The organism is Viridibacillus arvi (assembly GCF_001274945.1).
In the GTDB taxonomy this organism is placed as follows: Bacteria; Bacillota; Bacilli; order Bacillales_A; family Planococcaceae; genus Viridibacillus; species Viridibacillus arvi.
The window spans coordinates 1-57,671 of sequence record NZ_LILB01000008.1 but is presented as its reverse complement, the minus strand read 5'-3'; the positions used below and the strand labels follow the sequence as shown (position 1 = coordinate 57,671).

The window sequence follows — 57,671 nt, the reverse complement described above, 5'->3', positions numbered from 1 at the left end:
GTTTGCATTGTTATTAACTTTTGCAATTGGCTTTGCTTCAGGGTTATTTGGAATTGGTGGAGGATCAATGATTGTTCCTGCAATGATATTATTATTTTTATTCCCTCCCCATGTGGCTGTGGCAACATCCATGTTCATGGTGTTTTTATCATCTATCGTTAACTCAGCTAGCCATATTTATTTAGGAAACGTTCCCTGGTTGTATACGATTCCTGTCATTCCAGGGGCTTATATAGGGGCGAAATTTGGAGCAGCACTTAATAAGCGTATTAAATCAGATACATTAGTGCTCTTTTTACGAATAATTTTATTACTTCTCGGAATTCGTTCAATCATAGATGGACTAATCTGAATGTAAAGAGGGGATATTATGCTAGAAACAATCCATTTTTATCATACAAATGATGTCCATAGCCATTTTGAACATTGGCCTCGAACTCATGAATTTCTTATGACACGAAAGAAGTGGCATATAGATGCAGGTGATAGTTGCTTTGTTCTTGATATAGGGGACTTTATGGATCGTTCGAATGTTTATACTGAGGCGACGTTGGGTAAAGGGAACGTGGAATTATTAAATGATGCAAATTATGATGCTGTAACGATTGGTAATAATGAAGGTATTACATTATCGAATAGCGAATTGAATATGTTATATAAAGATGCGAAATTCGATGTCTTAGTAGCAAATTTGCACAATAATGATGGTGACTTGCCTCATTGGGCAAAATCATATCAGATTTATAACACAACAACAGGTGTAAGAGTAGGAATTATTGCAGCTACAGCACCTTTTTATATGTTTTATGAGCAACTTGAATGGCAAGTATTAGAGCCACTTGCAGTATTGAAAAAACAAGTAGATGAACTACGTGATCGAGTGGATGTGCTTGTTTGTATGTCACATCTAGGTTTATCTGACGATACTTTATTAGCAGAACTGTGCCCTGAAATTGATGTTATTTTCGGAGCCCATACGCATCATATTTTGCATGAAGGTAAAATAGTGAATGAGGTGCTGTTAACTGGTGGAGGAAAATTCGGTTTATTTGTAGGGCATACTGAAATACTATTTGATACGGATACAAAAAAAGTTGTGAAGAAAAAAACGATGCTTCATAGAACTATAGATCTTGCATCTGTAGACAAGGAGAAAGAGATAGTAGTAGGTCTTGAACAACGGGGGCGTGAGCTACTTGATGTCCCTGTATTTTATACAGACCGGTATTATAATAAGGAGTGGTACCATCATTCAAATCTATCACGACTATTTGCCAAAGCGTTATTACAATTCTCAAATGCTGATTGTGCTTTGTTTAATGCAGGGATTTTCTTAAGTGGGCTTCCAAAAGGCAGAGTGACAGCTAATGATATACACAGTATGCTACCACACCCAATCAACGCTTGTGTAATAGAGCTTACAGGTGAGCGTTTAAAAGAAGTTTATATAGAAGCACAAAATGTAGATTGGCCAAGAAGAGAAGTGAAGGGCTTAGGGTTTAGAGGTGTAGTGATGGGTAAGATGCTAAACTATCAATTTGAAGTGGACGATATGGGGCAGTTAGTAATAGGGGGACATATAGCGGAACTGGAGAAAAGTTACAAGCTTGTGACTTTAGATATGTATACTTTTGGTTATTTCTTTCCCGATTTCAAAAATACACCAAAAACATACTTGTTACCTCAATTTTTACGTGATATTCTAATTCTGTATGGACTTGAATTTTTCAAAGGGGAAAATTCAGAAAGACCTGATTAAAGTTTTATATGAGTCAATATATAGAGAATAGATTATGTTTATGAATGGGGAAATAGTATGAGGCTGATTTCAACTAAAGTGTTGCAACCTGGAATGGTGATCGGCAGAACAATTTGGAATGAGGCTGGAAGACCTTTACTACATGAAGGGGTCGTAGCATCAAATCAAATAGCCGGCCGACTTTTACAATTAAATGTTCAATATGTATATATTAACGATGAAATTTCTCATGATATTAATATAGTTGAAGCTGTGCCTTTACACATAAGAAGAAAAGCTGTTGATAAAATTACAGAATCCTTCAAAATGTTAAAAAACCAAAAAAATGCAGATTTAACCTATTGTTTAGATCAACAGTCCAAACATTTTGGATGTATTATAGAGCAGTTACTTGAAAGTATTGTAAATAGTGAAGAAATGATTACAGTTTTGAGTGATGCATTTATATATGATGAATATATCTATCAACACTCATTGCAAGTGGCAATCTATTCTATTGCGATTGCTAGAGAGATGAAATATACATCAGATGAAATACGCCAAATTGGGATTGGTGCCATGTTACATGATGTTGGTAAGATGCTAATCCCACTTGAGATTTTAAATAAGCCTGGGCGCTTAACAAATGAAGAATACGATACAATGAAACTTCATGCAAAGTATGGCTTTGACTTATTAAGAAACTTACATACTATTTCTTTATTATCAGCACATTGTGCATTCCAACATCATGAAAGACTTGATGGTAGCGGGTATCCACGTGGGTTGATTGATTTTGAAATTCACCCATATGCTAAAATTATTGCTGTTGCCGATGTATTTGATGCAGTGACTTCTAATCGCGTATATCGAAAGAAAATGTTGCCATCGCATGGGATGGAAATAATTAAGCAAGGTATCGGTACTTTATACGATGAGAAGGTTGTAAAAGCATTTCAAAAATGTATCGCCATATATCCGAATGGAACTGTCGTTTTACTATCTGATGGTCGACGAGGAATTGTCTCAAAGCAAAATCATAAATCTACAGATAAACCTTGGATTCGTATTTTTGAAGAGGATGGTGAAATATTGCCAGCAACATATGAATGTTGTTTGGAAGATGAACCAGCTGCTTACATCCATCAGGTTGAGGTGGAATACCTCGTACATAATGAATAAATAATCCCCCTTAGTCATAGCCTATGATTAGGGGGAATTTTTTTGCGTTTACCAAAACATAGACGTAGATTGTTAGTGCAAAAACGACAAAAACGCTCTCGATTATTACCACTTTTTATAATAAGTTTTTTTGTGATGATTGTTCTCCTATTTTACTTAGTGAATATAAGACTGATGCCAACATATTTGCGATATGCTGAAACCCAAACGAATAGAATAGCATCTGAAGTTATTAGTAAGGCTATAAACTCTAGAACTGCGAATGTCCTTGATGTCAATGATATAATAGAAGAAGTACCAGGCGAAGATACTAAAATGACAAAGTTTAATTCAGAAATTATTAATCGTGTTATGGCGGAAACGTATACACTAGTACAAGAACACCTTGAAGATGCTGAATCAGGGAATTTAAGTAAATTGCCGAAATACGATGATATTGAATATGATGCCAATGCAATGCAAGAAGATGGTGGAGTTGTCTTTTTTGTTCCACTTGGCCAGGCAACTAATTTGCCATTGTTAGGGAATTTAGGCCCTAAAATCCCTATTCGTTTTCATGTTATAGGCAAAATAAATACAAATGTAGAAACAGATATTCAGGAATTTGGTATTAATAATGCACTCGTGAAAGTTCAAATTCACTTATCAGTAAATGTTCAAGTCATCGTTCCGTTTGCGAGTAAATCAACCACTGTAGAGCAAAGAATTCCAGTGGCTATTGGTATGCTTAAAGGGACAGTTCCTAATATTTATACGACAGGTGGAGGTACGCAACCATCAGTTGAGGTACCAATAAAAATACAATAAGAGGTATTTAATTTCCCTTTTTATTTCATTTAAATTAATATTCACGTAATGCAGGTATAGCAAAATATTTTGACAATATTAGTAATCGAAGGTTGTTTGAAACTATTTATTATGTTACATTGACAAAAGTACTACAATATATAAATAAGCCTTATGATGGGAGACGAATCTTCAATGACATCATGTAAACCAACTAAAGAAGAACATATAAGAAAACCGGATTGGCTAAAAATTAAACTAAATACTAACGACGACTATAAAGGCCTAAAGAAACTGATGCGAGAAAAGAACTTACATACAGTTTGTGAGGAAGCCAGATGCCCAAATATTCATGAATGCTGGGGTGAAAGACGTACAGCGACATTTATGATATTAGGAGCTGTATGTACACGCGCATGTCGCTTCTGTGCAGTAAAAACAGGTCTTCCAAATGAATTAGATACAGCAGAACCAGAACGCGTAGCAGATTCAGTTGAAATTATGAACTTAAAGCATGTCGTTGTAACTGCAGTAGCACGTGATGACTTAAAAGACGGAGGAGCAGAAGTTTTTGCGGAAACTGTTCGTGCAATTCGTCGAAAAAACCCATTCACATCGATTGAGGTATTACCTTCAGATATGGGTGGGATTGAAGAAAATTTACGTATATTAATGGATACGAAACCTGATATTTTAAACCATAATATCGAGACAGTTAAACGCTTAACACCAAGAGTTCGCGCTCGTGCTAAATACGATCGCTCATTAGAGTTTTTACGCCGTGCAAAAGAAATGCAACCTGAGATTCCGACAAAGTCATCATTGATGGTGGGACTTGGAGAAACAGAAGAAGAAATTATTGAAGTAATGGACGATTTACGCGCAAATAATGTAGATATAATGACGATAGGTCAATATTTACAACCGTCAAAAAAACATTTACCTGTGAAAAAATATTATTCACCATTAGAATTCGGTAAACTGCGTAAAATTGCGATGAGTAAAGGATTCTCTCATTGTGAAGCTGGTCCACTGGTGCGTAGTAGTTATCATGCCGATGAACAAGTAAATGCCGCAGCGAAACAAAAACAACTGCTTGGCGAAGAAAAAAGCGCTATCACGAATAACTAACGGATGGTGGTAACATGGTCATTGCAGAACGAATGGCGTATGATATATTAACAGACTATCGAGAGGGTTTCCAAGAAGAGGCTTTTCTTGGGCGATTTAGCGATATTCTAACGAAGTATGACTATATTGTTGGTGATTGGGGCTATGGCCAATTACGTTTAAAAGGCTTTTTTGATGACAAAAATCAAAAGGCTTCTTTCGATACGAAAATAAGTACATTACAAGATTATTTATACGAATATTGTAATTTTGGATGTGCTTATTTTGTACTAAAGAAAACGGGTAAAGCGCCGATTCCTGTAAAAGAAGCAGTGATTGAAGAGGTAGAATCTGAAACATTAGATGAGCCTGAGATCATTTTCACTGAAACATATAACGAAGAACAAAAAAACATCGATTCCGAGCTGTAAAAGCCGGAATCGATGTTTTTTTAGTATCTTTTTGATTTTAAATGGTTAAGTTAGAGTGATGAGGTAAGGGGTTTTATCCAGCTTCAGCGGCCAGCCCTTCGAGGTCACTTCAGTCTCTCGGTCAAAGGCAAAAAGCGCCTTTGATTCGTGCCTTCCAGTGCTTGTCAGGGCTGAACGGGCCGCTTCAGCATTAAGGTTTATCCAGCTTCAGGCGCTAGACTCTCGGGACGTTTCGGTCTCTCGGCACAAGACCAAAAGCGTCTTGTGTTCGAGCCCTCCAACGCCTGTCGAGTCTGAACGAGCGCCTTGGGCTAACAGGATGTTAGTCATGCAACCGTTGCGACAGGACGTCGCGAACTTAGGTTGCCTTCCTAAAGTTAGATATCCAGCTTCAGCGGCCAGCCCCTCGAGGTCACTTCAGTCTCTCGGTCAAAAGCTGAAGTGATGCTTTTGATTCGAGCCTTCCAGTGCTTGTCGGAGGCCCGCAGGATGTGGGTCAGATAGCCGTTGCCACAGGACGTGGTGTTCTTAGGCTATCTTCCTTGAATCGGGCCGCTTCAGCATTAAGTAAGATATCCAGCTTCAGGCGCTAACGGCTCGAGGTCGTTTCCGTTCTCTCGGTCAAAAGCTGAAGTGATGCTTTTGATTCGAGCCTTCCAGTGCTTGTCGGGGGCTGAACTGCCGCTTCAGCATTTAGGATTACCCAATCAATTCATGTAGGTATTCTCGTAGTTCTTGTGCTTCGTCTTCGGGACGGTTATATACTTGTTCTAAGTATCCTGGTTCTTCTAGGTCGTCTGAGCCGAGAATAGCAAAGCGGCCGAGTTGCATATCTAAAACGAGCACTTTTCCAAAAAAGCGTCCGCTTTGTAAAATAGCTAAATCATAGCGTTGCGATTCGCCTGTGAAGCTAACGAAACGAGTCTTTGTATCTTCGACATCGTCGTATAAGAAAAATCTTTCCATTGCGTGTGCAACTCCTTCCGATTCTAAAGATATGGTACTATAGAAAGGAGTAGACTATCAACTTTTATAATTTGAATGGAGGAAGTACTTTGTATTTCGTTGATCGTAAAAAAATAATAAAAAATCTTGAATATATGAATTCATTAATAGTGGTTTTTGAAGGCCAAAAAGACTGGTTATCAGATGATATCCGTAAATTGGCTTTGGAGCGTATTGCGAATACATTAATCGAAGCGATAATTGATGTGGGTAATTCCATGATTGATGGTTTTATTATGCGTGATCCTGGAAGTTATGAAGATATAATTGATATTTTAGTCGATGAAAAAGTCATTACAGTTGAAATGGATCAACCATTAAAAGAGTTAATTGGCTTACGACGTGCACTTGTGCGTGATATTTTAGAAGTAAATGATGAAGAGTTAGTAGTTGTATTAAATAATAATATGGATGCCATTAAAGCATTTGCACCAAAAGTAGAGCATTATTTAGTGAATGAGCTAGGTCCAGTATCTGCATTCATTCCAGAGGTACAAAAATGAAAGCGTACAAAGCCTATTGTTTCGATTTAGATGGGACTGTGTATAAGGGAACTGAGCCTATTCCTTCTGCGGTAGCTTTTATTCATGCATTACAAAAGAAAGGCATAGAACCTTTCTATATCACTAATAATGCACGTATGACGCAAAAACAAGTACAGCAGAAACTACTGAAAATGGGGATATGTGCACCTGAAGCACATATTTTAACTTCAGCTATTGCAACTGCAAAATATATCAGCAATCATTATCCAAATGCTACAGTGCAAATGATTGGTGGAGATGGCTTAAGAGAAGCTCTACTTGCTGAAAATATAACGTTCACTTCTGAACAACCGGATGTATTAGTGCAAGGTATTGATCTGGAATTAAATTATTCTAAAATAGAAAATGCTTGCTATGCTATACAAAATGGTGCAGATTTTATAGCGACAAATGGTGATATTAAATTTCCAAGTGAAAAAGGCTTTGCACCAGGAAATGGATCGATTGCGGAGCTAATTCATAATGTGACAGGTGTGGAACCTACGTATATCGGAAAACCACATCCTCATATGCTAGCAATTTTACAGCAATTGAATGGGTTTGAAAAAGAGGATATGCTTATGATTGGTGATAATTATGATACGGATATATTAGCAGGTATCGGCTTTGGTATAGATACATTACATGTGAATACTGGAGTAACACCTACTGAATCTGTATTGAAAAAGGATATCCAACCAACTTATTGCATTAATAATTTACTCGATTGGCAATTGTAAAATAAAAGTCGCAAACTATGTTGTTAATTCACATAGCTTGCGACTTTTTTTGTTAAAATAAAGGATTCTCTTCAATAAATTGATAGATATTCTTTGTTAATTCTTCCGGCGTTTCAGCTTCAACCATTTCGCCATTTACTAAAGCATATAAAGAATCAGAGCATTTCGTACAATAGCTTAAACAGCCATATTCTAAAACATCTATATTCGGATCCATTTCTAGCACTTCAAATGTATCTTGGGAGCCATTTGCTAAATTACTAACACAAAACTCAACAAGCGGATTCATGTGCGCTTCACCTCACTACTCGAAATGCTACTATTTTTTTTTTCATTCGTCAATTTTCGAGTCTATATTGTGAAACTTCTCACAATCGTTTATACTCTTAGTGGACAGTTTTGAAATGAAACGATATGTAATATTGTAAGAAGAAGGAGATTACTATGAGAAAATTAGTCTTATTAGGCGGTGGCTACGGTAATATGCGTATTCTATTGCGTTTATTACCAAACAATTTACCAGAAGATGTACAAATCACTCTAGTAGACCGTGCACCATTCCATAGCTTGAAAACCGATTTTTATGCTTTAGCTGCAGGTACAACACCTGAGAAACATATTCGTGTAAGTTTCCCTGAAAATGAGCGGTTATCGATCGTTTATGGCGAAATTGAAAAAATTGATACAGTTAACAAAGCCGTACTATTAGAAGGTGGCAATAGTGTAGCGTATGATGATTTAGTGATTGGTCTAGGTTGTGAAGATAAATATCACGGTGTACCTGGTGCGGATGAATTTTCGTATAGCATCCAAACAATGGCAAAATCACGTGAAGCTTATAACGCTCTTTGTGGCCTTCCATCTGGTTCTGTCGTAGGAATCGTAGGTGCAGGATTAAGTGGTATTGAATTAGCAAGTGAATTACGAGAGAGTCGCGCGGATCTTAAAATTAAATTGTTTGATCGTGGCGCTCGTATTCTAAAAGATTTCCCAGAACGTTTAAGTAATTATGTTAAAAAGTGGTTCGATAATAATGATGTTGAAGTTATTGCGAACTCGAATATTACAAAAGTAGAACAACATATGCTACATAATCATGAAGAACAAATTCCAGTAGATGCAGTTGTTTGGACGGCGGGTATTCAACCAGTTAAGGTAGTCCGTGACTTAGGTCTAGAATCTGATCGAACTGGTCGAGTAGTTATAACACAATATATGAATATACCAAATGATGAACATGTCTATGTGGTTGGAGATTGCGCAGCCTCACAATTTGGTCCAAGTGCACAGTTAGCTGAAGAGCAAGCGGAACATATTGTTCGTATTTTAAAATTGCGTTGGAAAAATGAAGCTCTTCCGGAGAAAATGCCAGAAATTAAGCTAAAAGGCTTTATGGGCTCTTTAGGAAAGAAACAAGGTTTCGTTTATTTAGCGGATAAGACTGTAACAGGTCGTATTGCTCGCTTGATGAAATCAGGCTTGTTGTGGATGTACAAACGTCAAAACGGTTAAAAAAAGCTGTCTCACGTACAATGATAAAACATTATACAGTGAGACAGCTTTTTATTGTATTTATTTATCAATCGGTTCAAAGCCTAATTTCTCTAGTTCCTTAAAAACAGGCTTTAACTGAATGTAGCCCTCGCCAATAATTTCATTATTAATTAATACTAATGGATAGAAAAACTCATCATCTTTTACTCGTTCTGCCCATTGATTACGGCGTTCATCCTCAATAGGATTTTCTATATCGATATATGTGATTTGATAAGGTTGTTCCGGATATTTGCGATCAATAGCAGCTTGTAGCCATTCATAAGTATCCTTTGAAGACGGTGCATTAACACAGCTTGCACACATGACACTAGCCCCGTATATTTCGATTGCAATTGTCTGTTTTGTCACTTACAATTCATCCTCTCGTTTAAAATATTAAAATTTTTCCATATGTACTTACATATAAATATAAAGATAAACGGTAAGATTGTCACTTACAATATTAAACTATTAAAGATTATCTATCATTAAACATCGAAATTGCTCAGTAGAAAAAAAGGTGAAGGTAGAATAGTATTTTTGGAGTGGATACTAATTAAAATATTGTTATACCATTAATTGAGCATTTTAATTACTTTCCTTTGTGTTCGTCTGATATTATAATAATTATAAGGAAAGGAGTCGATTGAATATGCAAGAACAAGTACAAGAAGTTTTAGATAAATTACGCCCATTCCTTCTTCGTGATGGAGGAGACTGTGAATTAGTTGATATAGAAGATGGTATCGTAAAATTACGTTTACTAGGCGCATGCGGAAGCTGCCCAAGTTCTACAATCACTTTAAAAGCAGGGATTGAGCGCGCGTTATTAGAAGAAGTTCCAGGTATTATTGAGGTAGAACAGGTATTCTAAGCAACAACCGTATAGAGATAAAAAAGAGCCCTCTTTTAGAAGGCTCTTTTTTTATAGATAAGTTTAAATAATAAAAGGAATCATTAAGCTTCGGTACTTTCAGCCATTTCCTTTTCATGTCTCATGGTTTGCCATTGTTCCTTGGCCATTTCAATGATCTTTGTTTCATTTGAAGTACGTTGTTTTTCTATAACACGAGAGAAGTAGCGAATGGCCTCTTCTCTTTCTCCCAATCTTCTTGATAATTCGGCTATTATGTATATAACACGAACTTCCGACATGGAAGTACCGTTATGATCGCCATTGGAGAATGCCTCTATATAGTGATTTCGTGCAATAAGCATAAATCGATGTTCTTGCTCTTTGTTTTCAAGTGTACGATATAGCCAAGCTGTTCTTAATGCAAGTCCCGCTAATGTAATATGTTTTTCTTTTTTTATTTTTCCACAAACAAGTGCTAATTTATATGCTTGCAGTGCATCATCTATTGTTCGTTCTTTTTCAAATGAATGTTTTTTCCAATGTAAGCTGATTTTTTGATCAATCTCTTCTGATATGCCCGGTCCAAAATACTTTGTAAAGTCTTCTGTGAAAGAAAACCCGCAGTGCTCACAAACAAATGCATTATAAAATAGAGGGTTAACATCATTTTCGTATAACGGATGAAAATCACTTTCACTATTACTGACCTTAATAAATTTTGAGCGCACTTTAATTGTTTTAAATTTCTTTTTACAATGAATGCAGTCTATTTGCTTCTCGTAATAAGGTGAAATTCCCATAATGTAGTCCTCATTTCCTATATGTATATATGAATCGATTATACCAGAATAAAGACCTTTAGATGTGTCTATTTTTCGAGTATGAGATGTTTTACTCCAACATAAATTATTGTTATGATAGAAATATGAAAGAAGGTGACACAGATGACGCAAGTAATTGAAATTACTGAAGCTGCTGCTATCCATGTAAAAGAAATGATGCAGCACAATGAAGAAGAAGGCTCTTTTTTACGCATTGCTGTAAAAGGTGGCGGCTGTAGTGGTCTGTCATACGGTATGGGTTTTGAAAAAGAAAAGGCAGAAAATGATTTTATACAAGAAGAACATGGTTTACAAATTCTTGTTTCCAATGAAGATGCACCAATCTTAAAAGGAACTAAAATCGATTACAAAGAATCATTAATGGGTGGCGGATTTACAATTGATAATCCAAATGCTATCGCTTCATGTGGTTGTGGGACTTCGTTTAGAACAGCCAAAACAGAAGGTACTCCTGAAAGCTGTTAATGTGACCGTTCCAAAAATGGATTATGAATTACAATAGGATTTTGTATATAAACAATCCTCATATAGCGTAATAACAACCTTAAAATCAAGCATTTGAGGTTGTGAATTACGTACCTTCTCGATAGTTAATGTTCGTTACATTACTATTTGAGGAGGTTTTTTTATGGGCTTAAACATGAGAAAAATACGCAAACCTGTCAAACGCATGGAGAATTTAAAAGAATATCCTGAGCTTACTTTTGAACAAGCAATAGATTTAGTAATAGCAGGTAAAAAGGCAGAAGGTTTAAGAGAAAGAACACTGAAAGATTATGAGAAGAATTGGAGATACTTTGTTGACTGGCTTCAACAAAACTATGAAATAACAACAGTGGATGAACTTTCACCACAGATTTTTAGAGATTATATAAATTATTTAAAATATGATGCGATAAAGTATGAAGGTCATAAATTTATAAAAACTGAACAGGGAATAGGCTTAACTGATACAAGTATTAATATCCGTTTAAGAGTGTATAGAGCTATGTTTAATTACTTAGAAGTGGAAGAATTCATAGAGATAAGCCCAATGAATAATGTAAAGCTATTAAAGCAGGATATAGACCTTACAAACTGTTTTACTAATGATGAGGTCAAAGAATTGATAAGACAACCAAATCAAAGGGATTATGTAGGCTTTAGAGACTACGTAGCGATGATTTTATTACTGGACAGTGGTTTAAGAGCTAATGAATTATTAAGCCTTAGAACGGCTCATATAGACTTTCAGACACGCTTTATAACACTTTCAGGTGAACAGAATAAAAATAGAAAGCCTCGTTTTGTTCCTATTTCAGCTCATACTGTGAAACTAATATTACAATTAATAAACGAAAATAAAAAGCACTTTTCTACAGATAGAATCTTTCTTTCTTCATATGGAGAACCGTTAGGACAAAATCACTTTAACAAACGTTTAAAATATTATGCAGATAAGGCTAATATAAAGGGGAAGAAGGTAACGGCACACGTATATAGACACACATGGGCTAAGAATATGACTTTAAACGGCTGTGATGCTTTCACATTGCAAAAAATGGGTGGTTGGTCTGATATACGTACTATGAGAAGATACATTCAAATGGATACAGATAACATACGACAACAACATGATGAGTTTTCCCCTGTGATGAAGATGATGAATAAGAAAAGGTAACTAACTTAAAGACCCTTCCTTTAGTTTATTTTGAGGAAGGGTTTTATTTATGGGTTGGTAAGATTCAAAGTATAGAACAGTCATTCGTCAATAATATGAGAATAAATAAGGAATTGGTTTACGAACCTAAACATGCTTAATTTATTTATAGTATAATAGGACTTATTTATGGGTTAAAAAGTATTTTTAAAGAACAAAAAGAATTATATAATCTTAAATAAAGGCAGAGAGTTAGTGAATTAATAGGAAAAGTAGAGAGTAGCGATTCATAAAAAAGACAATATATTTAAATAAAAATTTAAAGGCATTATTGGTTTCTAGAGCATTGTTCGTATAATTTAGGACAAATTACTTGAATTTAAATTATGGAGGTAGTAGTAAATGTGTAATTCAGTAACAATTGAAATAAATACACTTAATGAATATATTTCACTTATAAAAGAAAAAAAACTGAGTGAATATTATTTTAGAGGAGAGAATAAAAAATATCCTACAATTTCTTCATCTCTATTAAGAAGAGATACATCAAGCCTTCTGAAAGACGAAAAATTTTCCTTTTATGAGGATATAGTTAACCATTATTATTCAGAGATTGCATCTAATATTGGTGAAATTGAGCGTAATAATTTTTTAGCTTTTAGTCAACATCATGGATTAACAACCAACTTAATCGACTTTACAACTTCACCTCTTATCGCTTTGTATTTTGCTTGTGCAAACAAGAATGATGTATTAGACAAAAATACAGGATTTGTATATTTGATAAATAAAGAAAAAACAATTGATATTTCAAAAATGATTAATGAAGTTTTTATATCTCCAGCCAATAGTTATAGTCTTATACAAACGATTATAAAAAATAATAATTCTTTTAAAGCTTTTGTTTCGTATTTGAATCATTTTTTTTGGGAAAATAGTATTCTTCCATATAATCAAAATCTAACTGAATTGTCTCTACGTCTTTCAACTATGATAAATGATGAATCTTTACCAAGCTTTCTGAAAGAGTACATAAAAATCACAGATAGAATTTCAGATATTTCAGAGATTAGTGATATTTTCGATTATTTACCCGAGTTAATATCAGAATATGTATCAAATTTTGATATGAAAATAGATGCTACAACTCTCCAAGTATGGAGGTATATAATTATGTTGTATGAATACTTCAATAATGTATCTTATTTAGCATTCTCTAAACCTACAGAAGGAATTATTGAATTTCCTCAGATGCCTTATTTTATTTATAAAACACCATACAAATTTGATAGAATACGCAATCAGGATGGGATTTTTATATATCAGCTTTATCATACCTTTGCAACCAGATATGAAGATGTACCAGAAGAAATATTAAGACAAGAAATTATTCCAGATGTAACGATAGTTATAAATAATCAGAAACAAATATTAGAAGAGTTAGATTTTATAGGTATCAACCTTAAAAGTATTTATGGAGATTTTGACAATATAGCAAGTTACGTTAATAATAAGTTTTTCTGAAATTGATTAAAATTGAATCTGTTTAAAATAATTAAGTAAGCCACTCCAACATTAAGAGTGGCTATTGTTTTTATATGCTTAAATAATATTTTTTTTTAGACGGGTTACGATGAACCACAATATATATAATGTTGGTGTTATCTATTCTTTAATGGGCATATCTAATTAAGGTAGTTATATTTTTAGTAAAAATAATGATTTAGTAATTTTTCATAGGTAATTACATAAGTCTCTGCACCTTTTAAATATTGCACCCTTTGGTAGGTAGAATTACGATACTTTTCAATATTTACTTTTCCTCCAAAAACAGATGTTTCTTTATATATAAAGTTAATTTGTCTATTTTCTGCCAAACTTTGAACCTTCTGTTTATGTGCTTTATGGAATTGCTGTTTATGTATATTGTAATAGATACTTGGATTCTCTACATATTCAGATAAATCATTATGTATATGTTTTTCTATCCATTGCTGAACAGTATAATCTTTATCGATTAATTCCAAACTATGTACAGCGTAAATAAAATCTATATACAATTTTTTATTATTATCATCTGTTATATTTTTTAATACCTTAGAATACTCAGTATTAAATTGTATAACTAAAGGCTTATTACGAAGATTATTCAAATCAGCGGGCATTAAACTGTCGTATTTAGCTGAGTTAAGTAACTCTGTTTTTAACGTATCAGCATATTTTTTTACTTTATCAGAAATATCAATATATTTTTCTGATTTATCAGGTAAAGTGCATTTTGCTTTATATGAAATGTTATGATTAATAATGTTTGATTCCTCCAAATCTCCTACTGAATCTAAGAAATATCTGTTGATACGTTGACTCTCATTTTTATTGAATTCTTTTAATACATATTTATCCTTTGAATCGATAATATTATTATCAGATAGTAGTTCTATTTCTTTATCAAATGCTACTTCAGAGTATTTAAATTTATTAGTTTCATACATTTGTTCAGTAATAACGCCCATCATTTTTAACCAATTATTAGTAGTTTGAGGCTCAGATACTTCAAAATTTATTAAATGATTAAGTATAATAATTGGGAAGAATGTCTCGATTTCTATAGGTTTTTGTCCTTTTCCATTATCCTTTCTATTATCCTCACGTGGTACTAAAGTATCTCTCTTTCCGCCAATAGTTATTTTGGTTTTTTTTCCACCTTTCCCTTCTACAGATACATATTCGTATTTTTGGTTTAAATCTCTTACAAATCGATTAAACACATTGGTTTGCAATCGCCCATTTTTTTTGAAATGTGCTAATAGTTTTTCATCTCCTTCAATATTAATTACTTCTGATAATGTGTATGTTGTTGTATTCACAATTAAAAATCTCCTATTTAATTTATTTTGATACAAAATCGGTTAGTAATTATATTATATTTATAATACTAATCAATCTTGTATCATTTAATATTATTACTAAGTGTGTTATGGCGACTTTTTGCTTCTTTTGTGTCGCGGCATGGTGAAATAAATTGCAAAGCAATTTTTTTAACATGTTTGTACAAAAGAAGGGTTTTCGTCATTTACGTTTAAAATGATGCAAGATAAGCAATATTTATGTTTTCTCTTTATATTATAGGGGGGGTGCTTTTCACCTTAATTCCAGCATTATATGTGAAATTGCAATACAACACCCTCGTCCCCGCAATATGAGTTAAATATGTATACCGTATGAAATAGCAAAGAATTAGTAAGAATTATGTTTATAGAGGTATTTCTTTCGTACGAGAATGTATGTCTATCGTACGAAATTATATGTATATAAAACTCAAAGAATTTTGTTAATAAAGGTAATTCTCCCCCTGAAAGGTTATAACCACCGTACGAGAATATATTTAGGTATAAAATTCATATTTTATATTGATTATCTATCCAGGAATAATAGTAACAATACATCAAAAATAAGTCAATTTAATGAAAAAAACGTTAAAATTAACATATGTATATTGTTAAATAATACTTTAATACTATACGAAGTAGTATATAACGATAGTTATGTATTACTTAACTTTTGATAATGTATAAATCTATGGTGAAAATCTATGATTTAAAATAGAAAAATAAATTTGTTTATTTTTGAATAAATTATGTATCTCATTTGACTCTATCCAACTGATTTAAAATGTTGTGTCAGTGTTTACGATAATTACTTCTTTTTAGGAAGTAGTGTTACTCACAAATTATTCGTATTGCAACAACCACTTTTCAAAACTAAGAGAGGTGGTTGCTAGAGAAACTTACTAAAGAAATCACCGTATATGGAGCTTTCTACAAACTACATTTTGGACAAGAAAACGAATATGTATTATTGAATCGTGATAACAAACCAATGACAGACTACTCAATTTCACAGGTATTTGATAACTTACGTTTAAAGATGAATTATAAAGATGTACGTGTTAGTCAACATACTTTTAGACATACGTTTTGTCACAGGCTGGCTATGAGTGGTATTTCAGCATTTGCAATTCAATAGATGCTGCGACATAAGAACATTTCTGTTACGATGCGATGTGGGGAAATGAGCTTAAAAAAGAGAATAAAAAAAGTAATCCTTTGAATAATCTAGATTTCTAAATGAAGTTTACTTAAAAGAAGGAGCTGAAATGCTACTTTTTCAACACATAAAACACATTTCATTGATATAATAGTACTAATTTATGTATAAAATAGTTAATTGTAAAGGAGATGAGAATGGTAATTAAGGGGGAGCGAAGAGTGAGTGACTTAATTACTTTAGATGAAGTTAAATATTGGAATAAATAATGAGTGGTTGTGGGAGGGATACTTCTTCACCGAAAGATGCATTATTGGGTCATTGGGAATCTGAAGCCGCTGACTTATATATTTCTCGTGATAAAATAATTACCGTTTTAAAAGAGGATGGTAAAACGTTGGAAAATAAATACATAATTGTATCTTACAATGATAAGAAACGAAGCATTACAATTAAGCCTAAGAATAGTGAGGAGGATATAACTAATCTTGCTAATGTATTTCAGTTTAATAAAAACTATACAAGAATAAACGCTACGATTGATTTAAGTGAGTCCAGCTTTTCAGAATCTGATGAAGATACATATAAAAATATTGACCAAAAATATATGGACTCACAAGTTAATGAAATAAAATTTGTGGACAAAAAACAAGAACCAGAATAGAAAAGTTGGTAGTAATTGGTGTGTTAAATATAAATAGCCAAGAGTAAAGGTAATTACAATGGAAATAAAGGAAAGCTAATTGAATTAAAAAGTAAATCTATGAGTATGACGTATAGATTGTTACGGTACTATATATAGATTGTCGGATAGAAGGATTGAAATAGTATACATTGATTAATTAGCAAGGAGGGGTATTATGGGGAAATACGATTTTTCGGTATTATCATCGGATGAATTTGAAATACTATGTAAAGACATTCTAGAAGCTGAAAGTAATATAAAAATAGAGCATTTTAAAAGTGGAAAAGATGGTGGTATAGATTTGCGGTATATATCTGATGAAGAAGGAACCGTGATTGTACAATGTAAACGTTATGCCGACTTTTCATCATTAAAAGGCACATTAGATAAAGAAGTGTCTAAAGTTGAAAGATTGGCTCCACATAGATATATTATAATGACTTCAGCAGGATTGAGTCCATTAAATAAAAAACATATTATGGAGATATTTAAAGGTTATATTTTGAGTTCCGCTGATATTATTGGAGGAGATGAGCTGCAGGAGAAAATAAAGAAATACCCAGAAATCGAGCGTAAACATTATAAATTATGGTTAGCTAGCACTAGTGTTATGCAACATATTTTATACAGTGAGATTTTAAATGAGTCGGATTTTAATGAAGAAGTAATAAAAGAAAAAATAAAAACTTTTGTACCTAATTCGAGTTTTAATGAAGCATTAAAACTTATTGAAAAAAATAACGTTATTATTTTATCTGGAGCGCCTGGTGTAGGAAAAACAACTTTAGCACAAATGGTGTGTCTAAATTTCTTGAAAAAAGATTATAAGCTAATATCTATTGGAGAAAATATAGAATCAGCATTTAAATTATATACAAAAGATGAAAAGCAGATATTCTATTATGACGATTTTTTAGGTAGGAATTTTTTAGATAATTCTCTTGAGAAGAATGAAGATAGAAGAATTATAAATTTTATCAATAAGATAAGAAAATCTAAGAATAAAGTGTTCATTATGACTACTAGAGAATATATATTAAAGCAAGCTCAACAACAGTATGATATTTTAGAAGATGAAGAGCTGAATCATCATAAATATGTTATTGATGTTGGTCAATATACTACAGAGATAAAGGCGAAAATTTTATATAATCATCTTTTTTTCTCTGATATTTCTCAAGAATTTATTGAAGAAATAATATTGAAGAAGTCTTATAAAAAGATAATTAATCATAAAAATTATAATCCACGAATTGTAGAGTGGATGACAAAAGTAAATAGAACTGAAAACAGCACACCTCAAAAGTATAATAAAGAATTTATAGATAATTTAGATTATCCAAATCAAATATGGAAGTTTGCTTATGAAAATCATATTAATGAATATTCACAGTACATACTCTTATTATTAATGATTATGCAACATGATGGAGTTTTATTGAATGATTTAAAAGTTAATTTTGATTCTTTAAATAGAAATTTACAGAATAAGTTTTCTTTTTTAGATTTTAATAAAGGAATAAAGGAATTAGAACAATCCTTTATTAAAACTAATTGCTTATATGACAAACATTATGTGGATTTTCAGAATCCATCAGTTACTGATTTTATTATTAATTATATTAATAGTAATGAAAATATAGAGTTATACCGTATATTGTGGAAATCAACAAGATTTTTTAAAGCGATGAATAATATTTTTACTTTTAAAAGAGAAGAAGGAAAAATAGCTTTAGATTTATCATATGAAATTGAGTATTTAGAGAACATCCTTAATAGATTTTTTGAGTTTAATGAAAGTGAAACATTATATGGACAATTAGAAATTTTCAGCTACTTAGATAAAAATATAGAGTTTAATGAAAAAATGAAAAAAATATTAATTGATATTTATAAAAATGAAAATATTTTAAATAACCAGGAATATGTAACGTTGCTTATAAAATATAATAATATATTAACAAATGAAGATGAAATAGATTTATTTTCAATTTGTTCTCAACTAATTGATGACATTGAAGATGTTGTAAAATTAGATTTAATAATGGACTTGTATTATTCATTTCCAGAACCAATGGAAGAATGTTTATTTAATGAAAATATAGATATTGTTCTAGATAATGTGATTTTTTCTATAAGAACTACATTGGAAGAAGATATTGATAGTATTGATTATATTGAAGAAACGTTCACAAGAGTTGGAAGAGAATGTGGGTTTGATATAAAGCCTTATTTAAATGAAATAAATAAAATTTATGAGGAAGTAATGATAGATTTACAGTTTGATGGTTATGATGATTATATAAGTGATAGAGGTGATATTTTAGAGGGGAGATATGATGGTGAATCTCGAGATATGGGTGACGGATATGATTATCTATTCAGTGGATTATTAGATAAATAATAATTTAATATTTTCAAATTTCATCCATACCTCTCAAAATGTAGCATCTGTAGAAGCTCTGTTGTAGCATATGATTTTTTTCCAAAGGGAATTCTTAAATTAAGTATTTTCTTTTTGTTTTACAGGTCGTTGCGATATTCCATTTCTAGAAGCTTCCAGTTTTGAGAGTGGAATGATGAGTATTGTGAGTATTTACGGAGTGATTGGAAAATCACAAATTACATAATTAGTCGTGGTTAGAATATATTCAAATCCAAATGGGGGAGTTCAAGTGAAAAAAAAACTTCAAATTTTTATATCATCAACCTACGTTGATTTAAAAGATGAGAGACAGGCTGCGGTAGAAGCAATTCTTGATGCGGGTCATATTCCAGCGGGGATGGAATTATTTAAAGCAGGGAATGAAGACCAACTAAAAACAATAAAGCGTTGGATAGATGAATCAGATGTATATCTGCTGATTCTTGGTGGGAGGTATGGTAGTGTAGAAACAAAAAGTGGAAAAAGTTATACACACTTAGAGTATGAGTATGCCATAGAAAAAGGAATGCCTGTATTTGCAACTGTATTATCTGACTCTTGGCTATTTAACAAGGCTGCAAAAATAGGAGCGGAAAATGTATTCGAACAACAGGAGAAGGATAAATATAAGCAATTTAAAGATTTTGTCCATTCCAAAATGATTAGAAAGGTTGAAGACCTGAAAGACATTAAACTCTCTATTCATACAACGTTAAGTGAATTTAAGGACTTGTATAATTTCTCAGGGTGGGTTAAAGGTAGTGAATTAGAAGATAATACAGAACTAATTAAAGAAAATAGAGCCTTATTAAAAGAAAATAAAAAACTAAAGGAGTTAGTAGATAAGCAAGTCTCAACAAAAATGGTAGGTAACTTTGAATACAAGGAATTAAAAGAAACTTTAAAAAATAAAGAATTAACACTTCCAGTTAAAGAATTTGGAGATTATGGATATAAAAAAGATGAAATAATAAATTATCTTGAACTTTTTATTGATTTTCAAAATGCATTCGCAACGGGTGTTGAGAACAAAGTGGGAAGTAGTAATGCTGAAATATATCTATATTATCATGTTGCCCCTATACTAATGAGTTTCGGATTGCTTGAAAAGATTAAGGTTGCTGGAGCCAAGTATGAGAGAATTCAGGCTTCAAAAGACGGTCTAAAATTTCTAGCATTCGTTGACTTGGATACAAGCAAATAAATACACTAGTTTAAAGTAATAACTTGATAGTAAAGCATAACGACTCAGACTCTTTTGTTGAATTTATAATAAAAGCGTACATAAATTAATTCTATAAGTCAGAAAAAGATTCGGTATGGGTAGGATTATAATAAATAGGAATACAAAATAGGCTTGGTAAAAAAGGTTTTATTATAAAGATTCTAGTTGTAAAGGGAATATAATAGAAGATTATATTAAATTGAAAATATTGAATCATCTATGATAACTGGAGCAGCTTTAGGAACTTCAGTAGTTCATAGAGTTGAATCCTCCAAAGGGGACATAATACCTCAACTGCAGTATCTACTGTCTTAACACCTACACCAGATACTGCAGTTGAGGGGTTTCATTTGTATCTAAAAGAACCTGATATCTTGCTCAGCACCTCAAAACGGAACATCTGTAAAAATATTTAATTTAGAGAATTTCATTACAATATGATGGAGTTCTTTTTTTACTAATGGATGTATTACAGCAATTAGGATACTATTCAAATAACGACATTAACAATCGGGATGGCTTGCAATTAACAATCGTGCTTGTAATTAATAATCCATGAAAATAGCTTGAAACCTTGATATATCAACTATTATAAAGAATCACTAATGTGGGCGTATTTTCCACAATTTTGAAGGGTTAATGTACGGTATAACACTTTAGTTGGTTCATCCACACGCCACAAAGTTTTATAATGAAATCATAAGGGCGGAAGTAATATGGAGGTATTTCAGATGATTGAGGAAAGAATTAATCTTTATGTAGATGATTTAAGAGATTGCCCAAAAGGTTTTACTATCGCAAGAAATGTCGGAGAAGCAATACAATACATTGAAAAATATAAGATACACATTCTCTCCTTAGACCATGATTTAGGAGAAGATGAGAATGGAAACTTATTACTTAATGGTTATGATTTAGTGAAATATATTTGTGAAAATGGATTACGTGCAGATAAGATTTATATTCATACGGATAATGGTGTTGGAAGAGAAAACATGTTTCATACACTTAAAGCAGCTCAAAGAAGAGGGTTTATAGATACTGATATTGAGATTTATCATTATTCAATCACTCAAAATAAATACTCTGGTTAACGTTGCTAAGGAATTAGGAGTATCTAGACAAGCTCTGAACAGGTTAATCTAAGCGCATCAAAAAGTATGTTAAGGGACTCTTTTGAGTCTCTTTTCTTTTGTTATTGAAAGAGGATATTCCGACTTTTTAACTGGGGTCATGGAAAAGTTATAACCTTGGGAAATATACATTAAATTATGGGGTTGAAAATATTAATCCTCATGAACTAAGAAGGGGATTTGCAAAGAGTTTACTTAATAAAGGAGCAAATATAGCTTTAATCTCTAAAGTTCTAGGACATGCGAATTTAGCGGTTACAGATGAGGTAGCTAGAAATTTGAGAAGATTTATTTGAAAGGTATAAATGTGAACTTCAGTCTTAATATATTCAACGATTATAAATAAAATGTTAGTCCACATACAATCTACCATAGAATGGCATGTCAGCCTTTACGATTCAAAATATGATGCGACACAGGACCCATAACAAAAATTACAATAACTAGAATGAGATAGAAGGACAATAATTTTCTTTTTATCCATCTACCTGCATCTCCTTTTAGTATTGGTAACTAATGATTACTTTTTAAGGCTACGGTTTCTAACAGAATTTTATATTTGTGGGATTATCGTAGGTTTGAAATAAAACTTGTGGCTTATTAATAATATATTTCTTCAAATTCAACAAAAGAACAGCTATCCTATTGGTTAACGCAACTATTTCTTCGGAATATAATGGTATAATAGTCATAAAAGTAATTTGTAGGGGGTTATCCTAATTATATTAAATCGAGTTTCTTATGCTGGTGAAGTAATATTAACTATTTTACATAAAGGTTTGGATAACCAAATTAATGCAAATAGAAATCTATATAAAAAAGAAAAAATAGGGTACCATAATTTAATTTTTGAAGAAAAATTTGTTAATGATGATTTCCTAGAGAATATTAATGATTTTATATTTATTGAAAAAGGCTTTTTAGTACCAGAACACGAGTTGAATCCTTATTCACACGGGGCTTGTACCTCTTTAAAAAGATATGTATCCACAAAGCCAAGAAAAATAATAAAAACATTTGATAATAAATTCGAACTTAAAATTGCATTAAAAGATTTACTAAGTATTAATAGTTTTATAAAGAAATATACAGGGCTTAATCTTAACTATAATCCAATTCTATATGGAGATACGTTATTATATGAACATTCAAATGTACATTACCAACTGAATGATAATAACGGTATAACTTTAAGTAACGTTAAAGAAAACTCAATAGTAATTGTTAGGTTTAAAAATGAAAGATTAATCGTATCTTCTGAGGTGAAATTAATTGAAAAATTAACACCTAAAATAGAAATAAACCTCACTGAGGAGTGGCAGGCATTTGATATTGAAATTTATAGAAACAATAATCTAGTGTATTTTAATTATGATGTTTCATTTATGAGAAGATTACATCTAAATATGAGTGTTTCCAATAGACCTAAGAAAATCAAATTAAATCAGTTAGATGAATTTTTTGAATTAAAGACTAGCTCTAATACACAAGAAACAATAATTGGGGAAGCCATTGGTGAATTGGAAGAATTATTCGTAAAATCAAATTATGAAATGAGAAAAAAACTTTTAGAGGAGCAAGAAAAAGAAAATATTACATTCATTAGACCAGGTGAAACTAAAAAATCTATAAAGATTATTTCTGAATATATACAGCAAAAACAAGAAGAATTATGGATTTTTGACCCTTATTTCACCGATAAAAATAGATTTAAAAAAAGTTTAGATTGGCTTAGAATTATTTATCAATGTTCCTCATATCCAAAGAATATTATTTTCTTCTGCAAAAATGAAGATAAAGCTTATAATTTCAATACAATTAAAGAAGCAATTAAACAAGATACACAATTAATAGAATTAGTAGAAAATAAATTGTTTAATATGAATTTTATAGAAATCAAATCTCCTATACACGATAGATTTATAATAGGTAAAAATGAAAATAGTTATTCAGGTTTGACAATTGGAACTTCATTAAATTCAATTGATAGTAACCATTTTTGTATTAGTGTTTTAAATCATTCAGCAGCAAAGAAAATTTTAACTGAACTTACTGAATATATAAATGAGTCAAATATCATAGGCAATTGTAGCCTTTAGTTTGAGTGGTGATTTTTTTGGATAATACAACAATTCAAGAACTTGCTAAAATAATAAATGATAATTGGATAGAAAAAAATCAAGATAATAAAGAAAAAATTAATAAGGTTCTTAAAAGGAAATCTTTAAAACATGTTCTTTCAGAATTAACTGAGGCTATAAATACATCAAAAATATTAGATAAAAATAAGGCTACATTATTTGTCGTACTTGCATTACTTAGAAGGAATTTAGACTGTAAAGAAGAATTAGGACAATATCTGGCTCAATATGGAATGATTAACTTTCTTTACGGGGGATTGATTCAATTCTTAAATGGAAAATCAGAATCATTTAAAATTGAGATAAAATGGAACATATATGATAATAGCAATTGCTATGAATTTATATTTAGATTTCCAGCACCAGAATATTGGAGATTTATCGATTTAATTTTGGCTGCATCAATATTATTAGAAGAAAATCATTCAGATAAATTTGAAAGTGTTTTACTAAAGGATAAATCAAACCTTTTGTTATTGAATAGTATTCATAATCATAAATTTATCCCGAGTGAAAAATTCATAATAAATTTACTGAATGAAAATAGTAACTTAAGGCGTAGTATTGGACTTTATATGCTAATAAATCCTATTGAGGAAATACTTAAAAATAAAGCGAATAATAGAAAAAATTATAAAACTTTATTAAATGAAAAAATTGAATTTGCTTCTAAAATGATTATTACTTTACCAGACTATATTCAAGCAGAACTTTTAGTGAACTATTTTTTATATAATAAAAGGGCAGATACCTTTCTTTCTTTTTTAGCAAAGTTAATGATTAATCCTATATTAACGGAGAGTTTGATTAATGAAATTAACTCTCCAAAAGTAAAAATCCTAGATGATTTAGTTATTTTATTAACAGTTATAAGAAAATCAAGAAGTAAATATCCAAAAAAACATAAATGTAAAGAAAAATTATATAATGCAATTACAAAAAAAATTCAAGATTTTATAAAAACAGATTCAGGTATTTATTCTTGGGATGAATTATCAGAATATCAATTTGGGGTTATATGTAACTTGCTACCTAAAAAAAATAAAGTTTCTCTTAAAGTGTTTATTCAAAAAATAAGTCGAAATTTAATGATTTCAAAGTTAGACGAATTAGTTAGATATGAAATGTATCTAAAAGATATAAGTAAATTATTAATTCTAAGTGGAATGGAAAAAATTGTTAACTCTAATTTGAGCAACAAAAGTATTTATTAGCTACACCAACAGCTTCACATGCCAGAACAACGAGTACCAAAACCACTGTTGCTACTAAAACTCTGCATGCTAGACTCGTAACAAGTCTAAGTAAACCAGAGACTCCAAATCAAACAGAAGAAATAGAAGGTAGAGTACAGCGGTCATAAAGAATTCTAAAGGAGGAACGTATACAATCGAAATTAAAAGAACTTCATTACAATATGGTGGAGTTCTTTTTTATTAATGGAAATATTATAGCAATTAGGGTACTATTTAGATATCGACATTAACAATCATGAGAAGGTACAATACATAATCCTACATGCAATTAGTAATCCTTTAAAATGCGTATAAACATTGATATAACAACATTCTTAAAGAATCACTAATGGGTGGCGGATTTACGATTGATAATCCAAATGCTATCGCTTCATGTGGTTGTGGGACTTCGTTTAGAACAGCCAAAACAGAAGGTACTCCTGAAAGCTGTTAATTTAAAAAAACTATATAAAAAACCTCCGCATTTTAAAAAAATGAGGAGGTTTTTATTTATTCGTGGATACTTTATTTTTTTAAGGGAATAAATAAACTAATAGTTAGCATAAAATCAGTTGCATATGAATGAATTTTATGCATGTATGAATCATAATGATAAATTGACAAAAATTATTAAATTATACTAAAAGGAATAAAAATAAAAAAACAACCCTGAAATAGTAACTTAATTCGCTCGTTTTTTCAACAATACTCTATTGAAATCAGTTAACAAAAGGTCTAATATAGTATGTAGGTATTTTGTCGAAAAATAGACACACTGATGGTGGAGATGAAGTATGTAAAATACTTCTTTTTTATTGGTCAGAGAATATAAAATTTAAAGGTGGTTTCGATTCTAGTGAATAGACCGAAAATATTAATATTGGGTGCAGGATATGGTGGCTTAACAACAGCTGTTAACTTGCAAAAGAAAATTGGTTCTAACGTAGCCGATATTACAATTGTAAACAAAAACTCATACCACTATGAGTCAACTTGGTTACATGAGGCTTCAGCAGGAACTCTATCTCCAGAGAAAGTGCGTTATGACATTCAAAGTGTGTTAAATAACAAAGTTAACTTTGTTCAAGCAGCTGTTGAATCTATTGACGCTACAAATAAAAAAGTAATTACAGATGCAGGTGAAATGTCTTACGATTACCTAGTAGTAGGTCTTGGTTTCGAAGGTGAAACTTTCGGTATCGAAGGTTTAGATAAATTTGCGTTTGGTATTTCTGATGTAAACGAAGCTCGTAAACTTCGTGATCATATTAACTCTCAATTCGCTGAGTGGGCATCACAAGCTCCATCTGAAAAAGATGATACGTTATTAACAATCGTTGTTGGTGGCGCAGGGTTTACAGGTATCGAATTCCTTGGTGAATTAGCTAACCGTATTCCAGAGCTTTGCAAAGAATACGATGCACCTCAAGAAAAAGTACGCGTTATCTGTGTAGAAGCAGCTCCAACTGTATTACCTATGTTCTCTCGTGAATTAGTAGAATACGCTGTTGGTTACCTAACTAAAAAAGGTATCGAATTCTCAATCGGTACTCCAGTAGTTCAAGCTACTCCAGAAGGCGTTAAAATTAAAAAAGGCGAGGAAGAATTCGAATTCATCAAAGCTGGTACTGTAGTATGGGCTGCTGGTGTTCGTGGTTCTCGCATTGTTGAAGAATCAGATATCCCATCAAAACGTGCACGCGTTGCAGTTGATAAAGACTTACGTGTACCTGGATTCCCTGAAGTATTCATCGTTGGTGACTGTGCATTCTTAATGAACGAAGAAGCTGGTCGTCCTTACCCAACAACAGCTCAAATCGCTATGCAACAAGCAATTACAGTTGCTGAAAACCTTATTGCTTTAATCGAAGGCAAAGACACTAAAGAATTCGTACCAGCACTTAAAGGTACTGTATGTTCTCTTGGTGATTCTGACGCAATCGGTGAAGTATTCGGTAAAGAAATCACTGGTAAACCAGCTTCATTCATGAAAAAAGTAATCGATAACCGTGCACTTTACATGGTTGGTGGCGCTGGCTTAGTTCTTAAAAAAGGTAAATTCAACGTACTATAATTGTACCTTTCACGCTCCCTTCAGTTATTATAACTGTAGGGAGTTTTTTATTGGGAGGTAATGTCATTGGATAAACAAGACCGTATGAAAGTTTGGTTAGGTGTATCAGGTTTAGTAGAGAATAATAATGGTGAATTGCTTGTAGTGATGAAGCGTTATGGTGGTCTTGATGGTAAATGGTCATTACCTGCTGGTTTTGTACAGCCAGCTGAAACAGCAGATCAAGCTGTAATTAGAGAAATAAAAGAAGAAACAGGAATCGATGCTACTATTCTAGGCTTAATTGGTTTACGGACAGGCGTAATAAAAAATGATATAAGTGATAATATGGCCGTTTTTCATTTAATAGTGAACGATCCTTTACAGCAAGTTGTTGCACAATTAGATGAATTATATGAAGCATGTTGGATGTCCCCATTAGCCTTAAAAGAGGACGAGCGTACGTCGTTAATGATACTAGAGTTATTAAAAACAGAAATAAATGCTCGTAAAAGTGCTTTAGATAATTTAGAACCAGATAATATATTTGGTTATACCTCATATAAATTGTTTTTCTAGTAATATTTGAATTATGACAAAGCTTTGAAATTACTTACTAGTCGTTGAAAGCATTGTTCCAATCATGTACACTTATGAGAGGAAAAATGGAGGTTTCGAATATATGGCTGGTTCATTTTCAATTGTACAATTGGTATTATCAATGATATTATTCCTCGTTATGTTCTTTGGTATCGGGTTCTTAATCAATATGTTACTCCGTGCTACTTGGTTCATGGCGATTGTCTACCCAATAGTTGTCATCTTCATTGTTGATGAAGTTGGTTTTTTCGATTATTTCTTTAAGCCAGGAACGGCATTTCCGGCATTAGGGGATAAACTAGTATCATTACAATTAGTTGATATTCTTATTCTAGCAAGTGGACTTGCAGGCGCTATTATTGCAGGTTTAGTAATGAAAGCACTACGAAAAAACGGCTATCGTATGTTCTAATTCGAACGATCGATACACAAAAAAGCAGTGTCACGATTTTAAATCGGACACTGCTTTTTTACATTTTAAAAGATTGTATAGATGATAACTGAAATGAGTATACCAGTTAAACTTCCAAAGAATACTTCGCTTGGTCTATGCCCTAATAGTGTTTTTAGTTCTTGTATTTTTTCTTCTTCATTTTTATTAATCCAGCCTTTTGCTTCATTGACGAAAACTTGGAAATCTTTACGCAGTTGATTTATTATGACTGCTTGTTGTCCTGCTTGATAACGTATACCAGTGGCATCAAACATAACGATAATAGCAAATACGGTGGAAGCTGCAAACAATGGTGAATCCAAACCACTTTCAAAGCCAATAGCTGTTGTAAGAGCTGATACAGCCGCAGAATGTGAGCTTGGCATGCCACCAGTAGACGTGAAAAGTGACCAATCGATCTTTTTTGTTGCAATGAAATGAATAGGGATTTTAACAAATTGTGCAAAGATAATTGCAAAAAGTGAGGAGAGCAGGGGAATATTTTGAAGCAGTTCCACTAAATCAGCACCTTTCTAGCCGGAAATAAGTTAGTAATACTATAACATAGGACAGAACATTGAAAAAACTCTAAGCAAATTCGGAATCCGAAAATTTCGTGTGGTGTAATGTTTTTGATATAATGGAATTGATAATAAAGGAATGGAGGATTCAGATGAATATTAATAAAGAAGGTCAAACATTTCAATCGATACAATCAGAAATATTAATTGTTGGTGTATCTAAGAATCAAGAACAGTTAGTAGGGTGGTTAGATTTCGTAGAAGTCTTTGGCAATCCAATTACAGAATGGATTAAAGAGGGAGATATTGCTACAGATCTAAAAAAACTAACGAAAATCCCAAGTTTAATACCAACAACTCAAGTGAAGCGTATACTATTTGTTGGACTAGGAGACCGCAAAACGATAAGCACAGATGAATTACGTGAATCATTCGGCTTAGTAGGAAAAGAACTACATAAACTAAAAGCTAAAAAAGTTACATTATGGGTAGATTCATTTGTAACCGCTGACATTGATTCGACAGAAGTATCAATTATTGCTGCTGAAGGTGCGGGTTTAGGTTATTATAACGTACAAAACTATAAAACGTCGTCAAATGCAATCGATGTGAAAATAGAAGAAGTTAGTTTCATTACGACAGCAGATATGCAAGAAATAGTGGCTGGTTTTGAAGTAGGACAAGTATATGCTGAAGCTGTAAATGAAGCACGTACTTTAGTGAATTTACCAGGTAATATATTAACTTCTGCAAAATTAGCAGATTATGCGGAAGAGCTTGCTAAACAATACGATTTCGAAATCGAAATTTTAAACAAAGCTCAATTAGAAGAACTAGGAATGGGTGCTATTTTAGCTGTCAATAAAGGTTCAGTAGAAGAACCACGTGTTATTACGATAAAATACCAAGCAACAGATAAATGGGAAGATGTCATTGGTCTAGTTGGTAAAGGTGTAACATTTGATACGGGTGGCTATTCTATTAAAACTAAAACAGGACTAGTTGGTATGAAAGGTGATATGGGCGGAGCGGCTGCTGTACTTGGCGCAATGAGAATAATTGGCGAATTACGTCCAAGCAAAAATGTCATAGCTGTTATTGGTTCAACAGATAATATGATCTCAGGTGAAGCTTTCAAACCTGATGATGTAATTACATCATATAGTGGAAAAACTGTTGAGATATTAAATACTGATGCGGAAGGTCGTCTTGTATTGGCAGATGCTGTAACTTATGCAAAACAACAAGGCGCAAACTATATTATCGATGTGGCAACATTAACCGGGGGAGTCATTACAGCTCTTGGTTATGATAAAACAGGTGCTTTAACTAATGATGAGACTTTATTTGAGACATTCCTTGAGGCTTCTTTAGAAGCAGGAGAATTTGTATGGCGATTACCATTAACTGAAAACGATAAAAAACGAATTCGTAAAAGTGATGTAGCGGATTTAAACAATTCTCCAGGTTCTGACGGGCATATGATTTTCGGAGGAGGCTTTGTAGGAGAATTCGTTGGTGATACACCTTGGATTCATTTAGATATAGCTGGAACTTCGGATGCTCATGGGGCACATGATTTAGGTCCTAAAGGTGGAACTGGTGTAATGGTACGCACTCTAGCAACATTTATAGAACGTTTAGCAAAGGAAGATATATAGTGTAATAGGCTAAGACCTAGCTGCTCTTTACTATGAAACATAGAATAGAGCAGAAAGGAGGAGGCTTATGTTTCCATTTTTCGGCGGACCATTTTTTGGTGGCTTTCTTGGTGGTCTAGTCGGTTCATCATTTAGACCACGTCAACCTTACAATCGATTTTATGGCCCAAACTACGGCCCAAACTACGGCCCGAACTTTGGCCCAAATTACGGCCCGAATTTTGGTCCGATCTACGGTCCACAATGCGGACCTCCGTTTGGACCTCCATGTGGTAGACCTTACTGGTAAAATAAAAAGCTTTTGTCCCATTAATATGGAGACAAAAGCCTTTTTTTATTCTTTTTCTTTTATAGAAGCTTCTTTCATTTTGCGTTCATATTCTGGTTTTAATTCATCCTTCACAGTGCCTTTCCAAGCTTTTACACCTGAAAAGTATGCTGCACGAGCTATAACATGGCCACCAACAGGACCTGTGATGAACAAAAATAAGATACCGAGTAAAATACGAGGATTAAAATGATCTTCTATTAACCAAAAGTGTAAGAACACGCCGATTAAAATACTCATTACACCTAATGTAGCACTCTTAGAAGCCGCATGAGACCGCGAATATACATCGGGTAGTCTTATTAGGCCGATCGCAGTAACCATGATAAATATAGCTCCAAAAGAGATTGTTAAAACGATTAATATATTAGCGAGAATTGTCACGTTCTATGATCTCTCCTTTCTCTATAAACTTAGAGAAAGCTACAGTACCGATAAAGGATAGAATCGCTAACAGTAAAATAATATCTAAATAGAAACTTGTTTTGATGAAAATGGAAAACAAGCCGACTAGAGATATAATGGATACACCTATTGAGTCAAGCGCTATCACACGATCTGGAACAGAAGGCCCTTTCACAAGGCGATAAACTAAACCGATTAGTGATAGTGTCACATTGACAATAATAGCCCAAATAAAGTACGTCATGAACGACTCACCTCCAGTATGGCCTTTTCAAAGGAATTTTTGATAGAGTCAACTGCTGAATCAACATCGTCAATATCAATTGCATGAATATAAAGTGTTTTCGAATCATCCGACACATGGACAACGATCGTGCCAGGAGTCAATGTTATTAAACTGGATAACAATGTAATTTCCCAGTCTTGTTCTAGTTCAGTTTGCATAGCGAAAAATGCTGGACGCATATCAAGCTTAGGTTTAATGATGACCATAAATACTTGGAAATTAGCGAGTATCAGCTCTTTCATAAACAGAACAATTAGTTTTACCACTGCCCAAAATCGACTAATATAAAGACGACTCGAGAAGAAATTTCGCATAATATAAATCATGATCATACCTAAGATGAAACCTACTACAAAGTTACTTGAAGCGAAGTTAGTAGACAAGAACATCCATATAAATGCGATAAAGAAGTTTAATAAGATTTGAAATGCCATCGTCATCTACTCCTTTAACACGGCATCTGTATACACAGATGGATTATTTAATATATTTCCTGCATCTTGCATAAATGGTGTAATCCATTCTGAACCAACGCCATAAAATACCGTCAGCACTACTAGAATAATGGTAGGAATAAACATCATTCGATAGTAACCTTTATCCACAGGTTGTAGTGGACCTTTCTCTTTGCCCCAAAATGCATAGATAAAAATGCGGATTACAGATAGTAATACCACTAAGCTAGATAATAAAATCCATAGACTCCCCCATAGATTACCTGCTTCAAAACCTCCACGAACGATTAATAGTTTACCGATAAAACCGCTCAATGGTGGGATACCAGCTAGTCCAAATGCTGCGATTAAGTAAAACCAGCCTAAAGCAGGGTGAGTTTTCATAAGACCACCCATTTTCCGTAAATCTGAGGTGCCTGTAACAGCAATGATAATGCCGACTAAGAAGAATAGTGCGGCTTTAATTAGCATGTCATGGATTAAATAAAACATTGCGCCCGTTAACGAATTATCATTCATTTGAGAGACCCCAAATAAAATAACACCGACAGCAATAATAATGTTATAAATAATGATTTTCTTCACATCGAAGTATGCTAATGCTCCAATACAGCCAGCAAGAATCGTTAGTACGGACAAAATCATTAGTAGTTCATGCGTAAAGCCCATATCATGTACGAAGAATAACGTATATGTACGAGTAATTGCATAAACGCCAACCTTTGTTAATAACGCTCCAAATAGTGCAAGCACAGGAATAGGAGGAGCGGCATAAGAAGATGGTAACCAGAAAAACAGTGGGAAAATGGCTGCTTTTAAACCAAATACAATTAAGAATAAAACAGCAATGACGGTAATAATACCGGGCTGCTGAATGTCAGCAATTTTCACAGAAATATCAGCCATATTTAGCGTTCCTACAACCGAATATAGATAAGCTACTGTAATAACAAAAAGAGCAGATGAAATTACATTGACTAAAATATACTTAATGGACTCTCGTAATTGTGCCTTTTCGCCACCAAGAACGATTAACAGGTATGAAGACATTAACAACACTTCGAAGAACACGAATAGGTTGAAGATATCACCTGTAGTAAAGGCACCATTCACACCAGTCACCATAAATAAAATACCTGGGTAGTAGAAGAACGATTCACGTTCTTTACCTATAGCTGCAATGCTATACCATACAGTAAAGAAGGCAAGTATAACAGATGTTAGGACTAGCAATGCAGATACCATATCTGAAACCATTGTAATCCCAAATGGAACAGGCCAGTCCCCAAATGTTACAACTTGTGGGCCTTCGTTTTTCACTTTAAACAACAATACAATGGCAGCAACTACTGCAATTGATAAACCTGTCATCGCTCCAATTCGTTGAAAACGAATATTTTTTGGTGCAAACATCAACAACATTCCAAAGAAGAACGGGATGATGATTGGCAACAATAGGAAATTACTCATCATCTTCATCAGTTCCTCTCATTAAATTCATATCATCTGTACCAAGCTCTTGATAAGCTCTATAAGCTAGTACTAAGAAGAAAGCAGTAACACCAAAGCTAATAACAATTGCTGTTAAGATTAGCGCTTGTGGGATGGCATCAGCCATATTTGTAACGCCTTCTGATAACACTGGGGGTGCACTGCCACCTAAACCACCCATTGTTAAAATAAGTAGGTGAGCACCGTGGCTGAGAAGGCCAGTACCAATAATAATGCGAAGTAAACTTTTAGATAGCATTAAGTAGACAGCTGCCATGAATAGAAAACCAATGGCAATGGCCATAATGACTTCCATCAATCATCCCCTCCAATCGATTGAATGATTGTCAATGTTACACCAACAACTACTAGATAAACACCTGTATCAAAAAGCATTGCCGTATGCAATTCAGTATCACCAATTAATGGAAGATAGAAATGGTCGAAATAATGCTTGAAGAAAGGTTTACCCATAAACATACCTATTGAAGCAGTTCCAAGTGCTAAAACTAAACCACTTGCGGTCATAATTGTATAGTTGATCGGTAACAATTTTTGAACAGTTTTTATATCGTAAACTAACAGTAAAAGTACGATGGCGCTTGAAGTAAGTAATCCTCCTACAAATCCACCACCAGGTGCAAAGTGACCAGCTAAAAAGACATGAATTGAAAAGAGAAAGATGATAAAAAATACGACATGTGAAGTCGTTTTTAAAATGACATCATTTGTTTTCATGCTCATTCTCCTTTCTACTTAGGCGGAGTTGAATCATACCTAAGATAGCCATACCAGCAATAGATAACACCGTAATTTCAAATAGTGTATCGAATCCACGGTAGTCTACTAATATTACATTTACGATATTACCACCACCGGCCAATGTATTGACGGTTTCTTTGTAATACTCCGTAATAGAAGGTACAAGCTTTTGAGATTGTGCAGACAAAGCAACGAGTGTCACCATGACACCAACACCTAATGAGATGATAAAGTTGTTTAAGCGGAATCGAATTCGCTCTTCATGTCGACTAAGTTTCGGTAAATGGTAAAACGCAAGTAGGAATAATGCGACTGATACCGTTTCAATAACGAGTTGTGTTAAAGCTAAATCTGGTGCGTTAAAGATAACGAAGAACAGCGCTACCGAATAACCTACAGCTCCTAAAGCAATGATGGCTGTTAAGCGTGATTTTGAGAACAAAACAGTCATAGTGCTAATAATCAGGACAAGAATTAAAATAATCTCATATACATGAATTGGTGCAGTACCTTCCATTGAAAAACTAAAAGCATCTTTTACAAATAAAGTACTAATAGTAATGACAACGATGAAAGAGAACATATAGACTAAGTAATTGCGAATTGAGCCAGTCATATATAGTTTTGAAATGAAATTTAAATCTTTGTCTAAGAATGTCATGAATCGGTCGTATAAACGATTTAGTGACAGCCAATCTGGTACGATGTTGTATAACTTTTGCCATTTTGGAATCGTTAAGAAAAGCAAGAAGCCAACAACGAAAATACCGATTGTCATAAATAACTCAGTATTAAAGCCATGCCAAGCAGAGACATGAATTGGAATAGCACTAACTGAGTCATATAAGAATGGTTGAATGGCTAGGACAGCTGGTTTTACAAAAACGTCTCCAATTATATTTGGGATAAAGAATATGATTAAAACTAGTGAAGCTAAAATTATTGGTGAAATGAGCATACCAATAGGTGCTTCATGGGCTTTTTTCGGTAATAATTCAGGTTTATATTTACCCGTAAATGTTTTGAATACAAAATAGAAGCTATAAACGAATGTAAAGACGCTTGCTATCCAAGCGACGATAGGGAAGATAGCCCCCCATGTATCCATTGCAAAAAGATTAAAATCTTTTATGGCAAGCATAGATGTTAAGAACATTTCTTTACTTAAGAATCCGTTAAACGGTGGAATACCAGCCATTGAGAAACTGCCGATAGCTGCGACTGTAAAACTGATTGGCATAAGACTCATTAATCCACCGAGCTTGCGAATATCACGTGTCCCTGTTTCATGATCCACGATACCAGCAATCATAAATAAACTACCTTTAAATGTTGCGTGATTTATAAGGTGAAAGATAGCTGCAAAGGCAGCAAATTTAAATACAGTATCCTGCGCTTGGTCAACATGGAATGCAACAGCTCCTGCACCAAGCAAAGACATAATTAGTCCTAATTGACTGACAGTTGAAAAAGCTAATATGCCTTTTAAATCTGTTTGCTTTACAGCAAAGAAAGAACCCCAGAATAATGTAAATAAACCGACTCCCATAACGAGCCACACCCAAGTTTCAGAGCTAGCATAAATAGGTGTTAAACGTGCGACTAAATAGATACCTGCTTTAACCATCGTCGCAGAGTGAAGATATGCACTTACTGGTGTAGGCGCTTCCATCGCATCAGGTAACCAAATGTAGAATGGGAACTGTGCAGACTTAGTAAATGCCCCTAAAAGAATAAGTACTAGCGATAAGGTGAACCAATCATGTGTAGCAAGTGTTGGAGCTTGTGCGATGAGTTCACGAATAGAGTACGTTCCACCCATGATGGATAAAAGAATGAATCCTCCTAGCATCATGAGGCCACCAAATACAGTAATCATCATCGATTTTAATGCGCCAAATCTAGAGCGATCACGGTCATACCAATAGCCAATCAATAAGAAGGAAGAAATAGAAGTTAACTCCCAAAATAGATATAAACTAATTAAATGGTCTGATTGTACAACGCCAAGCATGGCACTCATGAACATTAATAAATATACATAGAAATTATGTAATTGTTCACGTGTACGATCTAAGTAGAAGATAGAATATAGGACGACTAATGCGCCTATTCCCGTAATCAGAAGCGAAAATAACAGGCTTAAGCCATCGATATAGGAGATAAATGAGATATCAAGTGATGGAACCCAATTGACCTTTGAAACAATGGCTTCTCCATGCATCACTCGCGAAATATAAGAGGCATAAATGGCTGCTAACACAACTGGAACAATTAATACAAACCAGCCAGTATGTATTCCTCTTACCTTCTTAAAAAGCACAGGTATAAAGATTGCAGCAATAATTGGTATGAATATAAATAATACTTGTACCAAATAAATCCTCCTTCCAAAAAAATCTTATGTTGCAGTCAACAAATCATATTATAGCTCATTATACATACATTTGCATGGCTTAATCTTTGTTGTAGACCTTGATAGTATGGGTATTTATTCGATATTATAAATAGGAAGAAAATAATAAAATAATCGAGGAATTTAAATGAAAAACCCTTATGTTTATGGATATTTACCGCTGATTACGATCATACTATTTAGTTTAACGTTTGGATTGTATACAGTAACAGAATCCATTGAAGTCTTTAAATCTATAGGTGTATACACAGGTATGCGCGAATTTTTATCAGAAATACAGTTACGTGTATTTTTATTAATTGTTTTTGCACTTTGCTTTTTTATGTTGTTCTCTGCTTTAAAGTTGATTGGAGAGACAATTCATGAATTAGCAATGCTGTTTTTTTCAAAAGATATAGATGGTAAAACAGTCGCTGAAGCTCGGGGAGGAAATGTTATTTTCTTCTTTGGAGCCCTAGCTTCTGCTTTTGGTATTCAATCGTTCATATTATTAATGGTTATTTTCTTACTCACTGTTCTTACATACTTTATTTATGTCATTTATAAAATTAGTAATCATATGACGTTAGGTGCAACGATTGGTGTTTTAATATTTGATATTTTACTTTGGAGTATCTTAATAACTTTAATTGTTTATGTTATTTTTAAATTGTATAACGGTATTTTAGCAAGTTTACCAATTTAAATGTTGGGAATATAAAAAGCTGTCAGAGGGATAACTAACCCTCGACAGCTTTTTGTTTTATTGCATAATATTTGAGAATATACGATGATGAATTTTAGCATTTTCAAGCCAGTACATATTTCTTGGGCGGTCAAATCCAATCCATACTGCAGAAGTATAGCGATCTGTTAAGCCTGCAAGCCAATAATCACGATAATCATTAGTAGTCCCCGTTTTTGCACCTACATAAGGAGAGTTAATATGAATACCAACTCCCGTTCCATTCTGAACAACGTCCGTTAATAATGTTCGCATATGCTGGATGGTACTAGGTGACCAAACTTGTTTTTGCTTTTGCTCCCATTTATATTGAAGCTTACCATCGCGACTTTGTACTTGACGAATGGCATGAACTGGCTCGTAATCCCCGTTAATAAAGCTAGTATAGGCATCAGCTAATTCTAATGTCGTAACACCATGTGTTAATCCACCTATAGCGGCAGGATAGATGTGATCAGCGTTTGATAATGAATTAAATTGAAATGGCTTCAAAAAGGAAAATGCTTTGTTGGCACCAATTTGATGAAACAATCGCATAGCAACAGTATTGTAACTATTTCGGAAACCTTGTTGAAGTGTTACATTGCCAATCACTTGCCCTCCATAGTTTTGAGGGCAATAAGAGCCGATACAGAAAGGTTGACCACTCACAATCGTATTAGGAGTTGCTGAAGTAGTTTCAAAATAAGGTGCATAGTCAATTAAAGGCTTAAATGCAGAACCGGGCTGCCGTACTCCCTGAAACGCTCGATTATAATCGAATTTTTCATACCCCTTACCCCCATAAATACTAACAATTTCACGACTGTTATTATCAATAACAACTGCTGCTGCTTGTAAATCTTGAGTATAGGAAATGGCTTGGTCGATTGCATTTTGATCTGCTGTTTGCTTCATAGGAGATAGGGCAGTATCGATAATTAGACCGTCATTTAGCAAAGTATTAACCCTTTTTGTCAGCTTTTTATTAATGCTTCTTTTGTCAGCGGTTGTTTTAGCCACTTTAAGTTGCTTTGCAAATCCTTCTTTGTCGGCGATTAATGATCGCAATTCACTTAATACGTACGTACTATAAGCGGGATAAAGTTGTTTTTTCTGCTTGATAGAAAGTGTTATTTTTTCTTTTTTAATTTTCTTTCCTTGTTTTGCTGTTAGAATTTCCTTATCTACTAATTTGTTGATAAGGCGCTCCTGTCTTTTCTTCGTATTATCAAAATGTTTGATAGGGTCATATAAAGAGGGGTTATTTGGAATGGCAGCTAAAAACGCCATTTCAGCTTTTGTTAGTTTATTTGCTGGGCGTTGAAAGTAATAAGTTGATGCGCCACCAATACCATAAACGCCATTACTAAAGTACATTTCATTTAAATACATATTTAAAATTTCATCTTTAGAAGCTTTTCTTTCCAACTCATATGAATAAAAAATTTCAAGTACTTTTCGTTCATAAGATTTTTCCTCTGATAAATAGCGCATACGAACAAGTTGTTGCGTGATGGTACTCCCACCTTGCGAAGATTCACCACTTGATGAGTTTGCAACAATTGCACGCGCAATGGCACTTAAATCAAAGCCGATATGTTCATAGAAATGTTCATCTTCACTATATAAAAATAGTTCTTGAACAAACTCTGGAATATCCGCAAGTTTCATCGGTTTGCGCCATTCCGTATATTCCTCTGAAAAGGTATCTTTATTTTGATCTCTTAAGACAGTTGGAATGAGTGAGTTTGTCTCATCTAACTGAATGGAAGATGTGAATTTTTTATCCAAAGTATTAGCTGTATTCTTCTCTATTGAAATTTGATCGAATAGAAAAAACAGTAGAGGAATACAGAGGATAATAATAAGACTACCAACTACTTTTCTCAATGATACCCCCCTCAATTTAATGTTTCTGTATGTATAGTAAGGTTGAAGAAATGAAAACGCTCATAAAAAAGAATAGCACATTTTATAAGAAGGCTGTAAAAAAATATATAGTATTTCCAGCCGTAATCTAATAAAAATATGCTATCCCAATTTAGGATTCCAAAATGTCTTCTAAATGCTGTTTTGGATATTTACGTGTCCATTTTAATATAATGAAAGCTATTAAAAATAATGAACCTGTGACATAGAAAACAGAAGAAATACCGATAAAACCACTAACGATTCCGCCAAATGTTGGACCAATAATATTCCCTAGGAAACGAAAGCTTGTATTATAGCCCATGACTTCACCTTGGATATCTATAGGTGCTTCGCGACGTATTAGAGCCGTAGTAGTAGGAATTAGACCACCCACTGCAATACCGAATAACAGTCTCAGTCCCATCAATTGCCAAAGTGATGTCACAAACGCTTGTGGAATGATGAAAATAACAGCTATTGCTAAAAGAATTGTTAACACTTTTTCATATCCTATTTGGTCACCAAGCCGACCCCAGAACCTTGCGAATAATAAGTTCCCAACGCCCGCAGCACTAAAGGTCAGTCCAGCTAGAAAGGCAACTTGCCCACTAGTTGTTAAATCGGATACATAAAGAGAAAGTAAAGGCTGAATACTGAAATTTCCGATTTGAATAAGACTTGTAATCATCATGACGTTAAATAATAATCGATGATGGAATATGCCTTTTAATACTGCTATCCGAGAGTATACAATCGCATTTTTCTTTTTCACTTTTTGGATTTCACGGACACCGAATATGATTAGTAGGGCGGCAGTTGCGATGGAAATCGCAGTAATGATAAACGTATACTGAAAACCAAATTCATCTGCCAACAAACCACCGATAACCGGACCAAAAAGTGTCCCCGTTACACTCCCCATTTGTAGAGTCCCTAAGGTTTTCCCTGCAACTTCTTTTGGTGTTTGTCTACTTATAAACGCAAGAGATGTCGGGATGAATCCCGTTACAATACCCATGAATAAGCGTAATAAGAAAAACTGTTCTACACTTTGTACATGTCCCATAAAGAAAATACTTATCGATATGCCAAAGCCATTAATAATTAAAATTGGTTTATAACCATACTTATCTGCAACTCGTCCCCAGATAGGTGACATTAGAAAAGCAGACACGAATGTGGCACCAAAGATTAAACCTGCCCATTTTTGGACATAACTTTCGGTGAAATTGCCCATTGTTTCAATGTATAATGAAAGAAAGGGCATAATCATAGTAGTTGTTCCTGCAACTAATAAGTTAGCAAACCAGATAATGATAAAATTGCGTTTTTGCTGTGGGTTCATATGAGCACTTTCTTTCGCTGTATTATTTGGTCTATTCGTAGTATATAGCATTATGAATTTTGTATGAAGCTCTTCAAATGTTAATGAGAGTTTTTAACTGAAAAATAGTGTAAATTATGATAGACTATGACGAGGTATCCAAGTAGTATACGCAACCTCAAAGTGTTGAAGTTATTAAGGTTGCGATGGTGGGATAAACCCACTTTAAAAATTACTTTTATTTTCCCCGTAATAAGGGTAACTAAACATTCACGATTTTAAAGGAGAGTATATTATGTATCCACAATTAACAACTGAAGTACAAGCAAACGAAGCATTAGTAGAAATGAAAACGACTTTAGGTTCAATCAAGATTAAATTATTCCCAGAGCATGCACCTAAAACAGTTCAAAACTTTTTAACTCACGCTGAAAATGGCTATTATGACGGTATCATTTTCCACCGTATTATTAAAGACTTCATGATTCAAGGTGGAGACCCAACTGGTACAGGTATGGGTGGAGAAAGCATTTATGGATCAACTTTCGAAGATGAATTTTCAAATGACTTATTCAACATTCGTGGTGCTCTATCAATGGCTAACGCTGGTCCAGGTACAAACGGAAGCCAATTCTTCATCGTTCAAATGCCATCAGTTCCTGCTAACATGATCGGACAAATGAAAGATGCTGGCTATCCAGAAGAAATTATCGCTGCTTATACAGAAAATGGCGGTACACCTTGGTTAGACCACAAACATACTGTATTCGGTCAAGTTGTAGAAGGTATGGACATCGTTGATAAAATGGCTAATGTAGAAAAAGATATGCGTGACAAACCACTTGAAGATATTTCAATTCAATCAATCGAAGTTCTTCAAAAATAATAATTGGAGTGTTCTCAGATGAAAACTTGGGTATTAAATGAGTTTCTCTATTTTCCTGAAGACAAATCGGAGTATCTTCCTGCAGCAATTGAATTAGCAATTATTTTAGTTCTATGTGTCGCTGTGTTTTTTACAGTTAAAAAAATGGCGAAAAAACAAGAGCTTAAAACAAAAATGCTAGAGGAAGAAATTCTTCAAAATCGTCAACAAGATGTAAAACAAAACCAGTCGAATTAGATTCGACTGGTTTTTCTTTGCTTATTTAAAAGCTTTAATAAAACGTTCAATGCCGTCCTGTACAGTTACTTTTGAACAAGCCACATTCATACGAACGAATCCAAGACCTGATTCCCCGTATTTAGAACCTGGATCTAAAGCAAGTTTCCCAGTATGTAACAAGCGTTCCATCACTTCTTGTTCTTCTAAACCAGTTTCACGATAGTCAATCCATAACAGGTATGTACCTTGAGGTTTTACGATTTTAATGCCAGGAACAGCAGCAGGAATCTGCTCGATAACAAGATCCATATTAGCTGACACATATGACAATAACTCAGTTAACCATTCTTCACCTTCAGTATATACGGCTCTCAGTGCATCAATAGCAAAGATGTTAGGCCCCATTTGACCATGCGAAGCAGCATTTTTCAAAAGTTTATCTCGCATAGAATCGTCAGAAACAATCATCATAGCTACTTGTACACCTGCTAAGTTAAAAGTTTTCGTTGGTGCCATACAAGTAATAATACGAGCAGCCTCTTCACCAGCAATTTTTGCGAGAGGGATATGCTTTTGACCATCAAGTATTAAGTCTGCGTGAATTTCATCTGACAAAATCAGTACATCATATTTTGCACAAATTCGAAGCATTTCTCGTAAATCGTCCTCACTCCAGACGATTCCCCCTGGATTGTGTGGGTTACATAAAATAAATAACTTCACTGCTTCTTTTGCTGCACTTCTTTCAAATGCTTCAAAGTCTAGTAAATAATGACCATCTTTTTCTACCATTACACACTCTTCCATCTCACGTTTTAACGCAATCGGAATATTAGCAAATGGAGGATAGACAGGCGGGGTGATTAAAATCTTGTCTTTAGGCTTTGTATAAGTTTCAACAATTGATGCAATAGCAGGGACAACGCCACTATGATAGAGAACCCAATTCTTTTCAATTGTCCAATTATGGCGCTTTTCAACCCAATTGACGAACGTTGAAGTTGTTGCATCATCTGCAAATGCATAACCTAGCACCGGGTGTTCCAAACGCTCACGGATGGCTTTAGTTACTACTTCAGGCGCAGCGAAATCCATATCTGCAACCCACATTGGTAAGATATCTGATGTATCTTCAATTTGGTAAATTGCTCCCATCATATCCCATTTTGTTGAATTTGTATCTCTTCTGTTTATCACTTGGTCAAATCTACTCAAGCATATCCCTCTTTTCTTTTTTTATATCTATGTTATCATAACCATTAAAGATGAAAAGTAATTAGGTGAAAAAATATGGAGAATATTGCAATGAATAGAAAGGCTGTACACATCCTTTCAGAGTGGGACCCTTTTGAAATAGAGAATTTCACATATGATACAGAAGCAGCCGATGTCGTAGCGGAATTACAGCATATCGATGATCCAACTGTACTAGGTAAGAAAATTCAAGAAATTTACGAGCGATCATTCGAAAGATGGATTCCTATCGAAGAATGTATCGGAATTTCATATAAGCTATTAGCTGTAAAATTCGAAGCAAAATGCATCGTATAAAAAGAAAAAGCCTTATTGTTCGATAAAAATCGAGCAATAAGGCTTTTTTTTTAATGAAATTGTAATCCGTCCGTTAAGTTAGACAACGGTACTTCTAATGCATTTGAAAGTTTGAAAATCGTCTCTCTTGAAGGAATATCTTCTCCAGATTCATAGCGCCCTAGTTTCTCTGCACTAACACAAACTTGTAAAGATAATTCCTCGAGTGAAATATTACGTTCACCACGAAGTTGGCGAAGCTGAGTATGAAAATCTTGATTCATCATAATAAATAAAGCACTCCTTTCAAATCGTTTACAACAATAATAATTAAATTATAACACGGCTTGAGTGAAGAGATTTCTAACGTAAGTGACAGAAAAATGACGTTATCTAAAGAACACGCTTTGGATAAAGACAATAATAATTGCAATTGGAGCGACGAATCGAACAAGAATACGCCAAGTTTTGAATATCCAATCTTTTGTGTTCAATTCAGCAGCAGCGTCTGCTTTCGAAATTTTATAACCTGCGAAAATAGCGACAAGTAATGCACCTATTGGCATACCAATATTATTCGTAAGGAAATCAGCTGAATCAAAAATCGATAGACCGAAAATTTTAATCTCGGACAATACACCAAAAGATAACGCACTAGGAATACCAACAATGAAAATCCCAAAGCCGCATAGCCATGAATATTGCTTACGTTTATCATATTTTGGACCCATCGCAGTTGCTACAACAATTTCTAACATAGCAATTGCAGACGTCACTGTCGCAAATAATAATAAGATAAAGAAAATGATCATAAACAAAGAACCGAAAGGAATTTGCTGGAATACAGCAGGTATAATAATAAACACTAGCCCTGGACCCTGATCGGGGGAGTAACCTAGCGCAAATACTGCTGGGAAGATTACTAAACCCGCTAACAGTGAAATACCGATATTCATTCCTGCAACGTTTATTGCCGAGCTACCTATTTTCGTTTCTTTTGATAAGTAAGAAGCATAAGTCAGCATAGCTGCAACCCCAACACTTAAGGAGAAGAATGCTTGTCCTAGAGCCATCAATAATGTTTTACCTGTGAAATATGACCAATCAGGTACGAACATAAATTTAATGCCCTCAATTGCACCATCTAATGTTAAAGAACGTATAACTAATACGATAAAGAAAATAAATAGTAATGGCATCATCCATTTACTTGCTTTTTCAATTCCATTTTTTACTCCACCCTGTACAATCCAGACAGTAAGGAATAAGAACACAGCTTGGGCAATGACAACTTCCCAAGGATTAGATGTTATAGATGCAAAAAGCTCGCCATAATAATCTTCACCACTACCAGATAATTCAAAAGAAATTGCACGAACAATATAACTTAATATCCACCCACCAACAACACTGTAGAAGGATAAGATAATAGCAGAAAAAATAAAACCTGCCCAACCAGTTAAAAACCAACGTGTACCTGGAGCTTGTTTTTTAAATGAGGAAACAGCATCTGTTTGCCCACGTCGTCCAATCATAAATTCAGCCACTAATATTGGTAACCCAATAATTAATGTACATATAATAAATAGCAATATAAAAACACTACCGCCATTAGTACCAGCCATATACGGAAACTTCCAAATAGCCCCTAAACCGATGGCGCTACCAGCTGCCGCTAAAATAAATCCTATCTTTGACGCAAATTGATCCCTATTTGACACTTTTTATGTCCTCCTTTTAGTAAGGATTGTTTTATTCTACCTCAATCAATTAGAAAAAAGTATAGGATTTTGTGAAACAAAATTGAAAGTTCTATCGTATCACCAACAGAACAGCAGAGAGTGAGGGGGAACAATGCCAGATAAGGAACTAATAGCCAAAGCGCAAAGTGGTGATTTAGAATCATATAGCTTACTGATGCAACTTCATCATAGAACAGTTGAAAAGTTTGCTTTTCAGTGTGGAGTTCATGTGCATGACATACCAGATGTCACCCAAGAAGTATTTATAAAGCTTTACCGTTTTTTACACCAATTTAATCACGAGAGATTCACAACCTGGCTGTATAAAATCACCTTAAATGCAACGCGCGATTATTATCGTAAGGAAACGCGTGAAGTGGCGAAGGAACATAGATTGTCACAAAATAGTTCGAAACATACATATACGCCTTCAGCTGAAGAACGAATTCTAATATTTGAAGAGGACCAGGAACTACATATAGCCATTTTACAACTTGATGGAAAATACCGTCATCCTATTGTGCTCTTTTACTTTCATGAACTAACATACGAACAAATAGCAGATGTATTAAATATATCACTACCATCAGTTAAAACACGTCTTTTAAGGGCTAAAGAGCAGTTGAAAAGGGAGTTATCAAAGATAGGAGGTACCAATAATGGACGATAACCAATTTGAAGATCGTATGAAGCTATTGAAAAAATCCTATGACAAGGTGCCTTCGCAATTTCAATCGGAAAAAATAGTTAGGGAAATTGAAAGTGAAAGTGAAAGTCAACATTTACAAGCTATAGAGTATATAAAAAAGCCAAGAAAAAATAGACAAAAACTAATTGTTTGGGCTATCAGTATAGCGAGTATTTTTATTCTAAGTATTTTAGGGACTACCTACTTTTTTGAAAATGATAAACAAATGCAGCGGGGAAGTGATGGACAATATACTTTCTCAGAAGTATTTGAAGACATTGAAAAAGATTATCCAGTGGTAAGAGAAAAGAATCGTAAGCTTTTGAAAATGAAGGAAAACGAATATGAAGAATTAGGTTTTGTAAGCACAGCCGATTCAAGGTATGACTTTTATAAAAAACTATCGAAAGATGAAGACAGGAAAATGCTTTATTCAGAAAATCAAAAAGATGAATATTATAAGGAAATTATGAGAAGTATTCAACTACCCCAACAACTGCTATATACAACAATGGCTAATGAAACAACACTTACAGATACGGAAGCAAGGGAGTGTATCTCTGAATATTACGACCGTTCTAGAGAACTTATTAATTACTACGATAATTTGTTTATGGAGCATAGCGAAGATTTAGATTTTGTAAGAGAAGACGGTAATCTGGAGTCGAAGACGCTATTCATGAACAAGGATAAACTTCCGCAGATTTTGCAAAATGCTATCGATAGTGCAGAAATTCAAAATTTGAGCTTAAAAATCGTGTACAACAATGTAGTTTTTGGTTTTAATTCAGATGTAACGACTGCGAAGTTGGAGGATAAAGTCACAGCTCGGCTACTAGATTATTTTACTATTTTGCATGGAGAACCATTTACTTATGGTGGCGATTTAGTTCATTCAATTGATGAAACAGTTTTTTTATTAAATACAATAGAAAAAACATGGAGTTTGGCGGATCAACAATTATCTTTCTTTTATGAGTTAAAAGGTGATTATGCGAATGCGGTATACTCCTTATTAAAAGGTTCAAATAGTTATCCCGTTATGGATGCTACCGGTAAGGTGAATAAGGAGTATCGAGATGCTTGGTTAAATTTATTAGAGAATGGTTCAAAATTTTCTCCAACTCTAGTGTATTTAAAGCCAATTGTGGATGAGTTTGAAGCGTCAAATTGGACTTCATCAAAGCATTGGGGAAACCTCCAATTTAGTGATATTGAGGATGCAGTCAATCATTCACTTTATGAGTCATTTATAAGTACTTCTGATGCAAATTATTCAGAGACAGAGAAAACGATAGGCACTGATTTTGAATCCCGTATCCATTCATACTATAAATTATTTTCAAAGACGCATAATCAGGCAATATTAAAGGATGCCAAAGCACTTGAAGTTGTTGGATTATACTATTACAGTTTTATTATGGGGGATTATGATACAATGTATGAACTTTTTGTAAAAGGAGAGAAGTATGGAGTACCATCAAAGGAAAAACTTGGTGGAATATCATTTAATGATTATTTGGGAAAGAATACTCGTCTAAGTGAACTATTTGAGAGAATGACTTTTGTTCAGCTTGAAACGGTAAGAGATGATGATGTACAGGGTGTTGCTCGCATTGTTAGGAAGAACGAATATGAGATAAGTTTAGTTAAAGTAAGAGAGTACAGATTAATCAAAGAAGAAAATGGTTGGCGTCTCCCATTAAATCCAACAAAGTGATTTTTTGCCCGTACTATACCGCTATGTTATAATTTAACATGAATATAGTGTATATATAGCTACAGAAGGTAGGAAGGGCTTATGGCAGACAAATATGTAGTAGGAGATGTGTTAACTGGTAAGGTAACAGGAATACAACCCTATGGTGCTTTCGTTGCTCTTGACGAAAATACCCAAGGACTTGTGCATATTTCTGAAATTACGTACGGCTTCGTAAAAAACATTGCAGATCTTTTATCGGTTGGTCAGGAAGTACAAGTAAAGGTACTTGAAATCGATGAAAATGCGAGCAAAATCAGCTTATCTATTCGTGCACTGCAGGAACGCCCCCCAATGAAACGCAAAGAAAACGCGCCAAGAAAATCTTTACAAGCGCGTGTTGACGAAAAAGATGCAGTTGGTTTCAATTCATTAAAAGAAAAGTTACAAGACTGGATCGATCAATCAGGTATAAAAGGTTAATTGAAAGAGGGTTCACATTAATGTGAACCCTCTTTTTATTTCTTCATTTTTCGAATACGGTATTGTAAATTTTGTCTGCTCATCCCAAGTGCATTAGCTGTTTTCGTGATATTTCCTTCATACATATTCAATGCTTTCTGCAAATAATATTCTTCCGCCTCACGTAAATACTCATCAAGCGGTAGTAGTTCCTTCGTATTTTGTACGACAAAATACGAAGCATCATGTGAAGAGTCCCGTAATGCTTGTACCTTCCATTTAAAATGGAGTGGCAACATTTCAAATGTGATCAATTCCTCTGTCGTTACCATTGAGACAATTTCCTCAAGCAAAATTTCTAACTCCTTTAAATTGCCCGGCCAATCATATAGATGGAAAAGTTCATTGACCTCACTAGACAAAGCTTGAATATTAGAACCGAAACGTTGACGGTGGCGTTTCAGGAAGTTCTCTATAAATGGTTTGATATCTTCTCTTCTTGAATGTAATGGTGGCACATTAATCGTGACGGATGCGAAAAAGTAATAGAGCTCTTTTAACAGTTGCCCTGAAGCAATTAAATCTATTGGATCTCCACCAATACTAGCGATAAACATATGGTTTTTCATATGGTTTTCTTCCAATAACTGTAATAACTTTTCCTGTAACGTTAAAGATAAAAATTCAATACGTTCGCAGAATATTGTGCAATTTTGAAGTGAATTCGTACTTTCATACAGTTTTTCTAAAATGGCTGAATCTGAACGCTGACAGAAAATTGTGATGAAATGTTGATTCACAGGATCTAAATTATGATGGATGCCTTCAGCAATTAAGTCTTTGCCAGTTCCAGATTCCCCGATTAAAAGCACAGGAAGTCGTGCTATTGCTGCCTTTTCGGCTGTTTGAATAACTGCCTTCATAGGTGCAGAAACAGCAGTAATACTTGAAAAAGTAATAGGCTCTCCGTAACGTCTAAGCGGTTGGTAAACAAGCTTTTCAAGTGTAGTAATATCACGTGCAAACTCAATGGCTCCAATTAGTGCATCATTTTCAAAAACAGGAAATGTATCATTAATCGTCGTAATTTCCTGACCATTATGATTCCAATAGGTTTGTTTTACATTAAGTACTTTTTCACCGGTTTGTAGAACTTGAAGTAACGTACTTTCCTCTTGCTCAAATTGAAAGAGTTCTAAAATAGAACGGTCTATAACATCCTTCAAATTCAAACCTTCAATTTCTTTCATTTTATCGTTATAAATAATCGTTTGCCCTTGGGCATTTACTGCGTGGATACCAACAGAAGCATGTTCTGTTGCATGGCGGTAAAAGGGTGTTAAGTCGTTGTCAATTGGTTTCATATTTTATCACCTTGAAATTTTTTTATAATTTTAAATATTTTTTACTTGAAAAACGCAACAATCTTTTGCATTATTATAAGTGTAAACAATTTATAAATGCAAATATTTTTTGCACTTATATCACAAGGGAGGATTACGAATGATTCCGTACAAACATGAACCATTTACAGATTTCTCTAAAGAAGAGAACAACATAGCGTATTTAGAGGCTTTAAAAAAGGTGGAAGGATATCTTGGGGAAGAATATCCGTTAATCATCGGTGGAGAACGTATTACAACGAATGAACAAATCATTTCATATAATCCAGCTAATAAAGAAGAAGTTATCGGCTCAGTTTCAAAGGCTAGCAAAGAATTAGCTGAGAAAGCGATGCAAATAGCAGATGAAACTTTTCATACTTGGAAGAAAGTAAAACCTGAAATTCGTGCAGATGTATTATTCAAAGCAGCAGCGATTATTCGTCGTCGTAAGCATGAGATTTCTGCACTTTTAACAAAAGAAGCAGGTAAACCTTGGAATGAAGCTGATGCTGATACAGCAGAAGCAATCGACTTCTTAGAATATTACGGTCGCCAAATGTTGCGACTAAAAGACGGTCAACCAGTTGAAAGTCGCCCAGGTGAATTCAACCGTTATGACTATATTCCGTTAGGAGTAGGAGTAGTCATTTCACCTTGGAACTTCCCATTCGCAATTATGGCAGGAACAACAGTAGCTGCTGTAGTAACAGGGAATACAGTACTATTAAAGCCAGCATCTACTACTCCAGTAGTTGCTTATAAATTTGTAGAAATTCTTGAAGAAGCAGGATTACCAGCAGGGGTTGTTAACTACATTCCAGGTTCAGGTGCAGAAGTAGGAGACTATTTAGTAGATCATCCGAAAACACGCTTCATTAGTTTCACTGGTTCTCGTGATGTGGGCTTACGTATTAACGAACGGGCTTCAAAATTAAATGATGGCCAAATTTGGCTGAAACGTGTAATTGCTGAAATGGGCGGTAAAGATACTATTGTTGTTGATAAAGAAGCAGATTTAGAACTTGCTGCACAATCAATCGTAAAATCGGCATTTGGTTTTAGCGGTCAAAAATGTTCAGCATGTTCAAGAGCTGTCATTGTAGAAGATGTTTACGATGAAGTAATAACTCGTGTTGAAGAATTGACAAAAGGCTTAACAGTTGGAGACCCAACAGATTTATCAAACTTCACTGGACCAGTAATCGATGCTGCTGCATTCGAAAAAATTACTAGTTATATTGAAATTGGTAAAGAAGAAGGCCGAATTGTTGCCGGAGGGACTGCAGATAATTCAAAAGGATTCTTCGTAAATCCAACAGTAATTGTTGATGTGACTCCAGAAGCACGTGTGATGAAGGAAGAAATATTCGGGCCAGTAGTAGCTATAGCAAAAGCTAAAGACTTCGATGAAGCATTAGCTATAGCAAATAATACTGAATATGGATTAACAGGTGCAGTCATTACAAAAAATCGTATGAATCAAGAAAAAGCACGAGAAGATTTCCATGTAGGGAATTTATACTTCAACCGTGGTTGCACAGGAGCAATCGTAGGTTACCAACCATTCGGAGGTTTTAACATGTCTGGAACAGATTCTAAAGCAGGCGGACCGGATTATTTACAATTGCATATGCAAGCAAAAACAACTTCAGAGACACTTTAATTAGTCTGTATCACAAAGGATTTAATGAGAGAAACAAAAAGGCAGACTAAATTACATATGTCTGTCTTTTTATAAAATAATAGTGGACGTTAGAAAGCCTACGTTTATATTTTAGGGGGAAATATAATGACAAAGACACATGAGATTATTAAGCAAACAGAAACATTTGGTGCACCAAACTATTTACCACTGCCAATCGTTATTTCAGAAGCAGAGGGAGTATGGGTAAAGGATCCAGAAGGAAATAAATTTATGGATATGCTTTCAGCTTATTCTGCTGTAAACCAAGGACATCGCCATCCAAAAATCATTCAAGCATTAAAAGATCAAGCAGACCGTGTGACATTAACATCTCGTGCTTTCCATAGTGATCAACTTGGGCCATGGTATGAGTTAGTTTGTGAAGTAACTGGAAAAGAAATGGCATTACCTATGAATACAGGTGCAGAAGCTGTAGAGACTGCATTTAAAGCAGCTAGACGTTGGGCTTACGACGTAAAGGGTGTAGCAGAGGGTCAAGCTGAAATCATAGCATGTAATGGGAACTTCCATGGTCGTACAATGACTGCAGTATCTCTGTCATCAGAAGCAGAGTATAAAAGAGGCTTTGGACCAATGTTACCGGGCATTAAATTAGTAGATTACGGTGATTTAGATGCTTTAAAAGCGGCTATTACACCAAATACTGCTGCGTTTTTAGTTGAACCGATTCAAGGGGAAGCAGGTATTGTTATTCCACCAGCAGGTTATTTAAAAGCAGCACGAGATTTATGTCGCGAAAATAACGTATTATTTATCGCTGATGAAATTCAAGCAGGTTTAGCTCGTACAGGGAAAATGTTTGCATGTGAGTGGGAAGATGTAAACCCTGACATGTACATTCTAGGTAAAGCATTAGGTGGGGGAGTTTTCCCAATTTCATGTGTTGTCGCTAGTAAAGAGATTTTAGGTGTCTACAATCCAGGATCACACGGTTCCACTTTTGGAGGTAATCCAATTGCATGTGCTGTTTCGATTGCAGCATTAAATGTGTTAAAAGAAGAAAAGCTTGCTGAACGTTCATTAGAGCTAGGAAATTACTTCATGGATGAGTTAAAGAAAATTGATAATGATGCGATAAAAGAAGTGAGAGGCCGTGGTTTATTCATTGGAATGGAGTTAAATGAATTAGCACGTCCATACTGTGAAAAGTTGATGACACTAGGTTTATTATGCAAAGAGACACATGATACAGTGATTCGTTTTGCACCACCTCTAATTATTTCAAAAGACGAATTAGACTGGGCAATTGAAAAAATCAAAAAAGTCTTTACAAAATAAGTTGAAATATATCCCACAATCACTGGAACTATGTTACAATGTTTGCGATATACAGTAAAAAACATTATGAATAAAGAGGCGAGAAAATCAAATGGCAGAAAATCTTAACCTGTTTACATCAACACAGGCGGTTATTCACGAAGCTCTTCACAAGCTAGGCTACGATGAAGGAATGTATGAACTTTTAAAAGAGCCACTACGTATGCTAGAAGTACGTATACCTATTAAAATGGATGATGGCAAGGTGAAAGTATTCACAGGTTATCGTGCACAACATAATGATGCAGTAGGTCCTACAAAAGGTGGCGTGCGCTTCCATCCGCAAGTTTCTGAAGATGAAGTTAAAGCGCTTTCAATGTGGATGACTTTAAAAGCAGGTATTGTTGATTTACCTTATGGCGGTGGTAAAGGTGGTATCATCTGTGATCCACGCCAAATGTCTATGGGGGAAATTGAAAGACTAAGTCGTGGCTATGTTCGTGCTATTAGCCAATTCGTTGGACCAACAAAAGATATTCCTGCTCCAGACGTTTTCACGAACTCACAAATCATGGCATGGATGATGGATGAATACAGTCGTATTGATGAATTCAACTCTCCAGGTTTCATCACAGGTAAACCTATTGTTTTAGGTGGTTCACAAGGTCGTGACCGCGCGACTGCACAAGGTGTTACAATTGTGATTGAAGAAGCAGCTAAACGTCGTAATATCGACATTAAAGGTGCACGTGTAGTTATCCAAGGATTTGGTAACGCAGGTAGTTTCCTAGCTAAATTCATGAGTGATTTAGGTGCTAAAGTTATTGGTATCTCTGATGCTCACGGAGCTTTGCATGATCCAGAGGGTCTGGACATTGATTATTTACTAGATCGTCGTGACAGTTTTGGTACTGTTACAACTCTTTTTGAAAATACAATCTCTAATAAAGAACTACTTGAACTAGATTGCGATATTTTAGTTCCTGCTGCGATTGAAAATCAAATTACTGCGGATAATGCACATAATATACGTGCAAGTATTGTAGTAGAAGCAGCAAATGGCCCTACAACTTCAGAAGCTACTAAAATTTTAAATGACCGTGGCATTCTACTAGTACCAGACGTACTAGCAAGTGCTGGAGGCGTTACAGTTTCTTACTTTGAATGGGTTCAAAACAACCAAGGCTATTACTGGTCAGAAGAGGAAGTAAATGAAAAACTTCTTAAGAAAATGGTTGATGCATTTGATAATGTCTATACAGTTGCAACAACGCGTGGGATCGATATGCGTTTAGCAGCCTATATGGTAGGTGTACGCAAAACAGCTGAGGCTTCTCGCTTCAGAGGTTGGGTATAATCGTTAATCTAAAAAGTAACCCCCAAGAACATTAAGTGTTCTTGGGGGTTTTTGCATATTGGATATTACATCGTACGCGCTACTTGAGGTTCTGAACGCTCTATTTCTTCAGATGGTTTAAAGAGTATCCACAAGCTCACTAGACCAGCAATTCCTACAATTGTATAGATGATTCTCGAAACCACACTAGCTTGTCCACCAAAAAGACTTGCGACAACATCAAATTGAAATAAGCCAATAACACCCCAATTTAAAGCACCGATAATAGTGAAAAATAAGGCCGTTCTTTGTATAACGCTCATCATAACACCTCCTCTTATAGCTAGAGTGTGTTGTGACGTCAGAAATCATACGAGTTTTTATTTAATAAAGTAAATGCTCTTACTAGGTAGTTCTAAACAATTCAATTGACCGCCAAAAACGGCGCCACCATCAATACCGATAATATTATTTTGACCAAAATAAACATCATGATTATTTTCACTTTGGTGCAAAGTGGAAGTGGGGGTATGACCAAATACTACTGTTTTACTGCCGGTATATCCGTTATGAAATTCTTCTCGAATCCAAATAAGTGTTTCTTTATCTGTTTCGCTTACAGGGATATGAGGATCAATACCTGCATGCACGAATATATAATCATCATCTTCTATATATGTATGTAAATTTTTTATGAATGCCAAATGCTCATCAAGTTGGGTGGATTGTAATTGTGGAATAGTGAACTGCTCACCTTCACCTATTCCCTGTATCTCTTCTTTAGTAAATCCGTAGCTCAGTAAGGTTTCTTTACCGCCACACCGTTCAGTCCAATGTTTCCAAGCGTATTCCGTTTGTTCTATAAATGCTTTTTGCATTAAATTTTCGTGATTACCAATTAAAACAATTGCTCCATTTTGCTGTAAATTCATGACTAAATCTAACACATCAGCTGAATCAGGTCCTCGATCAATATAATCACCAAGTAAAACTAACCTGTCTTCATCTGGCGAATAATTTGCAAGAGTTAAAAGATCTTGGAACTTTTTAAATTCACCATGTATATCGCTAATTAATATTGTTTTTTGCATTATCATCACTCTTTTCAATTGATTAAGTATAAAGGGGAGCATGTTACTAAACGCGGTAACAATGCGTCCCGATCTCATCTTTTACTTCATATTATTTGGGTGATCGTCAATGTGATTCCAATTTGTAATACCATCATCTTCATCGAAGGCAATAGTCACCTTTGAAACTTTAGTTTGAGATAATAAAATCTTCATCAAGTGGTCCCGAATATCATCAACCTCAGCAAAAGTGAGAGAAGGATCAATTTCAGCAAGGACCTCTACGTGTAAAAACTCGCCTTCCTTAACCACCTCTAACTTTTGGATATCGCGTACATTTTTATCTTCCCATAATAAATGTGCGATATGGTTTAGCATCTCTTCATCGGTTTCACCAATTACTCCACGAGCATTTTCTAAAAATATTACACCAACTACGTAGAACATCATAAGACCAATTAGAATTGAAGCAATACCTTCTGCTTGTAAAAATCCAGTGAAATGCGCGATTATCACAGCTACAAGAGCTAAAACGCCACCTGAAGTTGCAACTAAATCTTCCATAAAGACAAGTTTAGTTGCAGGTTTTGCTCGGTTTAAATGGGTAAAGGCTTTAGGTAGGGCAGAAAAGAAAGTAGCTGACTCATTTGATTCATGAAGAATTTCTTTCGCAGCTTTCATTAATACAACACCTTCTAATATAATGCCAATTGCTAAAACGCTTAAACTGATCCACATCCCATTCGAAGGAGCGGGGTGAGTAATTTGATGCCAGCCTTCTTTAATTGTTTCGTAAGATAATATTCCTACTATAAGAACAGCGCCTAAACACACTAAATTAACAACACGCCCAAAACCTTTTGGAAATTGTCGAGTAGGTGCTTTTTTAGATAAGGCAGAGCCGATAAAAACAAAGAATTGGTTGGCTGAGTCACCTAATGAGTGCATCATTTCTGCAAACATTGCAATGTTTCCTGTAAAGAAGAAAGCAACACCTTTTAATACACCTAAAAACAAATTGACTAAAGCCGCTAATAGCGAAGGTTTATTTCCTTTCTTTAATAAGCTCCATACATTACTCATAAAATGCCTCCTCTAAGACAGGATTTCAATTTCTATTTCTTCTATATTAGGTTGTTCGCGAATGCTGTTATATATTGAAATAGTATCTTTTTTTGGCAGAGCTGAAAAACGTAAATCGACTTCATGCTTAACTTTATTATTCTCTAGACGAATATCTTTAATACGCATATTATCTACATCCATATCATTCTTCCGTAAAAATAGTAATATATCATTGATATGTTGAATATCTTTAACGCCTATTTTCAAAGATACTTCACGCATACGAAGACGCTTAGGGCCAAATTTCATAAAAATAGGAGCAAGGACTTCTACACCAATCATCACAATAACAACAGCAATAATAGCTTGCGCATAAAAACCTGCACCAACAGCAATACCAATCCCTGCTGCACCCCAAATCATAGCTGCAGTTGTTAAGCCACTTATATTATCATTACCTCTGCGTAAAATGACTCCAGCACCTAAAAAACCAACTCCACTGACGATTTGTGCAGCTAAGCGGAGCGGATCCATTGAGACATTGATGCCTGGTACTGGTTTAGCATTATAAACCGACTCTATTGAAATGATTGTCAACAAACAGCTGAATGTAGCGATAACTAAACTTGTTTTCAATCCAACCGGTTTTCTTTTCAACTCTCTTTCGATACCGATGACTAAACTCAATGTAGCGGCAACAATCAATTTAATGAACATTTCATGGGTTAAACTGTTATCCAGTAAGAAGTTCATTTTAGTAGCCCTCCTTTATTTCATTTTCTATTTTCCGAACCTCATCTTGCTCAATTCTGATTAAGGAACATCTAGTATTCGTATTGTACACTATGTATATGGAAAATTTACTTTTTATAGAAATTGTTACTCTTTGAAAAAACTAATACCGATCCATACATTCCGATTTTTATCAGTGTCATCCTAATTTTAGTCCCCACTATTTATGTTACGCTTGTAGTTCGTACAGATTACAGCTTCATAAATTTTATCGAATGCTTTTTAGAGTTTATTTATGTATTCAACATTTTCTATGGAATATTCCGATTAAAAAGAAGTAATTGGGTGTATTCGATTAATGTGGATATATTTATGTTTCGATTCATTCTAAGCTGGATTATTAAGTTACACCTCTGTAGTAAGTTCAACAGTAGGGAAGTAACTTTTCTATAAAGATAAACTTCATTATAAAACGCAGTTATCCGATTGTGTTGTAAAGAAAGACAATGTACTAAATAATGGAGGGTGGAGATTTAAAGGCATGTAGTTCAGCCTTTTGGAGATTTGCTTGCGTTGGGGCTTGTACATTTTTAACATGGTATTTATAATTCGAGGAAGGTATTAGCCAAATGTTACATATGCAATGAATGTTTAGTCGACTAGTACGAATACTATATTCGTCTATCTTCTTATATAAGGGGAATCATGTTCGCCGACTTCAATTGAGTAGTGTTACTTTGCTATATTAGTTATAGTACCCAATTTGTTAGGGCATAATCTTTTTTCTGAGTCTTTATAATAGGTGAGTATGAAAGTGACTTCAATAGCGGATTTATTTGTAACAATTAGAGAGGTAAATATGAAGTACATTCTATTTAATGAAAAACTAATGCATTCTCAAGTACTTGTAACGTGATTGTAACAGCATGTATTATGCTATATAAAATTAATGAAAAAAGATTATAAAGTTATTTTAAAAAAACTGTTGATTTTTAAAATAAGATGCTGTATAGTAATAAATGTCGTTAAGACGTGCTACAAAATATGAATACAACATCTTAAAAAACTTTTTCAAAAAAGTATTTGACAAAGAAAACGGATGATGATAAGATATTGAAGTCGCTTATGAAACGGCAACAAAATGAACCTTGAAAACTGAACATGCAAGACGTTAATCAATAAATGTTTTTGAACATCAACTCTGTTGGTGGGTCAAAACAAAAATAGATATCATCTTCGGATGATACGCTAGCAAAGCTAATG

Annotated in this window: 58 protein-coding genes and 2 pseudogenes (1 of these 60 running past the window's edge); 37 read left to right on the top strand and 23 right to left on the bottom strand. The window is 34.1% G+C overall.

The features are described from left to right. The 6 genes from AMD00_RS19185 to AMD00_RS19160 all read left to right on the top strand — a co-directional run. On the top strand, positions 1-352 hold the 3' portion of the coding sequence (locus AMD00_RS19185) for a sulfite exporter TauE/SafE family protein (protein WP_053418637.1). The gene continues 470 nt to the left of window position 1, outside the view; 352 of the gene's 822 nt are visible here — the last part of the coding sequence; its start codon lies beyond the left edge, outside the window; its stop codon occupies positions 350-352. An 18-nt stretch (positions 353-370) separates the two neighbouring features. Further along, a complete protein-coding gene (locus AMD00_RS19180; RefSeq protein WP_053418636.1) occupies positions 371-1,759 on the top strand; it encodes a bifunctional metallophosphatase/5'-nucleotidase in 1,389 nt (462 codons plus the stop codon). A gap of 57 nt (positions 1,760-1,816) precedes the next feature. Then, on the top strand, positions 1,817-2,920 hold the full coding sequence (locus AMD00_RS19175; protein ID WP_053418635.1) for an HD-GYP domain-containing protein: 1,104 nt from the start codon (positions 1,817-1,819) through the stop codon (positions 2,918-2,920). Between the two features lie 42 nt (positions 2,921-2,962). Continuing rightward, the gene (gene yunB, locus AMD00_RS19170; protein ID WP_053418634.1) at positions 2,963-3,727 is read left to right on the top strand and encodes a sporulation protein YunB; all 765 of its coding nucleotides are present in this window, start codon (positions 2,963-2,965) and stop codon (positions 3,725-3,727) included. Between the two features lie 174 nt (positions 3,728-3,901). Next, the gene (gene lipA / locus AMD00_RS19165) at positions 3,902-4,837 is read left to right on the top strand and encodes a lipoyl synthase (protein ID WP_053418633.1); all 936 of its coding nucleotides are present in this window, start codon (positions 3,902-3,904) and stop codon (positions 4,835-4,837) included. Between the two features lie 14 nt (positions 4,838-4,851). Beyond that, on the top strand, positions 4,852-5,247 hold the full coding sequence (locus AMD00_RS19160; RefSeq protein ID WP_053418632.1) for a YutD family protein: 396 nt from the start codon (positions 4,852-4,854) through the stop codon (positions 5,245-5,247). A gap of 699 nt (positions 5,248-5,946) precedes the next feature. On the opposite strand, the gene AMD00_RS19155 is transcribed toward AMD00_RS19160, so the two are convergent. Further along, the gene (locus AMD00_RS19155; protein ID WP_053418631.1) at positions 5,947-6,213 is read right to left on the bottom strand and encodes a DUF3055 domain-containing protein; all 267 of its coding nucleotides are present in this window, start codon (positions 6,211-6,213) and stop codon (positions 5,947-5,949) included. Positions 6,214-6,302: 89 nt separating this feature from the next. Here AMD00_RS19155 and AMD00_RS19150 point away from each other — a divergent pair, with 89 nt between their 5' ends. Then, a complete protein-coding gene (locus AMD00_RS19150) occupies positions 6,303-6,755 on the top strand; it encodes a DUF86 domain-containing protein (RefSeq protein ID WP_053418630.1) in 453 nt (150 codons plus the stop codon). After that, complete coding sequence (locus AMD00_RS19145; protein WP_053418629.1) at positions 6,752-7,516, top strand: TIGR01457 family HAD-type hydrolase; 765 nt, start codon at positions 6,752-6,754, stop codon at positions 7,514-7,516. Before AMD00_RS19150 ends, AMD00_RS19145 begins: the two co-directional genes overlap by 4 nt. 52 nt (positions 7,517-7,568) lie before the next feature. Here the strand turns inward: AMD00_RS19145 and AMD00_RS19140 are convergent, their stop codons facing one another. Further along, on the bottom strand, positions 7,569-7,805 hold the full coding sequence (locus AMD00_RS19140; RefSeq protein ID WP_053418628.1) for a YuzB family protein: 237 nt from the start codon (positions 7,803-7,805) through the stop codon (positions 7,569-7,571). A 155-nt stretch (positions 7,806-7,960) separates the two neighbouring features. Here AMD00_RS19140 and AMD00_RS19135 point away from each other — a divergent pair, with 155 nt between their 5' ends. After that, positions 7,961-9,028, top strand: a complete 1,068-nt coding sequence (locus AMD00_RS19135) for an NAD(P)/FAD-dependent oxidoreductase (RefSeq protein ID WP_053418627.1) — start codon at positions 7,961-7,963, stop codon at positions 9,026-9,028. Between the two features lie 60 nt (positions 9,029-9,088). Here the strand turns inward: AMD00_RS19135 and AMD00_RS19130 are convergent, their stop codons facing one another. Continuing rightward, positions 9,089-9,421 carry a YuzD family protein gene (locus tag AMD00_RS19130; protein ID WP_083446309.1) on the bottom strand — a complete coding sequence of 111 codons (333 nt, stop codon included), beginning with the start codon at positions 9,419-9,421 and terminating at the stop codon, positions 9,089-9,091. A 283-nt stretch (positions 9,422-9,704) separates the two neighbouring features. On the opposite strand from AMD00_RS19130, the gene AMD00_RS19125 reads away from it, so the two are divergent. Further along, entirely contained in the window at positions 9,705-9,926 is a 222-nt protein-coding gene (locus tag AMD00_RS19125) for a NifU family protein (RefSeq protein WP_053418626.1), read from the top strand. Between the two features lie 83 nt (positions 9,927-10,009). On the opposite strand, the gene AMD00_RS19120 is transcribed toward AMD00_RS19125, so the two are convergent. Continuing rightward, positions 10,010-10,708, bottom strand: a complete 699-nt coding sequence (locus AMD00_RS19120; protein ID WP_053418625.1) for a DUF2225 domain-containing protein — start codon at positions 10,706-10,708, stop codon at positions 10,010-10,012. Positions 10,709-10,852: 144 nt separating this feature from the next. Between AMD00_RS19120 and AMD00_RS19115 the strand changes: the two genes are divergently transcribed. The 3 genes from AMD00_RS19115 (at position 10,853) to AMD00_RS19105 (ending at position 13,913) form a co-directional block, all read left to right on the top strand. Continuing rightward, entirely contained in the window at positions 10,853-11,215 is a 363-nt protein-coding gene (locus tag AMD00_RS19115) for a HesB/IscA family protein (protein ID WP_053418624.1), read from the top strand. A 163-nt stretch (positions 11,216-11,378) separates the two neighbouring features. Further along, the gene (locus tag AMD00_RS19110; RefSeq protein WP_053418623.1) at positions 11,379-12,410 is read left to right on the top strand and encodes a tyrosine-type recombinase/integrase; all 1,032 of its coding nucleotides are present in this window, start codon (positions 11,379-11,381) and stop codon (positions 12,408-12,410) included. Between the two features lie 381 nt (positions 12,411-12,791). Then, positions 12,792-13,913 (top strand): FRG domain-containing protein, encoded by a 1,122-nt coding sequence (locus tag AMD00_RS19105; RefSeq protein WP_053418622.1) that lies wholly within the window; start codon positions 12,792-12,794, stop codon positions 13,911-13,913. 182 nt (positions 13,914-14,095) lie between these two features. On the opposite strand, the gene AMD00_RS19100 is transcribed toward AMD00_RS19105, so the two are convergent. Further along, a complete protein-coding gene (locus AMD00_RS19100; RefSeq protein ID WP_053418621.1) occupies positions 14,096-15,256 on the bottom strand; it encodes a hypothetical protein in 1,161 nt (386 codons plus the stop codon). Between the two features lie 907 nt (positions 15,257-16,163). On the opposite strand from AMD00_RS19100, the gene AMD00_RS19095 reads away from it, so the two are divergent. The 12 genes and pseudogenes from AMD00_RS19095 to AMD00_RS19050 all read left to right on the top strand — a co-directional run bounded on the left by AMD00_RS19095 (position 16,164) and on the right by AMD00_RS19050 (position 28,345). Further along, positions 16,164-16,415, top strand: coding sequence for a tyrosine-type recombinase/integrase (locus AMD00_RS19095; protein ID WP_053418620.1), 252 nt, complete (start codon positions 16,164-16,166; stop codon positions 16,413-16,415). A gap of 289 nt (positions 16,416-16,704) precedes the next feature. After that, positions 16,705-17,100: a hypothetical protein gene (locus tag AMD00_RS19090; protein ID WP_157059303.1), complete on the top strand. Its 396-nt coding sequence runs from the start codon at positions 16,705-16,707 to the stop codon at positions 17,098-17,100. 196 nt (positions 17,101-17,296) lie between these two features. After that, complete coding sequence (locus tag AMD00_RS19085; RefSeq protein WP_053418618.1) at positions 17,297-19,525, top strand: nSTAND3 domain-containing NTPase; 2,229 nt, start codon at positions 17,297-17,299, stop codon at positions 19,523-19,525. Between the two features lie 271 nt (positions 19,526-19,796). Next, on the top strand, positions 19,797-20,750 hold the full coding sequence (locus tag AMD00_RS19080) for a DUF4062 domain-containing protein (protein WP_053418617.1): 954 nt from the start codon (positions 19,797-19,799) through the stop codon (positions 20,748-20,750). A gap of 752 nt (positions 20,751-21,502) precedes the next feature. After that, positions 21,503-21,865, top strand: coding sequence for a cyclic-phosphate processing receiver domain-containing protein (locus tag AMD00_RS19075; RefSeq protein ID WP_211258676.1), 363 nt, complete (start codon positions 21,503-21,505; stop codon positions 21,863-21,865). A gap of 155 nt (positions 21,866-22,020) precedes the next feature. Beyond that, positions 22,021-22,200 (top strand): annotated as a pseudogene (locus tag AMD00_RS22995) (tyrosine-type recombinase/integrase); the annotation flags it as partial. A 483-nt stretch (positions 22,201-22,683) separates the two neighbouring features. Next, positions 22,684-24,003 (top strand): hypothetical protein, encoded by a 1,320-nt coding sequence (locus AMD00_RS19070; protein ID WP_053418616.1) that lies wholly within the window; start codon positions 22,684-22,686, stop codon positions 24,001-24,003. Between the two features lie 17 nt (positions 24,004-24,020). Beyond that, positions 24,021-25,259, top strand: a complete 1,239-nt coding sequence (locus AMD00_RS19065) for a hypothetical protein (RefSeq protein ID WP_053418615.1) — start codon at positions 24,021-24,023, stop codon at positions 25,257-25,259. A 358-nt stretch (positions 25,260-25,617) separates the two neighbouring features. Beyond that, positions 25,618-25,734 (top strand): annotated as a pseudogene (locus tag AMD00_RS22990) (iron-sulfur cluster assembly accessory protein); the annotation flags it as partial. A gap of 402 nt (positions 25,735-26,136) precedes the next feature. Continuing rightward, positions 26,137-27,354 (top strand): NAD(P)/FAD-dependent oxidoreductase, encoded by a 1,218-nt coding sequence (locus tag AMD00_RS19060; RefSeq protein WP_053418614.1) that lies wholly within the window; start codon positions 26,137-26,139, stop codon positions 27,352-27,354. A 66-nt stretch (positions 27,355-27,420) separates the two neighbouring features. Continuing rightward, positions 27,421-27,912, top strand: a complete 492-nt coding sequence (locus AMD00_RS19055; protein WP_407701129.1) for an NUDIX domain-containing protein — start codon at positions 27,421-27,423, stop codon at positions 27,910-27,912. Between the two features lie 103 nt (positions 27,913-28,015). Then, on the top strand, positions 28,016-28,345 hold the full coding sequence (locus tag AMD00_RS19050) for a YuiB family protein (protein ID WP_053418612.1): 330 nt from the start codon (positions 28,016-28,018) through the stop codon (positions 28,343-28,345). Positions 28,346-28,410: 65 nt separating this feature from the next. Here the strand turns inward: AMD00_RS19050 and AMD00_RS19045 are convergent, their stop codons facing one another. Then, the gene (locus AMD00_RS19045; RefSeq protein ID WP_053418611.1) at positions 28,411-28,884 is read right to left on the bottom strand and encodes a divergent PAP2 family protein; all 474 of its coding nucleotides are present in this window, start codon (positions 28,882-28,884) and stop codon (positions 28,411-28,413) included. 155 nt (positions 28,885-29,039) lie between these two features. Here AMD00_RS19045 and AMD00_RS19040 point away from each other — a divergent pair, with 155 nt between their 5' ends. Continuing rightward, positions 29,040-30,548: a leucyl aminopeptidase gene (locus tag AMD00_RS19040; protein WP_053418610.1), complete on the top strand. Its 1,509-nt coding sequence runs from the start codon at positions 29,040-29,042 to the stop codon at positions 30,546-30,548. Between the two features lie 67 nt (positions 30,549-30,615). Then, positions 30,616-30,837, top strand: a complete 222-nt coding sequence (locus AMD00_RS19035; protein WP_053418609.1) for a hypothetical protein — start codon at positions 30,616-30,618, stop codon at positions 30,835-30,837. 45 nt (positions 30,838-30,882) lie between these two features. Here AMD00_RS19035 and mnhG read toward each other — a convergent pair whose 3' ends face one another. Genes mnhG through AMD00_RS19000 form a run of 7 tightly spaced genes read right to left on the bottom strand, consistent with a single transcriptional unit; the run spans position 30,883 to position 36,652 of the window. Beyond that, positions 30,883-31,260 (bottom strand): monovalent cation/H(+) antiporter subunit G, encoded by a 378-nt coding sequence (gene mnhG, locus AMD00_RS19030; RefSeq protein ID WP_038188527.1) that lies wholly within the window; start codon positions 31,258-31,260, stop codon positions 30,883-30,885. Beyond that, complete coding sequence (locus tag AMD00_RS19025; protein ID WP_053418608.1) at positions 31,244-31,525, bottom strand: Na(+)/H(+) antiporter subunit F1; 282 nt, start codon at positions 31,523-31,525, stop codon at positions 31,244-31,246. Before AMD00_RS19025 ends, mnhG begins: the two co-directional genes overlap by 17 nt. Continuing rightward, positions 31,522-32,001, bottom strand: coding sequence for a Na+/H+ antiporter subunit E (locus AMD00_RS19020; RefSeq protein WP_053418607.1), 480 nt, complete (start codon positions 31,999-32,001; stop codon positions 31,522-31,524). Before AMD00_RS19020 ends, AMD00_RS19025 begins: the two co-directional genes overlap by 4 nt. A gap of 6 nt (positions 32,002-32,007) precedes the next feature. After that, on the bottom strand, positions 32,008-33,492 hold the full coding sequence (locus AMD00_RS19015; RefSeq protein WP_053418969.1) for a Na+/H+ antiporter subunit D: 1,485 nt from the start codon (positions 33,490-33,492) through the stop codon (positions 32,008-32,010). Then, positions 33,485-33,829, bottom strand: a complete 345-nt coding sequence (locus tag AMD00_RS19010; RefSeq protein WP_038188520.1) for a Na(+)/H(+) antiporter subunit C — start codon at positions 33,827-33,829, stop codon at positions 33,485-33,487. Before AMD00_RS19010 ends, AMD00_RS19015 begins: the two co-directional genes overlap by 8 nt. After that, entirely contained in the window at positions 33,829-34,251 is a 423-nt protein-coding gene (locus tag AMD00_RS19005; RefSeq protein ID WP_053418606.1) for a Na(+)/H(+) antiporter subunit B, read from the bottom strand. The genes AMD00_RS19010 and AMD00_RS19005 overlap by 1 nt, the downstream gene beginning before the upstream one ends. Next, complete coding sequence (locus AMD00_RS19000) at positions 34,238-36,652, bottom strand: Na+/H+ antiporter subunit A (RefSeq protein WP_053418605.1); 2,415 nt, start codon at positions 36,650-36,652, stop codon at positions 34,238-34,240. Before AMD00_RS19000 ends, AMD00_RS19005 begins: the two co-directional genes overlap by 14 nt. Positions 36,653-36,818: 166 nt before the next feature. On the opposite strand from AMD00_RS19000, the gene AMD00_RS18995 reads away from it, so the two are divergent. Continuing rightward, a complete protein-coding gene (locus AMD00_RS18995; RefSeq protein ID WP_053418604.1) occupies positions 36,819-37,376 on the top strand; it encodes a DUF5366 family protein in 558 nt (185 codons plus the stop codon). Between the two features lie 57 nt (positions 37,377-37,433). On the opposite strand, the gene AMD00_RS18990 is transcribed toward AMD00_RS18995, so the two are convergent. Further along, the gene (locus tag AMD00_RS18990) at positions 37,434-39,287 is read right to left on the bottom strand and encodes a transglycosylase domain-containing protein (protein WP_053418603.1); all 1,854 of its coding nucleotides are present in this window, start codon (positions 39,285-39,287) and stop codon (positions 37,434-37,436) included. A gap of 151 nt (positions 39,288-39,438) precedes the next feature. Then, positions 39,439-40,653: an MFS transporter gene (locus AMD00_RS18985; RefSeq protein WP_053418968.1), complete on the bottom strand. Its 1,215-nt coding sequence runs from the start codon at positions 40,651-40,653 to the stop codon at positions 39,439-39,441. Positions 40,654-40,927: 274 nt separating this feature from the next. On the opposite strand from AMD00_RS18985, the gene AMD00_RS18980 reads away from it, so the two are divergent. Together AMD00_RS18980 and AMD00_RS18975 are read left to right on the top strand one after the other, a co-directional pair. Next, positions 40,928-41,518: a peptidylprolyl isomerase gene (locus AMD00_RS18980; protein ID WP_053418602.1), complete on the top strand. Its 591-nt coding sequence runs from the start codon at positions 40,928-40,930 to the stop codon at positions 41,516-41,518. An 18-nt stretch (positions 41,519-41,536) separates the two neighbouring features. After that, the gene (locus AMD00_RS18975; protein WP_053418601.1) at positions 41,537-41,755 is read left to right on the top strand and encodes a hypothetical protein; all 219 of its coding nucleotides are present in this window, start codon (positions 41,537-41,539) and stop codon (positions 41,753-41,755) included. 21 nt (positions 41,756-41,776) lie between these two features. Here AMD00_RS18975 and AMD00_RS18970 read toward each other — a convergent pair whose 3' ends face one another. Beyond that, on the bottom strand, positions 41,777-42,952 hold the full coding sequence (locus AMD00_RS18970; RefSeq protein WP_053418600.1) for a MalY/PatB family protein: 1,176 nt from the start codon (positions 42,950-42,952) through the stop codon (positions 41,777-41,779). A gap of 75 nt (positions 42,953-43,027) precedes the next feature. Here AMD00_RS18970 and AMD00_RS18965 point away from each other — a divergent pair, with 75 nt between their 5' ends. Then, positions 43,028-43,288, top strand: a complete 261-nt coding sequence (locus tag AMD00_RS18965) for a DUF1871 family protein (RefSeq protein WP_053418599.1) — start codon at positions 43,028-43,030, stop codon at positions 43,286-43,288. A gap of 50 nt (positions 43,289-43,338) precedes the next feature. Here AMD00_RS18965 and AMD00_RS18960 read toward each other — a convergent pair whose 3' ends face one another. Beyond that, on the bottom strand, positions 43,339-43,554 hold the full coding sequence (locus tag AMD00_RS18960) for a helix-turn-helix domain-containing protein (RefSeq protein WP_322787055.1): 216 nt from the start codon (positions 43,552-43,554) through the stop codon (positions 43,339-43,341). A gap of 102 nt (positions 43,555-43,656) precedes the next feature. Next, positions 43,657-44,988 (bottom strand): sodium-dependent transporter, encoded by a 1,332-nt coding sequence (locus tag AMD00_RS18955; protein ID WP_053418598.1) that lies wholly within the window; start codon positions 44,986-44,988, stop codon positions 43,657-43,659. Between the two features lie 133 nt (positions 44,989-45,121). On the opposite strand from AMD00_RS18955, the gene AMD00_RS18950 reads away from it, so the two are divergent. The 3 genes from AMD00_RS18950 (at position 45,122) to yugI (ending at position 47,879) form a co-directional block, all read left to right on the top strand. Beyond that, positions 45,122-45,679 (top strand): RNA polymerase sigma factor, encoded by a 558-nt coding sequence (locus AMD00_RS18950; RefSeq protein WP_053418597.1) that lies wholly within the window; start codon positions 45,122-45,124, stop codon positions 45,677-45,679. Further along, positions 45,669-47,417, top strand: a complete 1,749-nt coding sequence (locus AMD00_RS18945; protein WP_053418596.1) for a hypothetical protein — start codon at positions 45,669-45,671, stop codon at positions 47,415-47,417. The genes AMD00_RS18950 and AMD00_RS18945 overlap by 11 nt, the downstream gene beginning before the upstream one ends. An 81-nt stretch (positions 47,418-47,498) precedes the next feature. Next, positions 47,499-47,879, top strand: a complete 381-nt coding sequence (gene yugI, locus AMD00_RS18940; RefSeq protein ID WP_053418595.1) for a S1 domain-containing post-transcriptional regulator GSP13 — start codon at positions 47,499-47,501, stop codon at positions 47,877-47,879. Positions 47,880-47,914: 35 nt separating this feature from the next. Here yugI and AMD00_RS18935 read toward each other — a convergent pair whose 3' ends face one another. Then, positions 47,915-49,222, bottom strand: a complete 1,308-nt coding sequence (locus AMD00_RS18935; RefSeq protein ID WP_053418594.1) for a sigma-54-dependent Fis family transcriptional regulator — start codon at positions 49,220-49,222, stop codon at positions 47,915-47,917. 139 nt (positions 49,223-49,361) lie between these two features. On the opposite strand from AMD00_RS18935, the gene pruA reads away from it, so the two are divergent. The 3 genes from pruA (at position 49,362) to AMD00_RS18920 (ending at position 53,562) form a co-directional block, all read left to right on the top strand. Continuing rightward, complete coding sequence (pruA, locus tag AMD00_RS18930; protein ID WP_053418593.1) at positions 49,362-50,906, top strand: L-glutamate gamma-semialdehyde dehydrogenase; 1,545 nt, start codon at positions 49,362-49,364, stop codon at positions 50,904-50,906. A 126-nt stretch (positions 50,907-51,032) separates the two neighbouring features. Next, positions 51,033-52,226 carry an ornithine--oxo-acid transaminase gene (locus tag AMD00_RS18925; RefSeq protein ID WP_053418592.1) on the top strand — a complete coding sequence of 398 codons (1,194 nt, stop codon included), beginning with the start codon at positions 51,033-51,035 and terminating at the stop codon, positions 52,224-52,226. Between the two features lie 91 nt (positions 52,227-52,317). Next, on the top strand, positions 52,318-53,562 hold the full coding sequence (locus AMD00_RS18920) for a Glu/Leu/Phe/Val family dehydrogenase (RefSeq protein ID WP_038188476.1): 1,245 nt from the start codon (positions 52,318-52,320) through the stop codon (positions 53,560-53,562). Positions 53,563-53,627: 65 nt separating this feature from the next. Here AMD00_RS18920 and AMD00_RS18915 read toward each other — a convergent pair whose 3' ends face one another. From AMD00_RS18915 to AMD00_RS18900, 4 genes are all read right to left on the bottom strand, one after another. Beyond that, positions 53,628-53,864, bottom strand: coding sequence for a DUF378 domain-containing protein (locus AMD00_RS18915; protein ID WP_053418591.1), 237 nt, complete (start codon positions 53,862-53,864; stop codon positions 53,628-53,630). A 57-nt stretch (positions 53,865-53,921) separates the two neighbouring features. Then, the gene (locus AMD00_RS18910; RefSeq protein WP_053418590.1) at positions 53,922-54,632 is read right to left on the bottom strand and encodes a metallophosphoesterase family protein; all 711 of its coding nucleotides are present in this window, start codon (positions 54,630-54,632) and stop codon (positions 53,922-53,924) included. Between the two features lie 81 nt (positions 54,633-54,713). Continuing rightward, a complete protein-coding gene (locus AMD00_RS18905; RefSeq protein ID WP_053418589.1) occupies positions 54,714-55,694 on the bottom strand; it encodes a cation diffusion facilitator family transporter in 981 nt (326 codons plus the stop codon). Positions 55,695-55,706: 12 nt separating this feature from the next. Further along, positions 55,707-56,429 (bottom strand): MgtC/SapB family protein, encoded by a 723-nt coding sequence (locus AMD00_RS18900; protein ID WP_053418588.1) that lies wholly within the window; start codon positions 56,427-56,429, stop codon positions 55,707-55,709. Positions 56,430-57,671: the final 1,242 nt, after the last annotated feature.

Coding starts and splice junctions, on each gene's coding strand:
- AMD00_RS19180 (WP_053418636.1), top strand. CDS start 371: ATGCTAGAAACAATCCATTTTTATCATACAAATGATGTCCATAGCCAT.
- AMD00_RS19175 (WP_053418635.1), top strand. CDS start 1,817: ATGAGGCTGATTTCAACTAAAGTGTTGCAACCTGGAATGGTGATCGGC.
- lipA (WP_053418633.1), top strand. CDS start 3,902: ATGACATCATGTAAACCAACTAAAGAAGAACATATAAGAAAACCGGAT.
- AMD00_RS19160 (WP_053418632.1), top strand. CDS start 4,852: ATGGTCATTGCAGAACGAATGGCGTATGATATATTAACAGACTATCGA.
- AMD00_RS19155 (WP_053418631.1), bottom strand. CDS start 6,213: ATGGAAAGATTTTTCTTATACGACGATGTCGAAGATACAAAGACTCGT.
- AMD00_RS19145 (WP_053418629.1), top strand. CDS start 6,752: ATGAAAGCGTACAAAGCCTATTGTTTCGATTTAGATGGGACTGTGTAT.
- AMD00_RS19140 (WP_053418628.1), bottom strand. CDS start 7,805: ATGAATCCGCTTGTTGAGTTTTGTGTTAGTAATTTAGCAAATGGCTCC.
- AMD00_RS19135 (WP_053418627.1), top strand. CDS start 7,961: ATGAGAAAATTAGTCTTATTAGGCGGTGGCTACGGTAATATGCGTATT.
- AMD00_RS19125 (WP_053418626.1), top strand. CDS start 9,705: ATGCAAGAACAAGTACAAGAAGTTTTAGATAAATTACGCCCATTCCTT.
- AMD00_RS19120 (WP_053418625.1), bottom strand. CDS start 10,708: ATGGGAATTTCACCTTATTACGAGAAGCAAATAGACTGCATTCATTGT.
- AMD00_RS19115 (WP_053418624.1), top strand. CDS start 10,853: ATGACGCAAGTAATTGAAATTACTGAAGCTGCTGCTATCCATGTAAAA.
- AMD00_RS19110 (WP_053418623.1), top strand. CDS start 11,379: ATGGGCTTAAACATGAGAAAAATACGCAAACCTGTCAAACGCATGGAG.
- AMD00_RS19105 (WP_053418622.1), top strand. CDS start 12,792: ATGTGTAATTCAGTAACAATTGAAATAAATACACTTAATGAATATATT.
- AMD00_RS19090 (WP_157059303.1), top strand. CDS start 16,705: ATGAGTGGTTGTGGGAGGGATACTTCTTCACCGAAAGATGCATTATTG.
- AMD00_RS19085 (WP_053418618.1), top strand. CDS start 17,297: ATGGGGAAATACGATTTTTCGGTATTATCATCGGATGAATTTGAAATA.
- AMD00_RS19075 (WP_211258676.1), top strand. CDS start 21,503: ATGATTGAGGAAAGAATTAATCTTTATGTAGATGATTTAAGAGATTGC.
- AMD00_RS19050 (WP_053418612.1), top strand. CDS start 28,016: ATGGCTGGTTCATTTTCAATTGTACAATTGGTATTATCAATGATATTA.
- AMD00_RS19040 (WP_053418610.1), top strand. CDS start 29,040: ATGAATATTAATAAAGAAGGTCAAACATTTCAATCGATACAATCAGAA.
- AMD00_RS19035 (WP_053418609.1), top strand. CDS start 30,616: ATGTTTCCATTTTTCGGCGGACCATTTTTTGGTGGCTTTCTTGGTGGT.
- AMD00_RS19025 (WP_053418608.1), bottom strand. CDS start 31,525: ATGACGTACTTTATTTGGGCTATTATTGTCAATGTGACACTATCACTA.
- AMD00_RS19020 (WP_053418607.1), bottom strand. CDS start 32,001: ATGGCATTTCAAATCTTATTAAACTTCTTTATCGCATTTATATGGATG.
- AMD00_RS19015 (WP_053418969.1), bottom strand. CDS start 33,492: ATGAGTAATTTCCTATTGTTGCCAATCATCATCCCGTTCTTCTTTGGA.
- AMD00_RS19010 (WP_038188520.1), bottom strand. CDS start 33,829: ATGGAAGTCATTATGGCCATTGCCATTGGTTTTCTATTCATGGCAGCT.
- AMD00_RS19005 (WP_053418606.1), bottom strand. CDS start 34,251: ATGAAAACAAATGATGTCATTTTAAAAACGACTTCACATGTCGTATTT.
- AMD00_RS18995 (WP_053418604.1), top strand. CDS start 36,819: ATGAAAAACCCTTATGTTTATGGATATTTACCGCTGATTACGATCATA.
- AMD00_RS18985 (WP_053418968.1), bottom strand. CDS start 40,653: ATGAACCCACAGCAAAAACGCAATTTTATCATTATCTGGTTTGCTAAC.
- AMD00_RS18980 (WP_053418602.1), top strand. CDS start 40,928: ATGTATCCACAATTAACAACTGAAGTACAAGCAAACGAAGCATTAGTA.
- AMD00_RS18975 (WP_053418601.1), top strand. CDS start 41,537: ATGAAAACTTGGGTATTAAATGAGTTTCTCTATTTTCCTGAAGACAAA.
- AMD00_RS18965 (WP_053418599.1), top strand. CDS start 43,028: ATGGAGAATATTGCAATGAATAGAAAGGCTGTACACATCCTTTCAGAG.
- AMD00_RS18960 (WP_322787055.1), bottom strand. CDS start 43,554: ATGATGAATCAAGATTTTCATACTCAGCTTCGCCAACTTCGTGGTGAA.
- AMD00_RS18950 (WP_053418597.1), top strand. CDS start 45,122: ATGCCAGATAAGGAACTAATAGCCAAAGCGCAAAGTGGTGATTTAGAA.
- AMD00_RS18945 (WP_053418596.1), top strand. CDS start 45,669: ATGGACGATAACCAATTTGAAGATCGTATGAAGCTATTGAAAAAATCC.
- yugI (WP_053418595.1), top strand. CDS start 47,499: ATGGCAGACAAATATGTAGTAGGAGATGTGTTAACTGGTAAGGTAACA.
- AMD00_RS18935 (WP_053418594.1), bottom strand. CDS start 49,222: ATGAAACCAATTGACAACGACTTAACACCCTTTTACCGCCATGCAACA.
- pruA (WP_053418593.1), top strand. CDS start 49,362: ATGATTCCGTACAAACATGAACCATTTACAGATTTCTCTAAAGAAGAG.
- AMD00_RS18925 (WP_053418592.1), top strand. CDS start 51,033: ATGACAAAGACACATGAGATTATTAAGCAAACAGAAACATTTGGTGCA.
- AMD00_RS18920 (WP_038188476.1), top strand. CDS start 52,318: ATGGCAGAAAATCTTAACCTGTTTACATCAACACAGGCGGTTATTCAC.
- AMD00_RS18915 (WP_053418591.1), bottom strand. CDS start 53,864: ATGAGCGTTATACAAAGAACGGCCTTATTTTTCACTATTATCGGTGCT.
- AMD00_RS18910 (WP_053418590.1), bottom strand. CDS start 54,632: ATGCAAAAAACAATATTAATTAGCGATATACATGGTGAATTTAAAAAG.
- AMD00_RS18905 (WP_053418589.1), bottom strand. CDS start 55,694: ATGAGTAATGTATGGAGCTTATTAAAGAAAGGAAATAAACCTTCGCTA.
- AMD00_RS18900 (WP_053418588.1), bottom strand. CDS start 56,429: ATGAACTTCTTACTGGATAACAGTTTAACCCATGAAATGTTCATTAAA.